This window comes from Bradyrhizobium sp. CCGE-LA001 (assembly GCF_000296215.2).
Classification (GTDB): domain Bacteria; phylum Pseudomonadota; class Alphaproteobacteria; order Rhizobiales; family Xanthobacteraceae; genus Bradyrhizobium.
The window spans coordinates 1,047,501-1,102,911 of sequence record NZ_CP013949.1 but is presented as its reverse complement, the minus strand read 5'-3'; the positions used below and the strand labels follow the sequence as shown (position 1 = coordinate 1,102,911).

The following is a 55,411-nucleotide window of genomic DNA, read 5'->3' as shown; positions in this document are numbered from 1 at the left end:
GTGGTGCGGGCCGACGGGACGGTCGCCGCCGGCGATGCCGCGCGCGTCCGGCTCCCGTCCTTGCCATTGCGCGCACTGCCGGCTCTGTAGAAGCCCCTCGCACGACTAATCGGGCTGCCGCACCCCCGGCGGCTCTTTCTTGACCTCGGTCTCTTTCAGGTCTTCGCTCTGACGCGTTCGCGCACCTCCCGGCGGCGCTTCGTCGTCGCGAAGCGGCTTGCCGCCCATGGCTACTTCCGCGCCTGAGTCCGCAAAGCAGCAGCTCGTCCTGCCGACATTTAGCGGTCGTCAACCACTGCTCTCTACGGGCTCGGACTCCTGCTGATCGACACATGCGCCGGCCATGCTGTGCAGGAACGATTCAATAAAGCGTGAGTTCGTCCTTAAAACCAAGAAGGAAAGCAAAAGGATGAACCGATGACACGATCTGTGGAGGAGTTGAGACGCGAGTCCGAGCGCAGCCGCGCCGAACTAACGTCAACAGTAAGCCGATTGAAGGATCAGATATCGGAGACCGCCGACGACATTCGTCACAAGGTGTCGCCGCAGCACATCAAATCTGAAGTCAGCGACTATGTCAGCCACAAGACCCAGAGATGGGTCGAAGGACTGAAGCAACAGATCATGGACAATCCGATGGCCGCGCTGGCTGCGGGCGCGGCCGTAGGCGTTCCGTTGCTACGGATGGCGCGAGGTGTGCCGTTGCCACTGCTGATGATCGGCGCCGGGCTCGCCTTGACGTCCAAGACGGTGCGCGATGGCGCCGCAGACGCCACCGGCCCGGTCATCGACCAGGCGAGCCGAATGCTCGAGGGGGTCACCGAGAGCGCCCGCGGTATTCAGGGCGATGCCAGAGAGACCCTATCCTCGGCTCAAGGCCGAGCCGCAGGGATAGCTGGTGATGTGCAGGAAAAGGCGGCCGGCCTCGCCGCAGATCTGCGAGAGAGCGCGGAGAGAGCCGCCAGTTTCGCAAGTGAAAAGCTGAGAAGCGGTATGGATGCGACCAAGGATGCCGCTGCGAGTGCGCCTGATCAGGCGCGCCAGACCATCAGTGACAATGCCGCCCTCATCGGAGGGTTGGGCATCGCAATCGGCGCCATCATTGCCGCCGCTCTTCCGGCGACGAAGGCCGAAGGCAAGGTGATGGGGTCGGCGAGCGACGGGGTGAAGCAGGCTGCGGCCAGTGCGGCTGAAACCGGCTTAGAAGCCGTCAAGGATATGACCAATTCGGCGGCCGATGCTGCATCGCAAAAGGTCGCCGAGGCCAATCTCGGCAACCACGCCAGCCGCATCACGAAGAACATGGCCGACACATTGAAGGAGGCTGCCGACGATGTGGTCAAAGCTGCCTTTAGCCCCTCCCAAACCAGCACCTGAAGGAAAACATCATGAGCGATTTGGACCCGGACAATGTCACGCCGTTTGCAAAGAACCAGGACAAAGGAACCGCGAAGGACATGAAGGAACAGGTTGGAAATGCCGGCGCCGAGATGAAGCAGCGTGCTGGAGACGCCTTCCGCGCCTCGGCCGATCTTGCACGAGACAAGTTCGGTGAAGCCGCAGATGCAGCAAAGGGCATCGCGGACGGCACCGTCGACCAGATCCAGAGCCAAGCGCGCGACCACCAGCGATCGGGCGCCGATTTCGTTGAGCGTCTCGCAGACAACATCCGGGAGGCCGGCCGGGCCTTCGAGAACGACGTGCCGTTCGCCGCACGCGGCATCGGCTCCGCCGCGGATTATGTCGAGGATGCCGCGCAAAAAATTCGGGACGGAAGCTTCCGGGATATTCTCGAAGGCGCAACCGATTTCGCCAAGCGTCAGCCCGCGGCCTTTCTCGGCCTGTCGGTGCTGGCCGGGTTTGCCGCCGTGCGTTTCTTGAAAGCGTCGGGCGGACAGTCCTCGTCCCAAGAGCAGCGCGACACCAGTTCATCATCGGGAAGCGGTCAGAAGGCTGGCGGGACCTCATTTTCGACGGAAGAACAACCCTGGTCTCAGACTGCCGGAAGCCGCAACCCGCAAACACAACAAGGCTCAACCACTCAGGGCAGCACCGTACCATGAGCATCGAGCGTGATATCAAAACCAGCAAAAGCGAGTTCAGGGAGATCTCGACCTTGGTCGGCGATGCCATGTCGCAGTTCGCCAAACTCTTCCAGAACGAGGTCGATTTGGCAAAGGCGGAGTTTGGCGAGAAGCTTCAGAAGATCGGTGGCGCGCTCGGCCTGATCATCGGTGGCGCCGTGATGGTGATTCCGGCAATCGTCATGGTTCTGTTCGCCCTGTCCGCCGCATTGATCTCAGCAGGATGGTCGCAGCCGCTATCATATCTGACCTCGGCAATCATCGCGGCGGCCGTTGCCGCGGCGCTAGTCGCTATAGGCATCAACCGGTTTGATATGCGTCAGCTGGCCCCCCGTGAAACGATCGGGCAGCTTGAGAAGGACAAGGACACCGTGAAGGGAATGGTGCGATGAGCAGCACAAGAACCGGCTTTATCGACAACCTTGTGACGGCGGCTCGGGAAAATCCGCTTGCCGCGGCACTGATCGGAGGCGGAGCGCTGTGGCTGTTGGCCGGTGATCAGCGGCTAAAAACCGTGGCGCGTTCGGCGGCGGAGGCCGTCGCACCCGTTGCCGACATCAGGACGAGTGGTTTCAGGTCCGCAGCATCTGCCGTCAAGCAGACCGTGGCGCCTCCAACTGCACCCGATATGGACGAGGACGGCTCGCTGGGCGTCGGAGAGACCCTACGTGGTGCGAGTGCCTCCGCTTCCGACGCGGTCTCGCAGGCTGCTGACAGCGTCAAGGATCGGTTCGACGAGGGCGTAGCTTTTGCGCAGGAGCAATTCAGTAAGCTTGGTAACAAAGATGCGATGAACAGCGCGAAATCGTCGCTCGCAGACATGCTGGAAAACCAACCGCTCGTGTTGGGTGTCATGGGCATGGCGATCGGCGCAGCCGTCGCAGGCGCATTTCGAACCTCCGAGATCGAGAACCAGTATATCGGCGAAGTCAGCGACGACGTGAAGGCCGATTTGGGCCGGCGCGCCGGTGCGGTCTCGCAGGCCCTGCGTGAAGCGTCGGACACGGTCGTTGCAGAAATCAGCGACGCCGGCGCCGAAGTCGTGGACCGGGTCAAGCAAGCTGGCATGGACGCGGCGTTAGCTGCCCAGGCGAAGGCGAAGTCTCCTCAATGACATGAGAAAACGGGGGGCGCGATGGTCACGCCGCCTTCCACGCTTAAACGTGATCCCACGGCATCGCTTCAAGCAGGTTGCTGCCGAGAATGCTCTACGGAGCCAGAGAGTCGTTCGCGAAAAGAGTTGACTGCAAAATTACAGCTGCCGGCATTTCTTGGCCCGAAGGTCACCTCAAGAGGCGTTCGCCCTCGCCCGTTCGCGCGCCTCGCGACGACGCTCGCGGCGTTCGCGCCGCCTCTTGGCGCGGTCTGCGGGCTGAGTCAGCCGAGGAACTGGCTCCGTTTCGGGTACTGCTTTAGCCTGATCGATCAAAGCCTGCCGCTCTGGCTCGGCCGCTGGCGGGGCTTCCATAAATTGAAGCACTTGACGCCCTCGGGCCGTAATCTTCCAGCCCCCGCTGATGCGTTCGACCAGCCCTTGGCAAAAGATGTCAAGGTCCGGTACTCGCGCCGCCAAGCGCCTGGTCCGATCCGCCCAGTCGCGACCGCTGGTCGCCAGGATGGCCATGTCCCGTTTGAGGTCCTCCATCGCGGCAAACCCGTCCGGATAAGCCACGAGGATCTTCAGGACCGTGACCTGGAAGTTCATGCCCGTCCCGCTTCAGGTCCACATCGTAGGCGCGCGCGAGAGGACGTCGCGGCCAATCTGCCTAAGGACCTCGGGCGAGACTTCGCCTCGGTTAGCAGCTTCCAAAATCTTCGATGCGACGTGGGTAGGTGCCCGATCTCGCGATGAGAGACGCTTTCGCCGACTCCGTTGAGGACCGCGCGCATTAGCGCGGTAGTCGTGGTATCGAACATGAGATGCCCCATTAGAAAATATCGTAGTTCAGACCGATTTCGCGGTTTTGTGGATTTAGGCATGTTGAGACTTGGGCATATGCGATGCGGAATTTTGATGAGCAGAGCGCTGTCAGTCCAGACCCGTAGTGAAGTCGATCAGCATCGTCGATGCTCCAGGTTGGTTATCGAACGTGCGGAACTGAGCTTGATAGCGAAGATGGCCGCAATGCCCAAGTGCTTAAGGCGACACTCCGAGCGTTTCAGCGAGCGTCTATGCCTGCTCGGCCGCTTCAATGTCGACTTAAGCCCTTCGATGTAAGTCGCCGCGCTCACTGTGAGGCGTAACGGAACCAGGAACAATGTCCAGGCGATCTGATTGGATCGTCGATACGTCCGACCAGGATCACTTCCGGGAAGACGTCTTTGCAGGAAGGAGGGACCAATGAATGCCGAACGAAAATCATCAAAAGCGCGGGAACGGGCCGCCGAAGGCTTACGTGAAGCAACTTCCAACGACGAAGCGAAAAACGAGCGCCAGATGGGGCACGATCTAGCTAAGGGAGCTGATCGTTTCGAAGAGCGCTCGAAAAGCTCCGATGGAAGAAGCGCAGAAGATAAACAAAAGACAGCAGACCTGCCGCGGCCTGTCCGCAAGCTCGCCGGTGGTGTTACCATTTGCAGGATCGGATCGCTCAGCGGGTTGACCTCCCCATCGCCTTGGCCCGCTCCGACCGTGAGGCCCTGCGCTGCTAGTTAGACGATCAGAAGACCGGATTGCGCTATTGCGGTGTTCATTAGTCTGCGCGCAGCCTTTGAACGGCTGCGAAAAAACCTCACAGGCCTCGCAAATCAGTTGTTATGAAAAAGGCCGGCCAGCACGACGTGTGGTTTGATCGGCTTAGCGGATTTGCATGCTTTGATAGGTGGAAGCCTGCGTCGGTACACATCACCTGAGCCACAAACTCGCATTGCTTGGTCACGATGCCAGGTTGATACCAGCCAAATATGTCCGCCCCTATAGCAAGGGACAGAAGAAGGACTTCGTGCAGGCGGCGTGGGTTGTACTGGTCAGTCATGTGAAGATGAACGGTTCCCACCCCCGCCTCATGGGTGGGTTGAGGCTCGGTGCCGCCGCCGCAGCGAGTATCCGCCTCCGTTCTCCCGCCTTCAAACGGGATCAGAATGATCCGCCTGTCCTGAAGTCGCCGTCCCCAAAGGACCCACCGGTCCCAAAACCGTCCGGCGGCGGGATCGGCAACCCTCCGCCGAAGCCCGAGTCCCATGGGCTGGGCCCATGGTGGAATCCATCACGTAGAACTTGCCCCAGTATCGCCCCCCCGACAGCACCAGTCAGGATACCTCCAAGCACATTTCCGAGTGATGCCTCGTTGCCGAATGTACCGTAAGGCGTGTCGTAGCCTTGATGCCGGAGTTGCTCCCATTCGCGTTCGACCGTCACGCGGCGCTGAGCAAGCTCCTTGAGCTTCTTGTGAGTATCGACTGCCTGGCGAAGCGCTGAATTCATCAACTTGTCCATAGACTGAATCTGCCGGACGATCTCCTCGTCCTTCGGGGTGGGCGTGCGAGTAGCCTCCTCGTAGAGTTTGTGCAGGTCTTCGCGCTGGTCGGCGGCTGCCAGCAACTCGACCGCATCACGATAGGGGGCGTCCCCCTCGAGGATCGATGCGTCATAAGTGCGGTCTTGAGCAACGAGGGCCTCGCGTGCCTGTTCAAACTGGCGCTCGCGGCGTGTTACCGCGTCCCGCGCCTTGGCGACTTCAGCTTCAGCGACCTCGGAGCCGGCGTCCACAAGCGCCTTGCGCTCCAAGGCCTTCAGGTTGGATCGTTCCTCTTGCAGCTTCTCAATGATCCTCCTGGAGTGGTCGCGTAGCCGCTCGGGGATTTCGTTAAGAAGAGAGTAGTTGACCCGCGCCTTGTCATATCGGACCACGCCGCCCACTAGGCGGTCCATGTAGCGAGTGAACGGGTTTGCTTGGTAGGCGGCGGTCCCGAACTTCCGGCCCCATAGGTACATGAACAGAGGATCGGCTTCGTAAGGACGGCGCTTTTCCTCCCGGTCGGCCTCCGCCTGTATAGCCTTCTTCTCGGCTTGCTGGGCTTGTCCGGTGATCTCGTCAACTCGCGCCCGCACAGAAGTCCATTCGGGGTTGATGCTGATCTTGGCCTCGACGCTCTTACGAAGCGTCTCCGCATCGGCCAAAGCCCGTTGCAGATCATCCAAGGCAGCCTGCCGCTCGGCCTCCGCTTGCCGCACCTGTTGCTCGGCTTCGTGCCGGCGCTCGGTCAATTGCTGCAAAGCTTGCTGACGGCTCTGGAGCAGGCTGATGGCCTGGCGCTCCGCGGTATCCAGCTCGCCGACGACCTGGTTCTGCCTGATTGCGTCGAGCTTCAGACGTGCGAGTTCGCGGAACGCTTCCGTGCGCTGGAGACGGAGGCGGCCCACTTCCTCCGTCGCCTTCGCATAGGCCCGCTCGACTTGCGCTTCCTGCTGGCGAGCCTTCTGGATGAACTGTTCGATCTCGGCGAGCGCCTGCCTTCCGGATATCATGGCCTTACCATTGCGTAATCGCCCCGCCGAGAACCGGCAGTTTGTATTCCACGTCGAGCTGGCCGCGGCGCTTCTCGCCGAGATTATTCTGCTGCACGATACCGTCGTCGTTCTTGTCTCGCTGCACCTGCATGGCCGTCGCCTCGCTCACACGCACGCCCCACTTTGAGACCTCCACGGTGCGGCCGTCCTCCTCGCTCGTCACCGGTAGCTTGAGAACGCGCCCATCGGGCGTGACTGGTTCAACGATCAAATAATAGTTGCGGCTGGCTGGATTGCGTTGCGGTATGCGCCAGACGCCGGTCGCATCGCCTGGCCGCGACACGATTCGTAGGACGTATTCCCGGCGCAGCTCCGTGCGCAGCATGTCGAGATCGTTGGCGGCCTTCCGTGCTCCATCGGCGTCGCCACGGGCAATCGCGGCTTTTCCGTCGGCGAAAAGGTCGTCGGCCCTCTCCCGCGCAGCGGCCACCTTCGCTTCCCGCAGGAGATCCTCGTGCTTCTGCTCCAGGGCCGCCGGCAGCCTCTCGGCAAGGTCGACCCTGGTACGCTCCGCCTGGGCCTGCTCCTGCGCTGCCCGTCGTTGTGCCGGCTCGACCACGCCGAAGTGGTAGGCACCCCAGCCGAACGCCAGCAGCGCCAGCAAAGACAGTACACGGCGACCGATGCGACCACGATTGACCCAGGCGAGCGCGATTGTGCGGGAGAAGCTGGCAGGAGGCGGGGTGTAGACAAAGCGCTGTTCCCCGAGGGCCTGCACTCCCTCCATCAGAATGCGGTCGGGCACCTCGATACCCTGCCCATGATAGATCTCGCGCAATCGCTTCAGGAGTTGGGCGTCTCGCTGCTCTTCCCCCAGCTCTCGGCTGACGAGATTCTCCTGGTGACGCAGCGTGTCGACGACGTCCATCGCGAGCATCACGTCATTGAGGCTCGAGGAAGCCTTCAAGTGCTCCTGCCCAGTCGATGCAGCTTGATCAGCCATTGGCCGGCAATGCCTGTCCTTCCGCTACGAGACGCGCGATGCGGCGCTTGCCTTCCTCGACCGCGTCACGGATTTCGGCCGAGTTCCGCGTCGCAAGTTGTCGCATTTCACCGATGATCTCCTGGGAGCGCTCCTGAAACGTGATCACGGAGTCTACGAGCTTCTTGACGGCATCGGCGCGGATCGTCGGGCCGTAGCCTGCCTTAATAGCCGCTTCTCCGACCTGATCGCCAATTTCGGCGAGCACTTCGAGACTGCGGGATACGCCCTCTTTCATTTCGTTCAGGGTCTGTGTCGACTCGTTGAGGCCGAACATGCCCGTAAACGAGGCTTTCAGAGCCGTGAAGACGGAATCGTTGGTCGAGAAGAAGGTCACGGCTTGCGCGTAGACGCGCTCCTTCGCGTTGGTCATCTGCATGAGCCGCGCCATGACCACCTCAGAGGTGTTGTAGCCAATCGTCAGGTTGTCCGAGAGGTCCTTGGCAATCTGGTAGCGTTTCTCCTCGTCCTGGGTACGCCGGAGTTGCTCGTCACGGGCGAGTTCGAGCCGTGCGCGTTCAGAGACCTCCTGTCCTGTGAAGTTGGCCACGGCATCAGATGCCTGCTGCAACTGGGCCTGGGCGCCCTCCAGCCTTTGCTCGGCGATCTTGAGCACCTCCAGCGCCATGACCTCGGCATGTTTGAGCGCGCCGCGGAAGTCGCGGTAGGCATCGAGGATGACCTGCTCCCGCTGGATCTGGTCCTTCGTTGAGCGTGTGACGTCTAGATAAACTTGCCTGATCTCATCGAAGCGATCGGCGACATCACCGCGAGACAGCTTCATCCAAACGTTGTTGATGCGCTCGAAAAGATCGATTTTCTGGTCTTCCAGCTGGTCGACCATTTTCTTGGTATCGTCGCGAATGGAGTTAAAGGATTCGGTGATCTGACGGTAGCGTTCGCCGATCTCCATCGCCTGCACCTGCTCGCGGACGACCTCGTTGAAGACGCTGGTCTGGCCCAGAGTGCGAGCGATGATGACGATCCGATCTTCATCGAGGGCGGTGATTTTCTCCAGCAACCCGGCAATTGGAGCCTCTATAGCCTGGGGCGGCGCAATTCCAATTGCCTGCAAAGCTCGGGTGGCTCTGTCAAGATACTGCATAGGCGACGTTGCTACGACGTCAGACATTGGCGCCTCCCGTAGAATTCTTTGAAAGGGTTCCTGAACGCGCTCCAGAAACTCGACGCCTACAGCAAAGGGAAGCGCTTCCAAGAAGAATTGCATTCCCGTCGTCTTAGTTCCTATTGCCCGTCCGGCAGCTGTGGCCTCTATCATGGGAACGAGGCGTCCGCTGCACCGCACGAAAGCGCTCAGGAATCGCGGGTAGGTGGTGAAGCTGATCCGCCTTGGGTCAAAAAACAGCGATGGACGCCAAGTCGGATAGGTGTTCGGTTTGCCCCTGACAGCCGACATGACACGCGCTCGATTGGCTTTCGGCTAAGGGCGACCAGCGGAAGCGTATATCTTCGCTAAGAGATGTCAGCCCACGCTCCCCGACTGTTCGCCAAACTATCGAAAAGCGGCTAAGGGATCGACGCGCGAGCTTGCGATCCCGGCCACGAGAACTTTGTCAGCACACGTCTACACGGCGCGCTTTCGCCCCGCCGTTCAACGAGTGTGGAGGAAGAGAGGGCGGGACTGATGCCGCCCTCACGCGTTGCTGCCGAAGCTTGACTTGCTGTGCTGCCGAGGAAGACGAAACTTAGCGTCCAGATTTGTCGATATCAGCCTTGGTTTTCTTCACCTTATCCGCGATCCTTTCGGTGCGTTCGGTCGCTTCCTTGCGAACGACCAGTTCTTCCCCGGCTCGAACGTCTTTTCGGACCACAGGCTCCTCATGCAATTCTCGCACCTCGTATTCGCGTTCCGTGGGCCGCCCTGTCGCAGCTCCGGTGGCGGGACGGCGCTCGATGACAGTCTGTTCATCGCGCAGGCGCACGTCCTTTTGCACGGGCTCCTCAACCACATAAGTCCGTATATGCTTGACCGTCTCCGTGGCCCGTTTGCCGACCTTCAGTTCTTCTTCGGGTAGAGGGATGACTTTCTCGCGTTCTACGTCTTGAGCGCTATATCCTGTTTGTCCCGCCGCGCTTCCTGGTAGGCCGCTTCCGACTGCACTGGACCTTTCGGCGTTTTCTTCGTGGACCTCTACAGGATTGTACTGCTGTAGCACCCCTTCGATACGGTCGAGGTCAGCCATCGAAGGTGAGTCCACCAACACTGACAAAGCCGCACCACCTTTTGCCATATGGCCCTCGTAAACACGACGGTCGTCCTCGGACACATCACTTCCAAACAGCCAGTCCCAGATGCTCTCTCCGTCAGAGCTGGCGCTTACTCGTTCGGAGCTTGTTACCTGTGAAGCCTTCTGATTGCTCAGCCTAACATGGTCTGCCGGAACTCCTGATCCGATCACAGCACGGTACGCTTGCTCCGCATCGTTGTGGGAATTGTATACTGCTACTAAGCATTGTCCTTGCATGAGTGCCTCCTCTATTGGGACGTGCCTCAACGTGAGCTTCGACACATCGTTCTTAAATTTTTTCGCAAGCATTAGTCGCGCACGGAGCCTCACATTGTATTCGGGGATAAGTGGCGGCACGTGGAATGTTGAGTTGGGCGGTGAAGGGAATGCCGGAGTCAGGCTGAGGGACATCATTGATAACGCCACGCATAAGGTGCGACCAAACGGGGTGTGTGAGAGCGTTGGTCGTCATTCGTGTTGCTCGGGCCGTTACGGCGAGACACTTTGCTTCGTAATTACGATAACCCTCCGCTTGAGAGGCAGCGCTATGCACGTCGGCAAGCAAACGGGTGACAGCACAGACGAAGATTAGGAGTGTGGCGCTCGGGCAAGATGTCATGGCGCGAATTAGGAACATGATGATGAACGCCGGCTTAGCGCACGAACCCCTCCTTCCTTAGGTATGGACATCATGGCTTACGCAACCGAAGCGCCTCGCCAGAATCATCGATCTCCTCCGCAGAGGAGTGACGTCGCTCCTGCCGACGACATACGCACGATCATGCTGAATCAGGTCGCTTGGGGCGCTGTTTTCGCAGGCGCCGTAATCGGGTTGGTCATGCAGATTATCCTCAATATGGTCGGCCTGGGCGTTGGTCTATCGGCGATGGATATCGCTCAAGGCGACGCGCCTAGCGCGGGCTCAATGTCGGTCGGTGCTGGGATTTGGTTTGTCGTCTCGGGAATAGTCACTGCTGCGCTCGGCGGGTACATTGCTGGCCGGCTTTCCGGCAAAGCATCGCAATCGACGACGGCTTATCACGGTCTGATATCTTGGGCGGTCTCGACGCTCACTGTGGTCTATCTTCTCTCGTCGGCGGCCTCGGGCATGATCGGTGGCGCTGTCAGCACCGCGTCCTCGGCTCTTGGTGGAGCAGGAAAGGCTCTTGGCGGAACAGTTCAGACTGCAGTTCAGACCGCAGCTCCCTCTCTGAATAACGTTGCCGACCCGATGGCGGCCATCGAAAGCAAAGTGCGAAGCGCTTCTGGGAGCCAGGATCCTGCAGCACTTCGTGACGCCGCGATGACAGCTATTCGAGCGGCACTAAATGGCGACCCTGCGCAACAGGCTGCTGCGAATGACAAGGCGGCTGACGCCTTGGCCAAGGCGCAGAACATCTCTCAAGACGAGGCAAAAGGTCAAATCGCTCAGTATCAGCAGCAGTACAAGGATACGGTGGCGAAGACCAAAGAGCAGGCAAAGCAGGCGGCCGACACCGCGGCGAAGCGTGTATCGCAGGGCGCATTGTTCGGCGCCCTTGCCCTCCTTCTGGGCGCGCTCGCCGCATTTTTCGGTGGTCGAGCGAGCGCTGTGACCCCGACTGTTTCCATCAGGGCTACTTGAGAGGAAACAAACAGCGGCCATGTACAAAGCTGCCGCCAAGCGCCCTAGTGCGCGCTAATCTCGGATCGCCAGTGGTGGTCGCAATCGCCAGTTACTCTGCACAGGACCGGGTGGCGCCCCACGGCAGGGGGCGTCGCCCGACTGCTGTCAGATCGTCACGCGGCTGCCGTCGAAGCACGTGAAGGAGAAGCCGTCGAAAGGTTCGCGGAGGGTCATGCGCTCGTCCCGCAGCATGCCGATAGCCACTTCCTCGCCGATCGCCATTGAGGCGGCAGCGTCGGAACGCCAGTGGATGCCCGCCCAATTCCGTCCGAAACCGAAATTTACCGCGAGCTTGTTCAACTCTCCACCAATCGTGAGTGGCGGGCCGTTATAGGGCACCAGCTTCGTCGGGTCAGCCGGATCGGGCTGTACCGGGTTGGCGATGACGCGGCTCTCGTCGAAAAACGCCTTCAATATCGTAGCCGTGACGGCGCCAACGCTCGTGGCACCGCCGGGATAGGTGGAGTGGAAGGGCGCGCCCTCGGGATAGGTTTGTGACAGAAGATAGGTGTCGTATTTGGCCTTGCTACGCTCAAGGGCTTCCGATTTCAGGAAGTTATCGTGCAGCGGGTAGTCGCTTACGCCATTGGCGAGGCGATGGTGTGCCAGAGCGCCGTAGGCTTCCGGTCGCACAGCCCGGTGCACGAAATACTTCTGCCAATAGGACGCGCGCACGGAGTTGCTGATCCCCGTGGCGAGTAGCGCCTGCACATGGGGCAATCCGAAGGTGCCACCCCCAGGCCCCTGGGTTTTCGATTTCCGATACGGGCTCGACGGGTAGGACACGGGCTCGGCCGGTGGGTACATGCCGGAGTAACGTTGGTCCTTCCCGCCGCCGGGCGTTGCAAGGATAAGTGCCGCCGCCCACCCAAGTGCAGGACCAGTGTGGATATATTCCGCGAGATCTCTTCCTGTCGTGATGTATCGAGGTGTCGCGTCGAACTGCAATTGACGTTTCGGTGCGGTGCCGTTCTGGATCGCCAGCCACTCCTCGTATTCGGTCAGGAATTCGCTGGTGGGCAGCGCGGTGCGAATTTGAGCACTGATCCATTGTGCGGCATAGGGCACGTCGCGCAGCAGGAATTGCGAGATCATCGGGCCGTCCAAAACGCCTGGAGGCGTAACGGAGCGGCCCTTCGGGTCAGTCGGGTCAAAGTAAAGCGCATTGGCACGGAACAGCGTACCGGGTGTGACCCGCCCACCAGACTTCGGCCCCCGGAAATCGGTAAGCTTGTTGATCTCCTCGGTTGCTGCAAGCACGTCGCGATTGGAGGTGTCGTCGCGCAACTCGGTAAGCGGAACGTCGCGAAGCAGGGATTGCCAATATACCTCGACCGCCTCGCCGCCGCGCTCCGCACCTGCAAGGGCCGGCGCCGGCGGTATCGCAATCTGAGTAGGGCTCATGCCGCTCAGACTGACGGCCTCCGTGCCGACGGGATTAACCAGTTTGCGCGTGCCGCCGAGCGGGATTTTCTCGAAATCAGCGGGATCGCCCGACTGGCAAGCGGTAGCGAGGGCCTGCCATGCAGCTTGCTCCACTTCGCCGCGTTTGTCGTGCGGCAGGCCCCGTGTATCGGAGCCGATCTTGTTGGTGTAGCGCGCCTCATCGCCATTCGCCGGGTGGGCCGCGATGGGAATTTTCTCGTTGTTGCTTGCGCAGGCCGCTCGGACTTCGAAGGCGCGGCGCTTGAACGCCGCGTCCAGGGGTCGTGCCTCCGCGCCCACGCCCACAGTCTGCGCCGTGGCCGGGGCTACTCCGGGCATGCCCGGCGGAGACGCAAGCACGGCTGCGCCAACTGCCATGCCGGCCCCGCCGAGGAGCGAGCGGCGAGTGACCATCGTGGTCGGCAGGGTCGGCGACGCCAGGTCATATTCAGTCGAAATGGTGGGGTGGTCAGCCATGGAGATCTCCTCCCTCGCAGGCACGCTGTGGGGCCCGCGTTTCAGATTCAAAGCATCCGGGCGCGCCTTGCGCGCACCCGCGTTAGAATGCGAATGCTGAAGGACCGGCGAAAAAGGAAGTCGGTTTTTCGAGTGCAATGCTGCCGATGGCACGATTGCTGTCCGTTTAGTCCCGCGAGGAATTCGGCATTTCCCGCCTGCGACGACAGCTACTTAAAGAGTACACGATCTCGTGCGTCCGGAAAAGACGCCTGAATCTTTGGACGAGTTCCGCTTAGGGTCAATAGCGGGCATGAAGCAAGAGCGTAGACACATCCTCTTTGTCGGGATAACCGACATAACCGTCGCGCGCTAGGTCACGGGTCCCTCTGGCATTTGAATTCGACCGCGGGTAATTCGCACCCCGCTCTCGCGCTAGCCGGAGCACTTCGAAAGTTAGGTTGACACAGTTGACATGGTTGACGCGATGGTTGACAGGCACATCGAACAACACGCGGGCTTCAAGCCCGCGCTGCCTCGCCAGTCGAACCATCTAAATCCTAAGGTTAACACGGTTAACGCGGTTAACACCTCTTCGGTCATTTCATTGCCGAACCATCTCTTTCGATGAAACCGCCTACTCCTGAGATTTCTTGATCAAGCCACCCAAGCCGTACTTCTTGTAGTGCTTGGCCAATTGCTCATTCGTCATGGATTTGCAGTCGGGCTTATTCATTGGCCCACCAGATGATTTCTCTTCCTGAGCGATCCCCCAGTTGGGTCCATACTTCGCCTTTAGCTCCTCCATGGTGGGACGGCCCTGCCTGTCCACCGGAGGAGGAATTGATCTGCCCAGGTTTTTGCGCCGCTCTCTATGGGCGAACTCTGCTGACACCGCAGTGCATTCCGACTTGATCTCGGCAAGGGTAGGAAACCACTTCAGCTTCGTAGCCAAACCAAACACCGGATCACAGACTCGAGTCACGACATCGACCGGGTAGTAGCAGAACAGTCGCACCACGGCCGACGCGAAAACCTCAGGGTCATCGGCCTCCACCCGGCTGTATGAGCCGAGGAGTAGCTTCGTGAACTTCGTCGCATCGGACTGGCTGGTCTTGTTCGGCTGCTGCGATTCGTGCATCGAGAACTTCCCGAATGGACTGCCGTTGGTTTGATCTTCGTCGGACATAGGCGGCCTCCGCGCTTGGCGTTGATACGGTTGGCAATGGCTGCTGCAGGCGCGCGAATGCGGTCGCGAACACCTTTTCGTAGTAGGCTAAGGGCTTTGGGCTAGGCGACTTCGCGGCGATTTGCCGGGTCTCCTGGATCATGTTTGCCGGGTAGGACTTGGCCCAGAGGCCCGCACGATCCAGCAAATTGTACCAGCTGGGTGGAGCGCGAGAACGATCAGGAAAGCCGGGGGCGCTCAGGAAGGCATCGACAAGCCCCTCCACTTCCTGAATTCCCCTGTCCAATTTTGGAATGGGGGCGTCGCGTCCCTTCCCAACATCACTATCAATGTGATTCTGAGTGTGATGTGTGTTTGTCTCTTGCGGGCGGGCTGGCGTCGGCTTGCGATCGCCGTGCGCCTTGCGTGCGTTGGCAGAAGCGATCGTCGACTTTTCAATGACTTTCGCCAATTCAAGGTCGAGAACCTCGTGCCGCCAACCGTCGCAAAAAAGAGACTTCAGAACGGTTGACGATTTAGCCCACTGACGGTTCGTCATTCGCGTGACGCGGCGAGCGATATCGTCACTCGCTGGCGGTTCGCCCTTGATCCAGTAATGCATCAGGAGCAGCAGGTATGCGCCATGCTCCACCGTGGTGAGATGAGCGGTGTGGGCGAGATAATCGGCAATGTAGAGAGGCATCCAATGCCGCTTCATGGCCTGGACTACCGCCCGACCGTGTTGTTGGCGATCCAGGCGATCAGCTCAGACTGCTGATAACGAACCGCGCGGCCTGCGCGCACAAACCTTGGGCCGGCGCCACGCAAGCGCCATGCCTGCAGCGTGCGGACAGACAATGAGAGAAAATCTGCGGCTTGCTCCTCGGTGAGGAGAGCAAGGGACGAGCTGTTTGACATAGGTAACCCCTTTCAAAAATCGAACGGGGTCAAAATGTCGTTCTCAGCGGCCCGTAATAGTCGCTGTGATTAAATTAGCGTATTCAATACGTGTGTATCGATTCCAAAAGGTCTCTGCCGCAGCCCGGCGTAACCGGTTGGTTTCACGTGGAACGCGCGGCTCGCGCATGTTGCTAAATGCCGAGCTCGAGCCTGTCGGACTTTGACAGCTTTGCGAGCCAACTGCTCTTGCGCCGTCCAGATGCCTCCCAAGCTGGCGGATTGCCCGCTCGCGAAAGTGCCTTGGTCCAGCAGTCTTCAAGCTCTCTTTGACTGAGTCCACTCTTCCTCAGTTGTGCTTTTGTCAGGCACGGTTCTTCAGGATGGGCTTTCATCAGACCGGCTAGGGTACGGATGACTCTTTCTTTCCGCGGTAGCTTCTGCTCAACATTTTGGACGGCCTTGGATTCGGTTGGGTTCGCCTTCACAACGCACATAGAGATCCGGATGTCGAAAATTGGCACGCCAGTTGGTTGTTCGCGAGCGGTTGATTCTTCCCAATCAATGATCTTGATGTGCTGCCAACCGCTAGATAGGTATCGAACGCTCGTTCGCCGCAACGCTCCCGAAGCGCCCAGTCGAAGACAGCTTACCTGCTTTGAGCATATTTCGAAGGTCACCCTCGACCTCAGACTTCAAAAGCTTCCAGGCCGCATCCTTGAACCGGAATTCTCGGTAGCGAGGATCAGGCGATCCGTGCAGGCCCGGACTGAGCACAAACCGACCTCTCCGGCCCCTCGAAATTCGGGCGGCCTGAGCTTCTTGATAAAGCTCAGCCGAGACGGCCTCCTGGATTGTTTGTGCAATCGTCCCTTTCTCGTTCGGCATGGCGATGCCTAGTCCCCCGAATCACTCTGCGGATTTTCTTCTGCTTTTGCGGGAGTGCGAGGCAAATCGCCGGCTTCTGCACAATCTGTTCGACACGACCAAGTACGATTATTGGCGACGAAGTCCGACGCTCTGCAGGTTGAATGGATTTTGCTGGACGGCGATCTTGCGGTCAGCAGTTTGGGGGCATGTCCGAAGCATCCTCAGAGCACCGTATTTCCGAAATCGCCGAGCTTTTGGCGCTCGGCCTCAGCCGGATCCAGGCCCGAAAGGCAAGCGGATTTTCCGACCACAAGGGAGATGTTTCACTCGACATCTCGCCCGACCAGAGCGGACATGCTGCGCCTTTGGAATGGAGAACGACGGATGGCTAGCGGCGGCGTTTTGGCGCAGATTTCGGCCCTTAAGAGTGCCCCCGTGGGTACGCTAAAGGCGCGCTGGCGCGAGCTGTTCGGCTCGGAGCCCCCTCCCTACAACCGCCGTTTCCTCGAGAGCCGGCTGGCGTACCGGATCCAGGAGCTGGCGTACGGTGGACTGTCCGCTGACACCGTCCGGCGCCTGGAAGCCCTGGCGGCCGACCTGCCGACCAAGGGCAGCAAGCGCATTCGGCACAAAAATTCGGACCGCCCCGTCAGCGGCACGCGCCTCATTCGGGAGTGGAAGGGCGTTGAGCACCGGGTAACGGTCCGCGAGGCCGACTTTGAATACCAAGGCAGGCCTTACAAGTCGCTTTCTGCGGTCGCCATAGCCATCACGGGCACGCGCCGGAATGGCCTGATCTTCTTTGGACTTAAGAGCCAGCGGACGTCATGAGCAAGCCGGTCGTGCGCAAGCTGCGGTGTGCGGTCTACACCCGCAAGTCCAGCGAAGAAGGCCTGGACATGGAGTTCAACTCCCTAGAGGCCCAGCGAGAGGCGTGCGAAGCCTATGTCGCAAGCCACAAGCAGGAAGGCTGGCTTCTCGTTCCTGATCAATATGACGACGGCGGTTTCTCCGGCGGCACGCTGGAACGCCCCGCCCTCAAGCGCCTTTTGGCCGACATCGAGGCAGGCAAGGTCGACGTGGTCGTAGTCTACAAGATCGACCGGCTGTCGCGGTCGTTAATGGACTTTTCAAAGCTGGTGGAAGCTTTCGACCGACGCACGGTCACCTTTGTCTCCGTCACGCAGTCCTTCAATACAACGACCTCCATGGGCCGGCTGACACTGAACATCTTGCTCTCCTTTGCCCAATTCGAGCGCGAGGTGACCGGCGAACGCATCCGCGACAAGTTCGCGGCTTCTCGCAAGAAGGGCATGTGGATGGGCGGCTGGGCGCCGTTCGGCTACGAGGTCAGAGATCGCAAGCTAGTGATCAACGATAAGGATGCGGAGACCGTCCGATGGATATTCCGCAGGTTCGTGACTCTGGGATCTGCCACCCTCCTCTCCCGAGAACTCAAGCAGAAGGACGTCCGCAATCGCTACGGCCAGGCGATCGATAAGGGCGTGCTCTACAAGATGCTCAACAACCGGACCTACGTTGGAGACGCCGTGCACAAGGGTACCGCTTACCCGGGCGAGCACGATGCGATCATTGAGCGCAAACTTTGGGACCAGGTGCACTCCATCCTGCAGGAGAGCCCTCGCAAGCGAGCTGCAAAGCACCGGGCGCAGACCCCTGCCCTGCTCAAAGGGCTCATTTTTGATTCCGCTGGGGTGGCAATGTCTCCAACCCATACCCGCCGTCGGGGCAAGCTGTACCGCTATTACGTCAGCCAGCAGACGATCAAAGGCGCGGCTGCATCAGGCGCGGCATTTCGCGTCCCCGCAGGGGAAATTGAGGAAATCGTCGTCGACCAAGTCCGGCGCGTGCTCGCCTCGCCCGAGCTGATCGTCGCGACCTGGAAAAAAATGCGGATCCACATGCCCGGGACCACCGAGCGATGGGTCCGCGATGCCCTCGTCGATTTTGACCAAGTCTGGGGCGAGTTATTCCCGGCTGAGCAATCCCGGATCCTGCAGCTTATTACCGCCAAGGTAGTCGTCTCCGCTGCAAAGGTTGATGTGCACCTTCGGGTGGATGGCTTCGCTTCGCTAGTTGCGGACCTGAAGGGAAACGGGACAATCGCGGAGGCCGCGTGACCACTAAACCCAAACAGAATGTGCGGCTCAGCCGCGACGGAGGCGAGCTGGTAGTTAGCATCCCGGTCGATTTCAGGCAGAGCAGCGGCAGGAAGCAAATTGTAGTTCCAGCCGGCGTAGAGGCTTGGGCGGCACCTCGATCCCGACCAAGCAACAGCCTTATTACTGCTCTCGCGAAAGCGCACCGATGGCGCCGACTTATTGAAACTGGATACTACGCTTCCGCAGCGGAGCTTTCCAAGCGTGAAGCAGTGAACGAGTCCTACGTCTGCCGAGTGCTCCGTCTTACTTTGCTAGCTCCCGATCTAGTCCAGTCCATCTTGGATGGTCGCCAAAGCAAAACACTTGAGCTCAAATCGTTGTTGAAGCCATTCCCTCCGGATTGGGTGACGCAGCGGAGGCATTTCGTTTCGTGAACTTAAAGAGAAGAGCTGCTAGCGGATGTATCGCCGCAGGCATGCGGCGCTTCCTTGAGCGCGAGCGGTGAGGCGGACCGGAGAGCAGCAATCTGGTACAGTTGGGTGGGTACTGCCGCCGCCCGATCTACTCATTGAAAAGACTGACTTTTTGCGCCGGGAAAGATTGCCCTTTGTAGTTGGTTTTTGTATTTTTTCAAGCATTGCCCCATCTGACTAACGAGCGATGCTCGTGCTCCGGCAGGCGGCTTTCTGGATTACAGCCCGCAGATAACACTCGCCATGGCCGGGGCTCCTCTCCTGTAGTCGCCACTTGGAAAGTGACTGTTGGCTCGTAGTCTTTCGTCGCTGGGTGGTCATGCTGCAGCAGCTTCCAGCCAACCTGCTTTCGGCCCGCGCTCCCCCACGTAGCCGCCAAACCCACGCCAGTGAATCGTGGCCTGGAACACTTTCCGCAGCTTGGTTCTTCGGGATGGCGAGAACACGGAGCCGGCATCGACGTTACACTGAACCATACCGCCTCTGGGCTTCTCCGATTGAGTGCCGTTCTAAATCTTGGGACCCGCTCCGCATGCTGGACTCAGTACATGGTGGAACGAGGACTCTTCAGGAAGCCGGATGCGTGCCCCCCGTTTGTGCCCGCCCAATAGGCCTCTTCAAACCACTTCCGCCATTTGGGTGGAAACGGGATTCGGCGGAACGTGGCGCGCCCGAAAGCATGACTGGGAAGCGCTATGCGATTGTTTTCCCGCGGGTTTTTGAATGAGGCGCATACGGCTGCGGTCTCGGACGTCCGCGAAAAATTAGTCGATCAAATAACCGGGTCGAACCGCACGCGGTCCGGAGCTGGCCTAAAACCAAGGCGAGGGATCGCTTTCTTGCTCCGGGCCCTTCATATTGACTCCACCCTCACGTTGGTTTGTACTTGCGGGTGCCTACTGAACGTTGAAGGAGGATAGAATGCCACCTACGGAGCGGAAGGCTGAGATCAACACCACGCAAGAGATTTCCCTCGACGCCTTCACGGTGTCAGGCTCGAAAGTGACAATAGACAACGAGAAAGTCGCGAACGAGCTGGAGCAAGCTAAGACGAAGAGCGCGACTCCCATGGGAGGATCTGTCACAATCAGATTCTATTAATGGGGATACCCCGATGCGGTGTGCGCTCATCAACATGCCCTCCGCATTGGCAATAACACCATCGGCAGCACTAGGTGCTCTGAAAAGCCGGCTTGCTCGTTCCGAGCACGACTGTGAAGATATATACGCCAACGTGCTCTATGCACAGCACGTTGGCTTTGACAATTATCACCGACTCTTCAACGACTACGACCTCCTCGCCGGTAATTTCTTGTTCTCCGAACAAGCTAACATTCGGCCGATCTCGCGCCCCGACTATTATGCTGCGCTGATGAAGCGAGAGGGAGTTGAGAGTGATCACGTCACGGCCTTGATCGAGGATTTAGAGGCGGTTTGTCGCCTCTCGGAAACGTTCTTTTCCCGACTGGAAGAGCTCTACACTTGGGCCGACTTCGACATATTCGCGTTCTCAAGCACGTTCCAGCAGCAAGCGGCTACTATCGGATTCATCAAACGGCTAAAGCGAAAGTTTCCGGCTACACCGATAGTATGCGGCGGCGCCAATTTCCACGCAGACATGGGCGTTGCCTGGCTTGAAGCGCTTCCTGAGATCGATTTTGTTTGTACTGGTGAGGGCGAAGAAACGTTACCAAGGCTGCTGGATGCATTAGAACAGCATGCTGACATCGCCTCTGTTCCGAACTTGGCTCGGCGAACCCCGACTGGGATCGTCCGTTCGCCTGAGAGCCGAGTCAACCTGGCTGAGAGCGGCATTCCAGACTATAGCGGCTTTTACAAAGTTGCGGCGACGACCGGCATCGACCGGCATTGGCTCTGGCGATTTCACCGGATACCACTGGAGACGTCCCGTGGCTGCTGGTGGGGAGCGAAGCAGCACTGCGTCTTTTGCGGGCTGAACGGCGCCAACATGGAATACTCAAACCAAGATGATCGGGGAGCAATCCAACTGATTGAGGGGGTGGTAAGCAGCTACAACGTACGACGGCTTCAGTTCGTAGATAATATTATGCCTCGATCATACATACGGACTGTTTTTCCTGAGCTTCATAGTCGCGGTCTGAATTTGGACATCTTCTATGAGGTGAAGGGGAACATGACCGTCGACGAAATACGAGGCCTGTTCCTAGGGGGGGTGACAGGGATACAGCCCGGAATTGAATCGTTTAGTGCGCGTTTGCTGAAGATTGTTAAGAAGGGTATTTCCGGCCTGCAAAATGTGTACCTGCTAAAATGGGCTCGCTATTTTGGAATAGAGGTTTCGTGGAATTTGCTCTGGGGAATACCTGGGGAACGCGACGTCGACTACGACGAACAAGATATCATTATAGATGCTATTTCCCACCTCGAACCACCGTCGTCGATGCCAGAAATTCGCGTTCAACGATTTAGTCCAATGCAGATGCAGCCCGAAACTTTTGGCATCTCGAAAATTTCAGCAGCTCGCACCTTTGCGAACATCTTTCCCGATTATAAGCAGTGGCACGACCGACTTACGTATTTCTTTGATGTAGAAGAAAATCTCGGCATCTCAGTCAGCCGGGCCAAGAAGACCTACGAAAGGGTTCAGAGGTGGCGCGAGCGGTTCGGATGTGGAGCGTCTCTGACTTACGCCCGGCTACCTGGAAAACGTATTGTTGTCGAGGACCGACGCGACCCTACCATGCTTGCCAGCGATGTTTTTTTATATCCAGCGTCGCTCCTGTATGAACTCACCTGCCTAGACATTGTGTCTCCGGGGCGGCTTTCAGAACAGCTTGCACATTCCGGAACGAACTTAAGGGTCGATGTGGTCACAAATTTATTGCGCGGCTTTTGCGCCCGATCCTTGATGATCGAGGAAGATGGACTGTTTTTCGGAGTGGCTATCCCAGCCTCAACGGATTTGATGTTGGAAGATCTAGCCGCCTTCAAGGTCAAGCTGTTGAAATACTACAACGTTCAAAGCGAACTAGACAATCTGTTCCTTGCCAAGGATACGCGTGCCATGTCTGGCGTCGGCTGACTGGCAGACGTCGGATTGCCTCGAGCCCATCTCGTCGTCGACGATACGACGAAGAGCAAGAGAGCAACTCGACAATGAATAGAAAGGCGATGCGAGCATGTCAGGTCGGCAGCGTCGCCGCTGCGCTCAACTTTGCGATAGTGGCGTTGTTGCGCTCGTTGCGCTCCCGCTTGGCCTCTTGTATTTTTGCTACCACTTCACGGAATGATTCCCTGGGTGTGTAATGCGGAGGTCGCTCCGGCGGCGGAATTTTGTATTGGTGGCACAACGCGTCGATCAGTCCGAGCGCTTTGAGACCGAGTTTCGACCAGTGCTCCTCCCGGTACTCATAATATTCTTGGTGGTCGGGAGGCCCTGAAATGTTTGCCGTGGCGGAAAGCCCCTCGTTGATGCCATCTAGCTTATTCGGCATGGAAAGCAATTCGTACATTAGGCTTCGCGGGAGCGCTTTGTAGTCGCCATCTAGAGGAAGCGTGAGCGTCGGGTCGAGCACCGTGTTTTCGAGGATGCCCTGATTATCCTCGGTAAGCGGGTCATGGACTGCGTTGTAACAAGCGCCTACGAGAGTATCCAATACGAGCACGAGACGCATTGCGAGATACTCCGCATCCTTGCGTTTCTTGGTCGCAGCGAGGCGCGCCTCTTTTAGCCACCCTATTAACGTGGCGGTAAGTTGGCCAGCTACGGCAATGGCTCCCCCCAGCGCCACCTTACCGATGTCAGACTTCAGAAATTCGAGCATTCAAATTCCCCGCCAACCAGAGCTTTACTCATCGTGCGGAGGTCCGCGTTGCTGTGTAGGCCCTCAGTTCTTCCACAACTTTGGAGGCAATCGGACGTTCATCGACGGGAATTTTCCCGCTTAATCGGTAGGCGCCCTCTCTTAACCTCAATAGTCCGTTTACCTCCTCAATCCCGAGCAGAAGCTCTTTTGCGGTTTCCGCCCACTGATCAGCTAACAGCTTGTCGCGAAAAATAAGTCGGTAAGCGTAATTGATGTTCTGCTCAAGGTCGAACAGCTTCCTGCTGTAGGCGTCATGCACCCGCTCGAAGACCTCGTCTGGCAGTTCAGATGATCCAAAGATCACAGAGCTAGCTACGATCACGTCGTGGAAATCTCCATTCTCACTTTCAGGAAACATTCGGAGTAGTTGGCTCACTAAATTGATGCGACTACCGCTCCAAAGAGCATCATAAGCGAATTCAGCGCCTGACCCCCCGAGCACCTGGAGGATTTCAGGCTTGTCTAAGGTAATGAAGCCGTAAAGACCCATGGGAAAGTACTGATTGATCACTTCGCGCACGTCCGGTCGGCGCAATGAGGTGACATCACGAGAAGAAAATCGCTGAGCCAAGTAGTCGAAAAGGACGAGCTTAACTTCCAGTAAAGTCAGCACGTGTGGTTGGGCGCTGGAAAGGGCAGAGCTAAGCAAGCGCAGGTTTGTCTTGTGTCGGAATTGCTTGACCCATTCGAGTATCCGGCCGCGCAATCGCGACCGCGCCTGCTCGCTGTCATCCGACTGAATCGCATTTAAAACGGCGGCCTTGAAGCGAGACACCCAGTAGCGAGAATGAACGGGGTATTCGTCAAAGATGTCCTCGAAGTCTTTAAGGACCTGCCGTTGAGCATCTAGCTGCCGCTCTTTCTGGTAAAATTGCGTTCGACTTCTGCCAATTATTTCTCGCAGGTCCGTTATGACGCCGTCATCCCTCAGAGCATCTCCAAATCGCTCCTCGAACTCTTGTATCGATATGTCCCCATGGACAAGGCCCGGCTCATTGCCAATCCAGTACGGTATCGGACAAGGATCGCCAATATGGACGGCGGCACCTCGCGCCTCCTTTGTGATTGAGTAGTCAATCGGGTATTCATCCGGCCTGATCGGAGCGAAATTCGTTATCCGAAGATCATAGTCTGTTTCCGCGACATAAGTCTCATTGCTGTCGCTGAATCCAAACAGCGCGATGCCAATCCCATCCTCAGCCTCAGTTAATCGCACGGCTCCCAACATTTTTGCGGAAGAGATACGCACTAGCCGTATCCATTATTCTTGAGGACCCTCGCAACCCCATCGTAAATCGCATAGTAAAAATGATCACTACGCAGTGGATAGAAAGGATAGTACTCGATCTGGCATCCGAACGAGTTCAATTTGGCGACTATCTCTGCAGAGCGCCTAAAGTCATCCGGGAGGATTATGCCGAGGAGGTGACCGTCGCCAATCTCCACATCACCTTCAATTTGCAGCTCAATGGTCGATTTCCTGTCGTCGCTATCTAACGTGCGCGGCTGAGAGTACAGTTGCGCGAGAGACAAAATTTGTAGATGCATCGGAGACAGAACGTGGCGCTCCTCAAGCGCTTCTGGCTTCATGCCCATGGCCTTGAAGTAGTTGGCGTTGGACCCGTAGAACGTGGAGATCAATCTAGTGACCAGGGAGGTATCGGGGGCGAGATCAAAATCTGCAATGTCGAAGCCTAAGATATGGGACGGCAGCCGAGAACTCTTGAACGCGCCGCTGTCGAATGGAAGAATCCGTTTTGACTTTAAGGCGTCGTGGAACTTGACCACAAACACCATCGGCAGTTGCCAGTAGTATGGGTTGGGTTCGCTCAGCTGAAACTTGTATGCAGGACGACCTACGAAGAAGTAACAAAGGTTCTCACCTCTAAACACGTTGCAAGGCGTTGCCTTCAGCTTGGCCTGATTAAGAATGCTGAAGATGCGCGAACTCTCGGTGGTGTGTACGAGAGGTAATTGCTCGAGGTCCGGCACGTTTAGCGCTGCCAAGAAGTCTTTGAGCTTTATCGGGCTAAGTTCATCTGACATGCGAATCCATCGATCCGAGCGGTGGGCTAACGATTCCGCAACCGCCGCGGGAAGGCAATAGCCTCGCAAGTCATGCTGCGGAGGAATCCCTGAGATTCCGAAACGGACGTTGTCAACATCCTAATCGGACGACTGAATTTTTGACAATCTTGGCAGCCGAGCGAGAAACGCACTCTTCTGTTTTACGAAGAGTGAAACTCCTGAAGTTTCAATGAGTCTTATGGTCCGTTGCCTGCCCAGAAAGTACAGAGGTCCGGAGAAGTCAGGGGCATTGGAGAAGGCTCCAGGCGCACAACTGATTCGCTCAGTACGGTTCGTCGGCAAATAGCGCGAAAAACTAGGGCAAAAAGCCCTAAGATAAAAGTGGAGAGGGGGTTCGCGAGAGGAGCTGGCGGAGCGAGAGGGATTCGAACTCGCGACACGGCACTGAGCGCATTCAGGTGCACCGATCAAAAGCGATGCCTGCTCGCGGCAGTCGCAGATCTCAGCGTGGCGACTCGGTGGCGATTCCCGACAAACAAAAAGCCGCTCACCAAAGCGGCTTGAGTTTTCGCGGCAAGACAGCGACTTATTTGGTTGCGGGGATAGGATTTGGACCTATGACCTTCAGGTTATGAGCTGAGGAGCGGCGCAGCCGACCAGTCAACGGAGCCAAGTGCCGCTTCCTTGCAAATCCGTAAAGCACTCGTATTTTTTCACGGGAGAAGCCGCTAAGTGCTGGCGCGCCCGGAACGATTCGAACGTCCGACCCTCAGATTCGTAGTTTGACGAAGCCAATCGGCCATCATCCCGACTTCAACTGACCGCAGCAAGTTTCACGACGCTGGACTCGCCTTCGACGTAGCGGCCCCACGCTTCCATTAGCTCGCGCCGCTTCTTCAATGCAGTGCCGCGCCGATAGGCTTGCTCTACTTCGTCGCCCACCTTGTGCGCTAGGGCCATCTCTGCGATTTCCCGCGGTACGTGGGTTTCGTCGCCGCACCAATCCCGGAAGCTGGACCGGCAACCGTGCGTCGTCATCGCCGGGTAGATTTTCTGAAGCGCGTGCAGAACGGCGTTCATGCCTAGCGGCTTGCTGTGGTCGTGGGACCACTGCCCGGCGAACACGTAGGCGCTCGGGTCCAGATCCTTGGGCATCGCTGCGCGCAGGATCCCGACGGCGCGAGCGCACAACGGCACTTCATGCGGCCTGCCCTCCGGATGGTCTTCCGTTTTCATCCGCTCGGCGGGGATGGTCCACAACGCGTCCTTGAAATTAACTTCGCGCTTCCGCATGAAGCGGGCTTCGCCGGTCCGCACCGCCGTTAGGATGATGTACTCCGCCGCAAGGTTCACGGCGGTGTCGGCACCGCCGTGCTTCGTACGGAGCACCTGCACGATACCCGGCACGTCCGCGTAGGGCGCCGCCTTATGGTGCCGCTTCGACTTCTTCGGCCTCGGCAGCAAAGGCTTTAGTGCCTTCCAAGCGGCCGGATTGCGGCCCGTCCGGAGGCCCTTTGAGTCAGCCGCTTCTAACACGCGCTCAATCCGGGAACGCGTCTCACGGGCTGTTCTGTTGATCGTGAGCCAAATGGGCGAGATGACTTCCAGCACATCGGCGGTTGTGATGTCCTGAAGGGTCTTAGGCCGGAGCTTCGCCGCCCTCGCTTCCAAGTCTCGCTTCCAATCGGCGTGCGTCAACCGGCCCTTGAAGCCCGCCTTGATCGATTCCAAAAATGCGTCAGCGAACTCGCCGAACGTGGTTCCCGCGAGCGCTGCGGCCTTGCGGTTCGCGTCTGGGTCCTTGCCGCCACGGATCGCGGCTCGGCTCTCTTCGGCCTTAAGGCGGGCGTCGGCGAGCGTGAGCCCGTCTCGGTCCTTCGACTTTGCCGTCCCGAGTCCAAGCTCCCTGCGTCTTCCCGTGCCCCTCTGGCGATAGATGAACGCCCATGATCGCCGGCCCTCCGTGCCGACCAAGAGATAGAGCCCGCCGCCGTCGCTGTGGTAGCCTTGCTTGGTAATAGTCTCAACCGCTCGCGCGGAGAGCTTGTGCAATTGTCTGGCCATGGACCGTCCCTAACAACGTCCCTAACATCATCGCCGATTTGAGCAGTTTGGGACGGAATGTGATTGAACTATGCGGGACGTTATAGCTGATCTAAGCCGTTGATTCAACTTCCATATTTCTTACTGCTCTGAACTGATCCGAACACCTCCGAACGCCCACCACAGCCGGGGTGATGCCAGTCGCGCCTTACTTTTGTCTGGGCCTCACTTTGCGTCGGATGATTTGGCCTCCCCCGCCAACCACTCCCGCCCCTCGCCATAGAGCTTCTCGACCTCGGGGCCGATCAGGCCGGGCATATCGCGCTTGACCTTGTAGCCGATCAGCTCCTGCATATAGGCGAGGTGGCGGTAGCCTTCCGGGAGCGCTGCGAGCGCTTTCTGGTCGAGCCGAAGCGTCGCGGCGGGATCGACCGGGTCGATCCGGTCCTTCTCGTAGATCGGCTGGCGGCGGACGATGCCCCACTTTCCGATGCCTGATTGGTCTTGCCGCTTCTCCAGGAAATCATAGAAGCGCCCGGTGCAAACGACGTCGCAGAGCACGTCGTGCACCAGGGCGCGCTGCGAGATCGTCATCTTGGTCTGGGCGATGGCCCGCACGCCTTCGAGGTCGATGCTGGTGCCACCGAGGAAGTGCAGGATGCGCACGCCCTTGGCAAAGCCCTCCTGGCTGACCCGCATGAAATCCCGCGCCGGGCCCTGAAACCAGGTGGCCGACATCCAGCCCTCTTCGTGCCAGACGGTCGCAAAGCGCTCCCAGTCCCCGGCATCACGCCACACCGCCCAATTCTCGACGAGGTCGCGGATGGCGAGGCGATCGAGGATCTGCTGGTCCATTGTGAGAAATCTCCTGGCGGCTTGAGGCAACGATGAGCGTCATCGGCCAGAGATATCAACGAGGCAATCTAACCGTCGTCAAGCGTGCTTCGCAGCCCCTTGAACTGCCCACAAGCGCAAACGCGGTGCGCGCATCTGGACTTGCAATCAACCTGACGGCGACTAGTATCCGCATCGATACAGATGAAATTGCCCTTGCTCGCCGCGCTTCTCGGATTGCTGGTGCCCCTCCCCGCGTATACGCAGACTGCGGACCCAGATACCCAAGAGAGCTCTATCAATGCTTGGAAGAGGCAAGTTTCTAATCGATTGGCCAGCAAGAGGATCTATCCGCGCAATTCGTCTCCCGAAGGCGGTACGGCGAAAGTCCTGCTTGTTCTCGATCGGACTGGGAATTTGATTTCGAGCGCACTGGCCGAAAGCACGGGCTCCACCGAACTGGACGCCGCGGCCCTGGCTATGGTGGAAGCGGCTGCGCCATTTCCCCAGCCGCCCGCCGAGATTCAGGAGGACAGTCTTCACCTCACGGCGCCCATCGTCTTCAGGGCGAAAACGACGCCGCCGTGGTCGGGCAGCCTGCCGCCGACAGAGTCGGCCGCAGAACAAGCCAAGATCGATGCCAAGATGCGCAGCATCTGCCGAGGCTGCTGAAAAGACTAGGCAAACAAAGAACGGCGCGCCTTGCAGCGCGCCGTCCTCGTTTCGAAGTCAGCCTTTCGCTACGCCGCCGGCGCCTTCGGCGTGCGGTTGCGCGAGTTGCGCTGGAAGAACAGGGCCTGGCTCGCGACCGCCGAAACCATTGCGGGCTGGAACGGTTTCGAGATCAGGAATGCCGGCTCGGGGCGCTCGCCGGTGAGAAAACGCTCGGGGTAGGCGGTGATGAACACCACCGGCACCTCGAAGGTGCGGAGCAACTCGTTGACGGCGTCGAGGCCCGACGAGCCGTCGGCGAGCTGGATGTCGGCAAGGATCAGGCCGGGACGCTTGTTCTTGGCCAGCGCCACCGCATCGGCATGGGTGCGCGCGACGCCGACGACGTTGTGGCCGAGATTCTTCACCAGGCTCTCGAGGTCCATGGCAATGAAGGTCTCGTCCTCGATGATCAGCACGTCGGTGGCGATCTCCGCCGCCATCTCGCGTCCGGCGGTATCGGCAAGCCGCCGCGTCTCCGCGACGTCGGTGCCGAGGATGAAACCGACTTCCTCCTCGGAGAACCCCTCGAGCGAGAGCAGCAGGAAGGCCTGCCGCGGCAGCGGCGTGATGTTCGACAGCCGCCGCTCCGGCGGCATCGGCAGGGTCGTCACCTCAGCATCGTCATTGACGGAGACCGAATTCCAGATCTGGGTGAACAGCCGGAACAAGCCGGCGCGCGGCCCATGGCTCTCGTCAAGCACCGACGGATCTCCCAGCATCGCTTCCAACATGGCTGCGACATAGGCGTCACCGGAGGCCTGGCTGCCCGTCAGGGCGCGCGCATACCGGCGCAACAATGGCAAGTGTTCAGCAACGAGCTGTGAACGGGACATCCCCACTCCATTCATCTTCGGGCCGGCCTCAATAGGGCGTTTGACGCGGGGGGCCCGGGTTCCCCTGCTGGGCTGTTTACGCTTTACGCTAAGAAAAGTTCCGCACGGGGCGGAACTTTTTATCTCACGTCGCATTGTGCCTATCCAGGGAACGGCTCCCGGTTGAGAAAACTTCTCGATTTTACAGTCACTTAACTCGGGGAAACGTGGAACAGGTCATGAAAGATCTCAAGTCTCAAGCCAGCAAAAGCACGACCCCCGGCAAGGGAGGGCTCACTCCGGAGATTCAATCCCGGATCGGGCATCAGCTCCGCGCCATGTACGACGACGTCGTGCGGCAGGGGGTTCCGGATCGGTTCGCGGAGCTGATCAAAAAGCTTGATGCGCCAGGAGCGACGCCCCAAGTTGAAAATGGTGGGGGATCCAACGACAACAACAATGGGAGGGATTAATGCCTCTCACGGACTCCCTGCGTAACGACATCCTGGCGGCCGTGCCGAGCTTGCGCGCGTTCGCCATCTCGCTCAGCGGCAATGCGGACCGCGCCGACGATTTGGTGCAGGAGACGCTGCTTCGCGCGCTGGCCAACATCGACTCGTTCCAGCCCGGCTCCAACCTGCCGGCGTGGCTGTTCACAATCCTGCGCAACCTGTTCCGCTCCGACTATCGCAAGCGGCGGCGGGAGGTCGAGGATGCCGAAGGCAACTACGCCAAGACGCTGAAGACGCAACCGTCGCAAAACGCGCATCTCGAGTTCGAGGAGTTTCGCACGGCGCTCGACAAGCTTCCGCAGGACCAGCGTGAGGCGTTGATCCTGGTCGGCGCCTCCGGCTTCTCCTATGAGGACGCGGCGTCGATCTGCGGGTGTGCGGTCGGCACGATCAAGAGCCGCGTCAACCGCGCCCGCTCGAAGCTCGCCGCGCTGCTCTATGTCGAGGGCGCCGAGGACTTCGGGCCCGACGAGACCGTGCGCGCCGTGATCGGCGGCAGCGGCGGCTGACGGCCGGCATCGTCAGGTTCGAGACGACATCGAGGCGGCCGCTTGCGCGGCCGCCTTTGCGTGCCTGCGAGAATCACTCGTCCGCAAAGGTCACGGTGTCGGGGACATTGGCCCGCGAGGTGCGGTAGCTGTTGACCTTGTGCGCGTGGTCGGCATAGCCGAACGAGATGCCGCAGACGACGCGGCGATCCTCAGGCAGGTTGAAGTGGCGGCGGATCAGGCCGGAATGGCGCGCGAGCGCGGCCTGCGGAATCGTGCCAAGGCCGAGCGCCTGCGCCGCCAGCATGAAGTTGGAGACATAGGCGCCGCAATCGATCGCACCGTAGATGCCGAGCGGCTCGTTGGTGTGGATGATCGCGACATGCGGCGCGCCGAAGAAATTGTAGTTCTCCAGCGCCTGCTTGGCGTAAGCCATCTTGTCGCCGCGGGCGATGCCGAGCGTGTTGTAGAGCTGGAAGCCGCTCTCGCGCCGGCGTTCGAGATAGACCCCGACATATTCGCGCGGCGGCGTGAAATCGTAATCGTCGCCGAGTCCCCCCGAGGCCTCCTTGTAGATGGCCAGGCGAAAGCGTTCCTTGGCCGCGCCACTGGCGATGACCACCTGCCAGGGCTGGCTGTTGCACCATGACGCCGTACGCTGTGCGGTCGTCAGCACATGCTCGATGGTGGCGCGGTCGACCTCCTTGGGGAGGAAGGCGCGGACCGAGTAGCGCTCGTTGAGGAGCTCTTCGAGCACCCCGATACGGTCGTTCTGATTGACTTTAGCGTCCATAAATCAACTCGCTTTCGTGCCCCGGTCGTCTATCTGCCCTTGGTCGGGATCTTGTTATACGGCACGTCCTTGTCGACACGAATATCGCCCGGCAGACCCAGCACCCGCTCGGCGATGATGTTGCGCAGGATCTCGTCGGTACCACCGGCGATGCGCATCGAGGGCGAGGACAGCAGCATCTGCTGGAACTGGCCCTGCACCGTCTCCTCGTCATTGCCGGTCAGAACACCGGCTGCGCCCTGGAGGTCCATGGCGTAGGTCGCGATGTCCTGGAGCATCATGCCCGAGACCAGCTTGCCGATGGAATTCTCCGGGCCCGGCCGCTCGCCCTTCGACAACGCCGAGATGGTGCGGTAGCTGGTGAATTTCAGCCCGTTCGACTTCGCCGCCCAGCTCGCGAGCTTCGAGCGCACCGCGGGATCGTCGATCGCGAGGCCGTCCTCCAGCATGAGACTGGAGCAGAACTCGAACATTTCGGGGACGCCGGTCGCGAGCCGCGCGCCGATCGACATGCGCTCGTTCATCAGCGTGGTCAGCGACACGCTCCAGCCGTCGCCGACGGCGCCGAGACGCTGGCTGTCGGGGATCACCACGTCGGTGAAATAGACCTCGTTGAACTCCTGCATGCCGTTGGCCTGCTTGATCGGACGCACTTCGACGCCCTCGCTCTTCATGTCCAGGAAGAACATGGTGAGGCCCTTGTGCTTGGGCACGTTGGGATCGGTGCGCGCGATCAGGAGACCGTAGTCGGAATAATGCGCGCCGGAGGTCCAGATCTTCTGGCCGTTGACGACCCAATCGTCGCCCTTCTTCTCCGCGCGCGTGCGCAGGCCCGCAACGTCGGAGCCGGCCGACGGCTCGGAGAACAGTTGGCACCAGATCTCCTCGCCCGAGGCGAGCTTGGGCAGATAGCGGCGCTTGGCCTCCTCGCTGCCGAACGCCATCACGGTCGGGCCGCACATGCCCTCGCCGATCTGGAACGGCTGTGTCAGCTTGCCGTAGACGCCCTCTTCCTGCTGCCAGATCACCTTCTCGATCGGCGTCGCGCCGCGGCCGCCATACTCCTTCGGCCAGTGCAGGCAGGCCCAGCCGCCTTTGGCCTTCTTCTTCTGCCAGGCCTTGCCGACATCGACGATATCGTGGTGAGCGAGCCGGATGCGGCCGAGCGAGGATTTCGACAGCTCGGCGTGCAACTCCTTCGGCGCATTGGCCTCGACCCATTTGCGCGCGGTCTCGCGGAATGCGGCTTCCTGCGGGGTGTCGTCGAAATTCATGGCGGACCTCTCAATCCTTGCGCGGTGCGTAGGGTGGGCAAAGCGAAGCGTGCCCACCACCTCCCCTCGATAGAATGCGTGGGCACGGCGCGTGGCGCGCCTTTGCCCACCCTACGATTCTAACCTCTTCCCTTCGTCGGGATCTTGTTGAACGGCACGTCCTTGTCGACCCTGATATCGCCGGGCAGGCCCAGCACCCGCTCGGCGATGATGTTGCGCATGATCTCGTCGGTGCCGCCTTCGACGCGGGTGCCGGGCGCGCGCAGCAGCATGGCCTGGAAACGGCCGGCGAGTTCGGCATCCTCGCCGCTGATCACACCGCTTGCGCCCTGCAGGTCCAGCGCATAAGTCGCGACGTCCTGGATCATGGAGCCTGCGACCAGCTTACCGATGGAGTTTTCCGGCCCCGGCCGCTCGCCCTTCGACAGCGCCGAGATCGCGCGCATGCTGGTGTATTTCAGCCCGCTCGCCTTCACGGCCCAGTTTGCCAGCTTCGAACGCACCGCGGGATCCTCGATCGCCGGGCCGTCGTCGAGCACGAGGCTGGAGCAATATTCGAACAGCTCCGGGAAACCGGTCGAGACGGCCGCGCCGATCGCGCTGCGCTCGTTCATCAGCGTGGTCAGCGAGACGTTCCAGCCGTCACCGACCTCACCGAGGCGCTGATGGTCGGGGATGCGGACATTGGTGAAATAGACCTCGTTGAAGTCGGAGGCGCCGCTGGCCTGCTTGATCGGCCGCACCTCGACGCCGGGGCTCTTCATGTCCAGGAAGAACATGGTGAGGCCTTTGTGCTTGGGCACGGTCGGATCGGTGCGGGTGAGCAGGATGCCGTAGTCGGAATAATGCGCGCCGGAGGTCCAGATCTTCTGGCCGTTGATCACCCAGTCGTCGCCGTCCTTCTCCGCGCGGGTGCGCAGGCCCGCAACGTCCGAGCCGCCGGCCGGCTCGGAGAACAGTTGGCACCACACCTTCTCTCCCGAAGCCAGCGGCGGCAGATAGGTGCGCTTGTGCTCCTCGCGAGCGAACGCCATCATGGTCGGCCCGCACATGCCGTGGCCGATGATGAACATGCGGGAGAGCTGGCCGAACGGCCCCTCCTCCTGCTGCCAGATCACGCGCTCGATCGGCGATGAGCCGCGACCGCCATATTCCTTCGGCCAGTGCAGGCAGGCCCAGCCGGCGTCGGCCTTCTTCTTCTGCCAGGCCTTTGCGACCTCGAGAATGTCTGCGTTCTTCAGCACGGTGCGGCCGAGCGAGGATTTGCGCAGCTCGTCCTCGTACTGCTTGGGCGCGTTCGCGTCGATCCAGGCGCGGGCGGTAGCGCGGAATTCGGCTTCCTGCGGGGTATCGTCGAAGTTCATGGTCTCATCTCTCGGTTTCGTTCCCCGGACGCTGCGCAGCACGAAGTGATGCGCTGCAGATCCGGGGTCTATTGCAGCCCCTGGGTCCCGGCTCTGCGACGCGGCACTTCGCGCCGCATCGCGTCCGGGACACGAGAGGTGGATTACGCCGCGTTCTTCTTGCGCATGCGGTCGATCAGCTGGTCTTCCCAATAGGTGAGGCTGCCGAGCCCGAGCGCCATCGCATTGGCGCGGCGGTAGTACATGTGGCAGTCGAACTCCCAGGTGAAACCCATTCCGCCGTGAACCTGGATGTTGTTCTTGGCGCAGTGCTGGAACGCCTGCGTCGCGCTGATGCGTGCGGCGGCCGCGGCTTCCGGCAGCTCGGCGGCATTGGTCGAGAGCGCCCAGGCGCCGTAATAGCTGTTCGAGCGCGCCAGCGTCGCCGAGACATACATGTCGGCGAGCATGTGCTTGACCGCCTGGAACGAGCCGATCTGCCGGCCGAAAGCGATGCGGTCGAGCGCGTAGTCGCGGCCCATCTCCAGCGCGCGGTCGGACCCACCGACCTGCTCGAACGCGCAGAGCACCGCCGCGCGGTCTAGCACCTGCGTGAGGATGCTCCAGCCATCACCGGCAGCTCCCAGCGGCTCGGCCTTACAATCCTTAAAGGTGATTTCGGCCTGCCCCCGGGTCGGATCGAGATTGGTGAGGCTCTTCACCTCGGCGCGGCCGGCTTTGAGATCGACCAGGAACAGCGAGATGTCGCTATCGCGACCGCTCGATCCCGTGCGCGCCGCAACCACCGCGAAATCGGCAATGGCGCCGTCGGCGACCGGCTTCTTGACGCCGTTGAGCACGCCATTCGCGGCCGTCAGCTTGACGTTCTTCGGTGACGGATTGCCCTTACCCTCGAACAGCGCCAGCGTGCCGATCGCCTCGCCCGAGGCGATCGCCGGCAACCATTTCTTCTTCTGCGCGTCGGTGCCGGCGATCAGCAGCGCCTCGGCGGCGAGATACACCGTCGAGGAGAACGGCACCGGCGCGTTGGCGCGGCCCATCTCCTCCGCGATCACACAGAGCTCGAGATGACCTGCACCCGCACCGCCGAACTCTTCCGGGAAGGCGACCCCGAGAAAGCCCATCTCGGCCAGCCCCTTCCACAGCTCCTTATCGTAAGGCGCCTTGCCGTCGAGCACGACGCGCACCGCCTTGGGCGAGCATTTTTCAGCGAGGAATTTGCGCGCCTGGTCGCGGAGCTGTTTCTGATCGTCGGAGAAATCGAAGTTCATGGCGGGCTATCCTCGTTTATTCGTTCCATTCATTGGGGAGTCATTCCGGGGCGCGCGCCCCTTGGCGCGAGCCCGGAATGACGAGGGATAAAGTTGCGCACTCATCGCAGCACGATCACATCCCCGTCCGGTTGATCCGCATAGAGCCGCTCCACCAGCGCGGCGCGGCGCTCGAGGCCGGCACGCTGGTTGATGTAGCCCTTGTCGGTGAGCTCGTTGCCGTCGATCGAAGGCGGCTCGACCATCAGCATCGCGCGGGCGATGATGCGGCTGCTGGCTCCCTCGCATTCTTTATTGTGCGCTTCGAGCCCGCGCTTGAAGCAGGCGATGACCTCCGGATGCTTCACCGCATCGGCAAAGCTCAGATCGGGATTGCCGACGAGCTGACGGCAGGCGTGCAAGTTCGGCCAGGCCAAGAGGCCAATGAAGGCGCGATCCTGTCCCGCGACCAGTGCGTCGTGCACGACAGGCGTCGCGGCCGCGATCGCGTCGGTGCGGAGCGAGCCGACATGCACGAAAGTGCCGGTGGTGAGCTTGAAGTCTTCCACCACGCGGCCGGCAAAGATGATTCCCTCCACCGGATCGGCGTCGTCAACGAAGATGCCAGCATCGCCAATGCAGTAAAAGCCCTCCTCGTCGAACATCTTCTTCGTCAGCTCCGGCTGGCCGAAATAGCCGGGCGTGACGTTGACGCCGCGCAGGCGCAGCTCGTATTTCGAGCCGCACGGCACCATCTTCAACTCGACTCCGGGGAACGGCAGGCCAATCAGTCCGACGCGCTCGGTATCCCAATAGGTGCCGGTCGAGGTCGGCGCGGTCTCGGTCGAGCCCCAGCCGGTGTAGAACACGATGCGCTCGCCGGTGGTCTTCACCGCGAGCGCCTGCATGCGATCGTAGAGATCGTCGGGCAGCCGCGCACCGCCATAGGCCATGATCGACAGATTCTTGAAGAAGGAGCGACACAGCGCATCGTCCTTCTCCATGGCAGCCGCGAGCGCCGCATATCCGGCCGGCACGTTGGCGTAATAGGTCGGCGAGATCTCGCGTAGGTTTCGCAGCGTCTCCTCGAACTGGCCCGGCATCGGCCGGCCGTCGTCGATATAGAGCGTGCCGCCATCGACCAGGATCGGGTGAAACGCGGCATTGCCACCCATGGTGTGATTCCAGGGCATCCAGTCCAGCATGGTGGAGATCGGACCATCAGGCGAGCGCGGCCGCACCTGCATCATCATCGCCGCATTGGCGCACATCATCTCCTGCGTGTTGATGACGGCCTTGGGCATGCCGGTCGAGCCTGAGGTGAACAGCAGCTTGCCGACGGTCTGCGGCGTGATCTGTGCGATCGACGCCTCGACATCGGTGGTCACAGGCGTTGCCGCCAGCTCGGCAAAACTGACGCTCTTGATCCCGTCGCAGGGGCGCGCGACGTGAACCACCGTGACGCCGGTGAGATTGAGCGCCTTCAGGGCCTTCTCGAAGGTCGGGCCATCCTGCACCATCACCACGGCCGGCTTGATCAGGTCGAACAGGTATTTCAGCTTGACGTGATCGTGGCTCATCAGCGAATAGGCCGGTGACACCGGAGCCGCCGGTGCGCGCGCCTGCATTGCCGCTTGCGTCATCAGCGCGTGCTCGATCGAATTGCCGGAGAGGATCGTGACCGGCCGCCCATCGAGCTTGAGGTTGAGCAGCGCCTGCGTCAGCGCATCGACGGTGCGTTTGGCCTCGCCGTAGGAGACCTTGCGCCATTCGCGGTTGGGCCCGCCCCGCTGCGCCAGCCAGATGCGTTCGGGCGCTTCCCGCGCCCATTTCGCCAGCGAGGCCGGAATGTGCTTCTCGTAAGCCTGCAGCGGAATGCGCGACTTCAGCACCACCGTGCCATCATCGCGGCGCTCGATGGCGATGTCGCGCTTGAGCCATTCGACCTTGCGAAAGGCGGGCTTCGTCATCACGGCCGCGGCGCTTCCACTCATTTTGCGTCTCCCGGAATTTCTTGTCCTTTGCGGATCTTGATCGTTCAGCGCTTGATATAGACAGGCTTTCGCTTCTCAAGGAAGGCCCTGATGCCTTCCGAAAATTCCTCCGAGCGGCTGCACAGAACCTGGTTGCGATCCTCCATCGCGATCGCAGCTTCCAGCGAGCCGGCATCGACGCTCATGTTGAGACATTCCTTCGACAGCCGCAGCCCCACGGGCGAGGCCGTCATCATCGCGTCGACGTAGGGCGCGGCCGCGTCGTCGAGCTTGTCCTCATCGACGACCTCGGACACAAGTCCGACCGCAAGCGCCCGCTCGGCGCCGATGAAGCGCCCCGTCAGAATCAATTCCGACGCGACGGACACGCCGACGAGGCGCGGCAGAAAATAGCTGGTGCCGATGTCGCAGCCGCCGAGGCCAAGTTTGATGAAAGCGCAATTCATCCGCGCCGATTTCGTCGCGATGCGGATGTCGGAGGCCAGCGCCAGCGCAAACCCGCCGCCGGCCGCCGCGCCCTGCACCAGCGAAATGATCGGCTGCGGGCAGCGCCGCATCAGCATCACGATGTCGGCGATGCGCCGCTGCGAGTCCAAGGACTCCGTGACGCCGGGCGGTTCCTGTTGCCCGGCGCGGCGCGCCATCGCCGCCTTGAGATCGAGGCCGGCACAAAAATTCTTTCCTGCACCTTTCAATACCACCACGCGGGTATCGCGGTTGCGTTGCAGGCTCTGGAAATAGTCGTTGAGCGCATCGATCAGCGCCGGATCAAGCGCGTTAAGACTGTCGGGGCGATTGAGCGTCACCCGATCGACGCCGTCGTTATGCTCGATCAGCAGCGGTTGGGACATGGGGCGCTCCTGAGTACCGCCGATCGCGGTGCCAATTGCTGAGCCCTCTCCCCTTGTGGGAGAGGGCATGTACGTCGCTAGCCAGGAATTCGCTTGGGTGAGGGGTCTGCCTCCACAGATGAGATTGTGGAGAGAACCCCTCATCCGGCGCGCTAAGAAACGCGCCACCTTCTCCCACAAGGGGAGAAGGGAAGAGCAGCCTACCTTGGCGCCATGCGGATGGCGCCGTCGAGGCGGATGGTCTCGCCGTTGAGCATCGGGTTCTCGACCATGTGCACGGCGAGCATGCCGTATTCGTTGGCATCACCGAGGCGCGAGGGATGCGGCACCTGCGCACCGAGGCTCTTGCGGGCTTCCTCATTGAGACCCATCAAGAGCGGCGTGAAGAACAGGCCGGGCGCGATGGTGTTGACGCGGATCTTCTGGCTGGCGAGGTCGCGAGCGGCCGGCAGCGTCAGGCCGACGACGCCGCCCTTCGATGCCGAATAGGCGATCTGGCCGATCTGGCCCTCGTAGGCGGCAACCGAGGCCGTGTTGATGATGACGCCGCGCTCTTCACCGACGGGCTCGATCGTGACCAGGCGCTCGGCGAACAGCCGCAGGCAATTGAAGGTGCCGATCAGGTTGACGTTGATGATGCGCGCGAACTTTTCGAGCGGGTAGACGCCGTCGCGGCCGACGATGCGCTGCGAGCCGCCGATGCCGGCGCAGTTCATCAGCACGCGGGCAACGCCATGCGCTGCTTCCGCCTTCGCGATCGCCGCCTTGATCTGCTCCTCGCTGGTGACGTCGGCATGGAGCGCGACACCTTTCACCTCGGCCGCAACCTTCTCGGCGTTTTCCTTGCTCTGGTCGATCACGCCGATCTTGGCGCCTTTGGCGGCCATGGCGCGAGCGGTCGCGGCGCCGAGGCCCGAGCCACCGCCGGTGATGAGAACGGCTACGTCTTTCAACTGCATCGCAAATACCTTTCCTTGGGCGTTTCTTCTCTAGACTTGAGAGTTTCGGCCGGGTTATCCGGCCGCGGCAGCTTCCTCGACTTGGGTGAGGATGCCGCCGCAGATCAGCGTTTCCATGTGCTTGATGTATTGCCGGCAGACTTCGTCGGTGACCGGGCCGACGCCGGTCGCGCGAGACATTGCGTGCCGGCCGAAGAACAGGTGATCGCAGGCGCCGATCAGGCTGGTGTAGAACAGCACCGGATCGGTGGCGCGGAATTCGCCCAGGCTGACGCCGTCGGCGAGCAGGCGGCGATGAAAGTCGAGCAGCGGCGCCACGAAGAATTTCGAGACTTCGTCGGCGGCAGCCGTGTTGGTCTCGTGCAGGAGATAGTGGATCAGCCGGTTCATATAGGGGAACCGGTAGTAGGCGCGGATGATGCCGCCGATATGCAGCTTCAGCTTCGCCGTCGGCGTGATCGGCTGCGCCAGCAGATATTCGAGATTGGAGAGCTCGGTCGCCGCATTGCGCTCGAGCAGCGCCAGCAAGAGACCGTCCTTGTTGCCGAAATGATATTTCACCAGCGCGGCATTGGCGCCCGACTTCTGCGCGATGTCGGAAAGCGAGATCTCGATCGACGAGCGTTCGATCATCAGCTCGCTCGCGGCCACGAGCAATTTCTCTGCCGTGGAATTTTTGCCGCTGGGGAGCTTGGTCGGTACGCTGGTAGCCACGGAGATCCCTGAATGCCCTTCGAGAGGCGCGCAGATAAGCGCAAGCAGCGCCTCATCACAAGAGTTAATTGATCGATTGACTAAACGATCACGCACCCCTTAAATCCGCTCCCGACAACCGACCCAATCAATAATTCAGGGAGAACCGACATGGCCGAGGCTTACATCGTCGCCGCTGCGCGCACCGCGGGCGGGCGCAAGGGGGGCCGCCTCGCCGGCTGGCATCCGGCCGATCTCGCCGCCAAGGTGCTGGACGAGCTGGTCGACCGCACCAAGGTCGATCCCGCCCTGGTCGAGGACGTGATCATGGGCTGCGTGATGCAGGTCGGCGAGCAGTCCAACAACGTCGCGCGCAACGCGGTGATGGCCTCGAAGCTGCCGGAGAGCGTGCCAGGCACCTCGATCGACCGCCAGTGCGGCTCGTCCCAGCAGGCGCTGCATTTCGCCGCGCAAGCGGTGATGTCGGGTGCGATGGACGTCGTGATCGCCGCCGGCGTGGAATCGATGACGCGCGTGCCGATGGGGCTGTCGTCGCAGCTGCCGGCCAAGAACGGGTTTGGCAATTACAAGAGCCCCGGCATCGAGCAGAAATATCCGAATATCGTGTTCAGCCAGTTTACCGGCGCGGAGATGATGGCCGAGAAGTACGGCCTCTCCAAGGACGAGCTCGACGAATACTCCTACAATAGCCATCAGAGCGCGATCGCGGCGACGCAAGCCGGCCACTTCAAGAAGGAGATCGTGCCGCTCGAGATCACCCGCGCCGACGGCAGCAAGGACACCCACCACATCGACGAGGGTATCCGCTTCGATGCCACCATCGAAGGCATCAGGGGCGTCAAGCTGATCGCCGAGAACGGCAAGCTCACCGCGGCGAGCGCCAGCCAGATCTGCGACGGCGCCTCCGGCGTCATGGTGGTGAACGAGCGCGGCCTCAAGCAGCTCGGCGTCAAGCCGCTCGCCCGCATCCACCACATGACCATGACGGGCGGCGATCCCGTGATCATGCTGGATGCGCCGCTGCACGCCACCAAGCGCGCGCTAGAGAAGGCCGGCATGAAGATCGACGACATCGACCTGTTCGAGGTCAACGAGGCCTTTGCCTCGGTGCCGACCGCGTGGCTCAAGACCACCGGCGCCGATCCGCAGCGTCTCAACGTCAACGGCGGCGCGATCGCGCTCGGCCACCCTCTCGGCGGCTCCGGCACCAAGCTGATGACGACGCTGGTCCACGCCTTACACCAGCGCGGCAAGCGCTATGGCCTGCAGACCATGTGCGAAGGCGGCGGCATGGCCAACGTGACGATCGTGGAACGGCTGTAAGAAGAGCAAAAGCGAGTAGTGAGTGGCGAGTGGCGAGTAGCGAATGGTGAGTAGGCGAAGAGCAGTTTGCCCTTCTTCCCTATTCGCCATTCGCTACTCGCCATTCGCGTTTTGAGGAACGCCATGACCCATCCCTCCATCCACGCCAAGACCACGCCCGACAAGATCGCCTACCAGATGGCCGGCACCGGCAAGGCGATCACCTATCGCGAGCTCGACGAGCTCTCGAACCAGGGCGCGCATCTGTTCCGCTCGCTTGGCCTCAAGGCCGGCGACCACATCGCGCTGTTGATGGAGAACCGTCTCGCCTTCATGGAGCTGTGCTGGGCCGCGCAACGCAGCGGGCTCTATTACACCGCGATCAGCCGCTATCTGAAGCAGGACGAGATCGACTACATCATCAAGGATTGCGGCGCCAAGGTCGTCATCACCACGCCGAAATGCGCCGATCAGATCAAGGACCTCATCAAGGGCGTGCCGGGCGAGCCGATCTTCTACATGATGGACGAGCCACTGCCGGGCTTCCGTTCTTACGACAAGGAAGCCGCCGCTCAGCCGACGACGCCGATCGGAGACGAGGTCGCGGGCTATGACATGCTGTATTCGTCCGGCACGACCGGCCGGCCCAAGGGCATCAAGAAAGCGTTCGAGGGCAACAGGATCGACGTGCCGAACGCGTTCCTGCGCGTGCTCTGCGCCGACATGTGCGGCATGAATGCCGAGAGCACCTATCTGTCTCCGGCGCCGCTCTATCATGCCGCTCCCTTGCGCTTCAACATGATGGCCATCGTGCTCGGCGGCACCTCCATCATCATGGAGCATTTCGGCGCAGAAGAGTTCTTGAAGCTGGTCGAGACATACAAGGTCACGCAGTCGCAGCTGGTGCCGACCATGTTCGTGCGCATGCTGAAGCTGCCGGACGAGGTCCGCACCAAGTACAACGTCTCGACGCTGAAGGGCGCGATCCACGCCGCCGCGCCCTGTCCCATCGACGTCAAGGCCAAGATGATCGAGTGGTGGGGACCGATCCTGATCGAGTACTACGCGGGCTCGGAAGGCAACGGCGTCACCGTCTGCAACTCGCAGCAATGGCTGGAGCATCGCGGCAGCGTCGGCCGCGCCGTGGTCGGCAAGATCAAGATTCTGGACGAGAACGACCAGGAGCAGCCGGTCGGCGAGATCGGCACGGTCTATTTCGCCGATGCGCCGGCCTTCACCTATCACAATGATCCCGAGAAGACGAAGAAGGCCTATAACGCAAAAGGCTGGTCGACGCTCGGCGATGTCGGCTATCTCGATAAGGACGGCTTTCTCTTTCTCACCGACCGCAAGTCCTACATGATCATCTCCGGCGGGGTGAACATCTACCCGCAGGAGACCGAGGACGTGCTGATCACGCATCCTGACGTCGCCGATGTCGCCGTGTTCGGCGTGCCGAACGAGGAGATGGGCGAGGAGGTGAAGGCGGTGGTGCAGCCGCACGACATGAGCCGTGCCGGCAAGGCGCTCGAAGCCGACCTGATCGCCTACTGCAAGACCCGCCTCTCCGCGATCAAATGCCCGCGCTCGGTCGATTTCGAAGCCGAGCTGCCGCGTACGCCCACGGGCAAGCTGGTGAAGCGGCATCTGCGCGACAAATATTGGCCGAAGACGGCCGCGAAGATTTAGACGGTCTCGTGTCCCGGACGCGGTGCAGCGCGCAGCGATGCGCCGCAGAGCCGGGACCCATGTCGCCGAGACGCTGGGCCCCGGCTCAGCAGTGCAGCACTTCGTGCCGCACTGCGTCCAGGGCATGAAACCTTGAGCGTCAATCAAACAAACTCGGCGTGTGGTTCACCAGCGCGCCTTCGATCTCCAGCATCTTCAGCTTGGTCACCACGCCGCCATTCGCAGAGAAGCCGCCTGGCTTGTTGCCGGCCGCCAGCACGCGATGGCAGGGCACCACGATCGGGCACGGGTTGCGGCCGAGTGCCTGGCCGACATCGCGCGACAGCTGGACGCCCCCGAGCTGCTTGGCGATATCGCCATAGGTGATGGTCTTGCCGGGCGGGATGGTGCGGGCGATGTCGTAGACGCCGCGGTTGAATTCCGGCACGCCGTCGAGGTCGAGCGGGATGTCGGTGAGGTCGTCAGGCTCGCCCCCGAGCAGTTTGGTAATGCGGTCGATCGCCTCTCGCACCTCCGCGGTCGGCTCGGCTTCGGTCGCCTCGGGGTGGCGCTGGCTGATGCGGGTGCGGATCTTCTGCTCGCCGCCCATCGGCAGTTGCGTGCCGTTGATGCCGCGCGGACCCCAGGCGATGGCGCAGAGGCCGATCCTTGTGTCGAACAGGGCAAAATGCTGGTCGGTCATGACTTGGTTCCTGGCTTGCTTCTCGTGCAGGCCCCCTCTTTGAACTCCTGCGAAATCTAGGCTTGGAAATAGTTGCGATCCACCCGGTTTCCGGGAATCTTGCACAGGAGTTCCAATCTCGCGAGCCCGGAATGCAAAGCCTTCACGTCAACGGTTACGACATGCCCTATCTCGACGTGGGCGAGGACAGAGGGCGCCCGCCGCTGGTCTGCGTGCACGGCTCGCTCAACGACTTCCGGGTCTGGGGCTGCGTGCTCGGTCCGCTGAGCCAGCGGCACCGGGTGCTCGCGGTCAGCCTGCGGCACTTCTTCCCGGCACGCTGGGACGGCCTCGGTGATACCTATTCGATCGCGCAGCATGTGCAAGACGTCATCGCCTTCATCGAGAAGCTCGACCTCGGCCCGGTCGACCTCATGGGCCATTCCCGGGGCGGGCACATCTGCTTTCGCGCGGCGCAAGCGCGGCCGGATCTGCTGCGCCGCCTGATCCTGGCCGAGCCCGGCGGCGAGCTCGATGCCAGCCTCGATCCCGACCATGTCGGCGGTCCCTCGCCGCTGCTGGCGCGCTTCACCGCCTCGGCCGAAAAGATTGCAGCCGGCGATGTCGACGGCGGCCTTGCCGTCTTCGTCGACACGTTGGAAGGCGCCGGCACCTGGCCGCGGCTGCCGGCGATGGTGAAGCAGAATCTGCGCGACAACGCCATGACGCTGATCGGTCAGGTCCGCGACAATCGCCCGCCCTTCTCCAAGACGGATGCGCAGTCCATCAAGATGCCGACGCTGTTCATCCTGGGTGCACGGACCAAAGGCCTGCTGCCCAAGGTGCTGCACGCGCTGGCGGCGCATGTGCCCTACTCCAAGACGGCGATCATCCCGAATGCGACGCATCCGATGTTCGAGCAGGCGCCGCAAAAATACTCCGAAGTCGTCCTGGATTTTCTGGCGAGCTGACCATGCAATCATTCCGCGTCAACAACTACGACATGGCCTATCTCGAAGTCGGCGAGGGCCCGCCGCTGGTCTGCGTGCACGGGACGCTCGGGGATTTCCGCACCTGGTACTCCGTGCTCGGCCCGCTCTCGAAGAACCGTCGCGTGATTTCGGTCAGCCTGCGGCACTTCTTTCCCGAACATTGGGACGCCGTCGGCGACGACTACAAGATGGCGCAGCACGTCTCGGACACCATCGCCTTCATCGAGCAGGTCACACCTGGGCCGGTCGACCTGATGGGCCATTCGCGCGGCGGCCACATCGCCTTTCGCGTCGCGCAGGCGCGGCCGGATCTGCTACGCAAGCTGGTGCTGGCCGAGCCGGGCGGCGATCTCGACGCAAGCTTGCCGGTGCCTGACGGCACGCCCGCGTACCCATCACTGGCGACGCGCACTGTACGCTCGGTCGAGATGATCCGCGCCGGTGACATCGAGGGCGCATTGCAGAACTTCTACGAAGGCATTGAAGGCGACGGCTCCTGGCGGCGCGTACCGGCCGCCGCGAAGCAGCAGCTGCGTGACAACGCGCTGACCTTTCTCGGTCAGATCAACGAGCAGCGGCGGCCTTATACGCTCAGCGACGCACAAGCGATCAGGACGGCGACGCTGCTGATCGGTGGCGGCGCGACCACCGGCAGCCTGTCGGTGATGTGGCGTGTGCTGGCCCAGCACATCGCGGGCAGCAGGACGGCGGTGATCCCGAACGCCGGCCACTGGATGTTCGAACAGGCCCCGCTGGAGTTCGGCGAGGTGGTGAACAGGTTTTTGGCGGAGTAGCCGCTCTCTTCCCTCTCCCCGCTTGCGAGGAGAGGGAGCTTGCGGGCGGTGCCCGTCTCACGCCACCTTCCACACACCGATCGGCATCTTGATCGTTGCATTGAGCCGGTTCCAGACGTTGATGGTCGCGATCGCCACGATCAGCGCTGCAAGCTCGCGCTCGTCGAAATGCTTGGCGGCCTCGTTCCAGATCGGATCCGGCACCGGGTCCTCGCGATCGGCAAGACGCGTCACGGCTTCGGTCAGCGCCAGCGCGGCGCGCTCGGCCTCTGTAAAATAGGGCGCCTCCCGCCAAGCCGACACGGCGAACAGACGCTCGTCGGTCTCGCCCAGCTTGCGTGCGATCTTCGGATGCATGTCCACGCAGACGCTGCAGCCATTGATCTGGCTGGCGCGCAGGTGCACCAGTTCCAGGAGCTTTTCCGGCAGGCCCTGCTTGGTCAGATTGCCGAGGGACTGAAGGACATTCATGGCCTCCGGCAGGACCATGACCGGGTGATTCATGCGGGCGTGCATCATTTTCGTCTCCATCTGTCGAATTTCGAAGGTTCCGGTCACATCGGCCGGATTGGCTTCGTCATGGGCATGACGGATCGCGATGAGGGAATGTGACCGATGACCCAAGAAAATCCTGAAGAAAATTTTCTGACCCACCAGTTCGAGGCCAGCCGGGACCATTTACGTGCCGTGGCCTACCGGATGCTGGGGACCCGCGCCGAGGTCGACGACGCCGTGCAGGAGGCCTGGCTGCGGGTCAGCCGCTACGACATGTCCGATGTTGCGAACCTGCGCGGCTGGCTCACGACCGTGGTCGCGCGCATCTGCCTCGACATGTTGCGCGCGCGGAAGTCACGCAAGGAGGAGCCGATGGGTCCGCATGTGCCGGAGCCGGCCGACGAGACGCGAGAGCGCGAGGCGGAGATGGCCGATTCCGTCGGCGCAGCACTGCTGGTCGTCTTGGAGACATTGCAGCCGGCGGAGCGGCTCGCCTTCGTGCTGCACGACATGTTCGCCGTTCCCTTCGAGGAGATCGCGCCGATCGTCGGACGCTCGGCCGATGCTTCGCGGCAGCTGGCGAGCCGGGCGCGGCGCCGTGTGCAAGGCGCGCCGGTGCCGGAGACGGATCTGTCGCGTCAGCGCGGAATCGTCGATGCCTTTCTCAAGGCCTCGCGTGAGGGCGATTTCGAGGGCCTGCTCGCCATGCTCGATCCCGACGTCGTATTCCGCGCCGATGATGCCGCGGTGCGGCTCGGCACGCTGCCTGAGATCCGCGGTGCAGACGCGGTGGCGCAGCTCTACAAGGGGCGCGCCCGCGCCGCGCGGACCGCGCTGATCGACGGCGAGATCGGCGTGGCCGTCATTCTGGGCGGACAGTTGCGCATCGCGCTCCGCGTCGCCTTCAAAGACGACCGCATCGCGGCGATCGATACCATCGCAGATGCCGAGCAGATCGCAGCGCTGGAGGTGGAGGTGCTCTAAACGCGTCAGTCGGCGTGGCATCGGGTCTCGCGCGATGCTAGGCTCAAGCCAATCGCGCGCAGTGCCGCCGCCGTTCAAGACGCGAAAGGATTCCTCATGACATTCCGCCTCACTCCGCTGTTCGCCCTGTCGATGCTCGGCCTCGCCACCGCTGCGACGCCCGCATTCGCTGCCTCCGACGAGAAGATCAAGGCGGCTGCCGAGCAGGAGAAGGCACCGCTGATCGAGACGCTACGTGACATGGTGATGATCGAGAGCGGCAGCGGCGATGCCGAGGGCCTGAAGAAGATGGCCGATTTCACCGAAGCTCGGCTGAAGGCGCTGGGCGCGACCGTCGAGCGGCGCAAGACCACCGCCGGCACGCGCGCCGACATGGTGATCGCCACCTTCCAGGGCAGCGGCACCCGCAAGCTGATGCTGATCGCGCATATGGATACGGTCTATCAACGCGGCGTGCTGGCGAGCGAGCCGTACCGCGTCGACGGCACGAAGATCTATGGGCCCGGCATCGCCGACGACAAGGGCGGTATCGCGGTGATCCTGCATGCGCTCAAGATCCTGAAGGATGCCGGCTGGCAGGACTATGCCAGGCTCACCGTGTCGCTCAATCCGGACGAGGAGGTCGGATCGATCGGCTCGGGCGAGATCATCTCGGAGCTCGCCGATCAGCACGACGTGGTGCTGTCCTGCGAGCCGACCGCGGCTTCGCCTCCGGCCAGGAACGACGCGCTGCTGCTGGGCGCGAGCGGCACCGCGACCGCGAAGATGGAGGTCAAGGGCCGCGCCTCCCATGCGGGCGCCGCGCCCGATCTCGGCCGCAACGCGCTGATCGAGCTCGCGCACCAATTGCTGCAGGCCAAGGACGTCGCCAAGTCGATCCCGGGCACGCAGCTGAACTGGACCACGGCGCAGGCGGGCACGGTGCGCAACCAGATCCCGGAGAAGGCCGAGGCCGGCGCCGACGTCCGCCTCACCATTCCAGACGGCATCGCCAAATTGCAGGCGGCGCTCGACGAGAAGGTGAAGAACAAGCTCGTGCCCGACACCGAAACCAAGGTGACGATCACGCCGGGCCGTCCGCCCTTCGTCGCCAGCGATCGCGGCCGCGCGCTGGCGCAGGAAGGCCAGGCGATCTATGCCGAGATCGACCGCAAGCTAGACATCACCGAGATCACCGGCGGCGCCACCGACGCCGGCTACGCCAACCGCAGCGGCAAGGCGATCGTGGTCGAGAGCTTCGGCCTCGCCGGCTTCGGCTATCACGCCCGCGACGAATTCATCGACACCAACTCAATCGTGCCGCGGCTCTATCTGATGAGCCGGATGCTGATCGAGCAGGGCAAGAAGAAATAAGACGACGAAAACAACCCCATGCACAGTAGGCGGCGCGAGCAATATCAATAGCTTAGCCGTCCCCTCACAACGAGCGGCACCGTCCTGCGGTACCGCTTGACGCCGGCTGCCACAGCGCGTATTTTTGAATACGGAATTCCGTATTCCCTACCTTCGGAGCTGCCGGCGTGATCCCCCTCGACCCGCTCCCAAACCTGATCGACCAGGTCTATGCCCGGATCCTGGAGGCGATCTCCGACCGGACGCTGCAGCCCGGCCAGCGCATCCGCCAGAACGAGCTCGCCGACAAGCTCGGCGTCTCGCGCCAGCCGGTGTCGCATGCGCTGCATCTGCTGCACCGGCAGGGCCTCGTCGCCGAGAGCGGCAGGCGCGGCTTCGAAGTGACTCAGCTCGATCCTTCACGGATACGCCAGCTCTACGAGGTGCGCGGCGCCATCGACGCGCTGGCTGCCCGGCTCGCCGCAGAGCGCGCAGGCACCGACGCTGCGGGTCGCGCGCGGCTGGAGGCGGCGCTCGTCGCGGGGCGCAGCATCGACCGCAACACTGCGCTCGCCGAGCTGATCGTACTCGACGTCGATTTCCACCGCGCGATCTATCAGCTCGCCGGCAATCCCGTGATCGAGGAGACGATCGCGCCGCAATGGCCGCATATGCGCCGCTCGATGGCGACGGTGCTGTCCGAGCTCGACTATCGCGGCAGCGCCTGGGCGGAGCATGCCGTCATCGCCAGGCACATTCTCGCAGGCGATGCGAAGGCCGCCGAGCGCGCCGCGCTGGCGCATGCGCAGACCGCAGGACGGATGACGGAGGAGAGATTGCGCGCGACGGACGAGGTGGCGGCTTAACCGCCGTCATTCCGGGGCGATGCGTAGCATCGAGCCCGGAATCCATCAGGCGGCAAGCGCGGAGGATAAATGGATTCCGGGTTCACGCTTCGCGTGCCCCGGAATGACAACAACAAAACCAAGGAGGACGACCCATGAAACTGTCTCAGGAGCAATTGGAGTTCTTCCACCGCGAGGGCTGGCTGTTCCTGCCCGAGCTGTTCACCCCGGAGGAGGTCGACCTGCTCGCGCGCGAGGCGGTCGGCATCTACGACGCCAACCGGCCGGAGGTCTGGCGCGAGAAGAGCGGCGCGCCGCGCACCGCCTTTGCCGCGCATCTCTACAACGAAGCCTTCGGCATTCTTGGCGCGCATCCGCGCATGATCGAGCCGGTCGAGCAGCTGTTCGGCGAGCCGGTCTACATGCACCAGTTCAAGATTAACGCGAAATCCGCCTTCACCGGCGACGTCTGGCAATGGCACCAGGATTACGGCACCTGGAAGCGCGACGACGGCATGCCGGAGCCGCGGGCAATGAACATCGCGATCTTCCTCGACGAGGTGATGCCGATTAACGGCCCGCTGATGCTGGTGCCGCGCAGCCAGAATGCCGGCGATCTCGAAGCCTCGCACGATCTCGCCACCACGTCCTATCCGCTGTGGACGCTGGACGAGGACACGGTCACGCGTCTGGTCAAGCAGGGCGGCATCGTGGCGCCCACAGGGAAGCCCGGCGGCATGCTGATGTTCCACGGCAATCTCGTGCACGGCTCGGCCGGCAACATCACGCCCTATCCGCGCAAGATCGTGTACCTGACGCTGAACGCGGTCTCGAACTACATCCGCACCCCGACGCGGCCGGACTACATCGCGCATCGCGATTTCGCGCCGATCAAGACGGTGGAGGACGACGCGCTGCTGCGGCTCGCCCGTGCCCCGCGGCAGGCGGCAGAGTAAGATCGGTCTCGTGCCCCGGACGCGGCGCAGCACGTCAGTGATGCGCTGCTGAGCCGGGGCCCATGCCGCAAGGATGGTTTTTCTCTGGGTCCCGGCTCTGCGGAGCAGCGCTGAAGAAGCGCTGCACCGCGTCCGGGACACGATAGTCATACTGGACACCCCATGAACCTCTTCCGCCTCCTCCAGGCCCGCGCATCCGCCGGCAAGCCCGTTCGTGTCGCGCTGATCGGCGCCGGAAAGTTCGGCTCGATGTTTCTGGCGCAAGTGCCGCACACGCCGGGGCTGGAGGTGCCAATCATCGTCGATATCGACCGCGAGCGCGCGCGCGAGGCGTGCCGCACCGTCGGCTGGGACGCAGAGCGCATCGCGGCGACGACATTCACCGATGACGGCGTGCGTGCCATCGCCGGCGGCGCAGTGGACGTGGTGGTGGAGGCGACTGGCAATCCCGCCGTCGGCATCAAGCATGCGCGCGCTGCGATCGCGGCCGGCAAGCACATCGTGATGGTCAATGTCGAGGCCGACGTGCTGGCGGGCCCCCTGCTCGCGGAGGAAGCGCGCAAGGCGGGCGTGGTCTATTCGCTTGCCTATGGCGACCAGCCGGCGCTGACCGCGGAGATGGTCGACTGGGCCCGCGCCACCGGCTTTCGCGTGGTTGCCGCCGGCAAGGGCACGAAATATCTGCCGGCCTATCACGACGTGACGCCTGACGGTGTCTGGCAGCATTACGGTCTCACCGCTGGCGAAGCGCAGTCGGCCGGCATGAATCCGCAGATGTTCAACTCCTTCCTCGACGGCACCAAATCGGCGATCGAGATGGCCGCGATCGCCAATGCCTGCGCCCTCGACGTGCCCGCGGACGGCCTGCTGTTTCCGCCCTGCGGCGTCGACGATCTGCCGCACGCCATGCGGCCGCGCTCGCGCGGCGGCGTGCTGGAGCGGGCGGGCTTGGTGGAAGTGGTGTCCTCGCTCGAGCGCGACGGACGGCCGGTGTTTCGCGATCTGCGCTGGGGCGTCTATGTCGTGCTGGAGGCGCCGAACGACTATGCCGCAGACTGCTTCCGGCAATACGGCCTCAAAACGGACCACAGCGGACGCTATGCCGCGATGTACAAGCCTTATCATCTGATCGGGCTGGAGCTGAACATCTCGGTGCTGTCGGCCGCGCTGCGAGGCGAGCCGACCGGACAGGCCACGGGCTTCCGCGGTGACGTCGCGGCGGTGGCCAAACGCAACTTGCGCGCCGGCGAGATGCTGGATGGCGAAGGCGGCTACACGGTGTGGGGCAAGCTGCTGCCGGCCGCAGCGAGCCTGAAGACCGGCGCGCTGCCGATCGGCCTCGCGCATCGTCTCAAGCTGAAGCACGACGTCGCCCATGGCCAGATCGTGCGCTGGAGCGACGTGGAATTCGATGCAAATAACGAGACGATCAGGGCAAGGAAGGCGATGGAGACGGCGTTCGCGTCGAAAGGATAGAACGTCGCTGCGTCATGGCCGGGCTTGACCCGGCCATTCACGCCTTAGACCTTTGCTCCGTGGATGCCCGGGCCTTCGCCTCGCCGAAACGGCTTCGGCCGCGCAGGCGGGACAAGCCCGGGCAGGACGACCTTTGCGGAAGCACAGCGCGCTGCCTTGCCTCCGACGGTCCCTACGGCAATAGCCGCTCCTCCTTCGCCTGCCGAAACCACTTCCGGAACATGTCTTCCGTGTCCATCATCTCGGTAAAGCCGGCGCGGTTGATCTTCACCGTGGAGACGATCGATGGCGGGCCGGATTCGGTCTGGCCATAGCGCATGCTGTAGTCGGCATATTGGAACGACAGGCCGACAAACTCGGCGAGATCGGGCGATACCAGGTTGTGTTTGCGGCGCAAGGCGTCCCAAGGGGCGACCCAGCTCGGGAATTCCTTGGCGAGCGACATCGGGACCGGTTTGCCGGGCTTCATCTCCAGCGCGTCCGCCACAGCCGGCCAGATGTTTTCCCAGGTGAACACGTCGCCATTGGTGACGTTGAAGGCCTCGTTCTGCGCTGTCCTTGCCTCGCCCGACCAGGCGATCGCGCGGGCGAGGAGATCGACATCGACGGCTTGGCCCACGCGCGGGGCGCCACCAGGAAAATCGAGCGGCCTGCCCTGCTCGCGCAAGATGGCGGCGTAGACGCCGAGCGGGGGGATCAGATCCATGGCGCCACCCATGGCGAGGCCGACGATCAGAACGGGGCGCAGGATGCTCCAGTGCCAGGCCTTGCCTTTTTGAAGTTCGCGCAGAAAGTTCTCCTGGGCCCAATAGAAGTTGGGTTGCTCGTACATTTCGGAGCGGCCCTCGCGCGCGGGCACCGTGAGCGGGCGAACGTGGACGCCATAAGCCTTGGTGCCCTGCAGCAGGGCGACATGCCTGAGCTCGGCCGCCGCCGGCTCGAGCACGCCCATCAGATTGCGTAGCATCACGTCGTTGGTCTTGATCTGCTGCTGATCGCGCCAGCCGTCGACGAGCTGCGGCGCCTCATAGAGCGCGGCATAGATCAGGTGGGTGGCACCTCGCAGCTCGGGCGCGGCGCGGCGGCAATCATCAGCGCTGGTGAGGTCGATCGGGACGTGGCGGGCGCCATAGAGGTTGCGCGGCTTGCGCCGGGACAACGCCACGACGTCGCAAGGCTCCGACGTGCCGAAGTGCCGCAACGCGGCGTTGCCAACGAGGCCGGTCGCTCCGGCCACCACGACTTTCTTGCCCGTCATTGCGAGCCTCCCTTTGTTGTTGCCCAATCCTGTAGCAAATCGCTGACGCTCCCGACTTGTGTCTGGCGCGCATTCGCAGCCGCGAGATGGCGGACGGCTTGATTATCGCGGGGCGAACGGTCATCCTTGCTGACGGAACCGCAACGATCGGAATTCCAGCAAAAGAGCCCATCAGGGCCGTTCGGAAACGCTAGCAAATCGCAAACAAAAGAACGTCGTTCCTCGACCAAGACAAGACGACAACAAGATCGTTCCCTGCTCGACGCATCGACGCAATGGAAGGGATACGCATGAAACGTCGTGATTTTCTCAAGGTGACAGGCGCGAGCCTGGCTGCAAGCACCGCTGTTGCCGCGCCCGCAATCGCGCAAGGCTCCCCCGAAATCAAGTGGCGCTATGCCACGAGTTGGCCGAAAGCGCTCGACACGCTCTATGGCGGCTGCGAATATTTCTGCAAGCAGGTCGCCGACCTCACGGACAACAAATTCCAGATCCAGCCGTTTGCGGCCGGAGAGATCGTCCCGGGCCTGCAGGTGCTCGACGCCGTCTCCAACGGTACGGTCGAGATGGGCAACACCGCGCTCTACTACTATTGGGGCAAGAATCCCGCGTTTACCTTCGCGACCGCGCTGCCGTTCGGCTTGAACACGCGGCAGCAGATTTCCTGGCTGCTGTGGGGCGGTGGGCAGGATCTCGTCAACGATCTGCTCAAAGAGCACAACGTTTACGGCATCCCCACGGGGTCGACCGGCGCGCAGATGGGCGGCTGGTTCAGGAAGGAGATCAAGTCCGTCGATGATCTGAAGGGCCTGAAGATGCGCATCGGCGGTTTCGCCGGCACGATCCTCTCCAAGCTCGGCAGCGTGCCGCAACAACTCGCCGCCGGCGACATCTATCCGGCGCTGGAGAAGGGCACCATCGACGCCGCCGAATGGGTCGGCCCCTATGACGACGAGAAGCTCGGTTTCGTGAAGGTCGCCAAATATTACTACTACCCCGGCTGGTGGGAAGGCACGAGCCAGGGCCACAACATCATGAACATCGAGAAGTGGAATGCGCTGCCCAAGCATTACAAGGCGGCGATCGATGCGGCATCGCGCGACACCTTCACCTGGATCACCGGGAAATACGATGCGGTGAATGCTCCCGCACTGAAGCGGCTGATCGTAAGCGGCGCACAGGTCAAGGGCTTCCCGCAGGAGGTGCTCGAGGCCTGCTACAATGCGGCCAACGAGATCTACGCAGATCTCTCCAAGTCCAATCCGCATTTCGGCAAGATGCATGCGAGCATGATGGCGTTCAAGAACGACTCGTTGCCTTGGACACAGGTTGCAGAGCTCAGCTACGACAGCTTCATGGCGCGGATGCGCGCCAAGACATGATGCGCTGAAATCTTCCCCGACGAAAGGCGAAGGAGCCCCGGAGGTTGAGCCGACTCCGGGGTTTTCGACGTCTTGCCGGCCGTTTCGCAACGAAATCGGCCGCCGAGCCTAGGCTTCGCAAGTGCGAGGGTGCGACGCCGCTTGATTATCGCGAGCCGACCCGTCATCCTGACGCCATACCGCGATGCGCGGATTTCAAAAAGAGCCCCAAGGGCCTTCGGAAACGCCAAAATCTTTAAAACACCACGTCGATTATCGGCGACGCCAAGACGACACCAAGATCGTTCCCTTGTCGAGGAATCGGCGCATTGGAGGGATACGCATGAAACGTCGTGAATTTCTGAAAGTGACAGGCGCCGGGCTTGCCGCGAGCACAGCCGTCGCTGCGCCGGCCATCGCGCAGTCATCACCCGAAGTGAGGTGGCGCCTTGCGGCGAGCTGGCCCAAGGCGCTCGATACTCTGTATGGCGGCTGCGAATATTTCTGCAAGCGCGTCGCCGAGGCCACTGACAACAAATTCCAGATCCAGCCGTTTGCCGCCGGCGAGATCGTCCCCGGCCTGCAGGTGCTTGACGCCGTGGCCAACGGCACCGTCGAGATGGGCAACACGGCGCTGTATTATTACTGGGGCAAGAACCCCGCCTTCACGTTCGGCACGTCGTTGCCATTCGGACTGAACACGCGGGCGCATATTGCCTGGCTGCACTTCGGCGGCGGCACGGACATGCTGAACGCCCTCCTGAAGGAATACAATGCTGTCGGCATTCCGACCGGCTCGACCGGCGCCCAGATGGGCGGCTGGTTCCGGAAGGAGATCAAGTCGATGGATGATTTCAGGGGATTGAAATTCCGCGTCGGCGGTTTCGCCGGCACGATCATTGCCAAGGTGGGCGGCGTGCCGCAGCAGATCGCGGGCGGCGACATCTATCCGGCGCTGGAAAAGGGCACGATCGATGCGGCCGAATGGGTCGGCCCTTACGACGACGAGAAGCTCGGCTTCGTGAAGGTCGCCAAATATTACTACTATCCGGGATGGTGGGAAGGCACCGGCCAGGGCCATAACATCATGAATCTCGATAAGTGGAATGCGCTGCCGAAGCAGTATCAGGCGGTGATCGAGACGGCGTCGCGCGATACCTTCACCTGGGTCACGGGCAAGTACGACTACGTCAATCCGCCGGCGCTCAAGCGCCTCCTGGTCGCCGGTGCGATCCTGAAGCCGTTCCCGCAGGAAGTGCTCGAGGCCTGCTACAACGCCGCGGGCGAGATCTACGCCGATCTTGCCAAGAATAATCCGCACTTTGCCAAGATGTATTCGAGTCTCACCGCCTACCGGAATGAGACGCTCGCCTGGCAACAGGTGGCGGAGCTGAGCTTCGACAGCTTCATGATGCGGATGCGGACGCGGACGTAGCCGCATCACGCGACGAACGCAGAAACGACGAAAGCCCCGGAGATGTCTCCGGGGCTTTTGCGTTTGTCTGTCCGGCGCAATTTCACTCGTCGTGCTGGACAAACGAGCAGAGCGAGCGCCGACCCCGCTCTCGTAGGGTGGGCAAAGCGAAGCGTGCCCACCGAGCATCTACAGCGATCGGCGGCCGATGGTGGGCACGGCGCGTCGCGCCTTTGCCCACCCTACGGAAGCGGACAAGATCTCAGTTCTCGTCGTCGCCGAGCGCGGCGGCCAGCTTGTCGTAATATCTGGCGATGAGATCGATATTGCCCTTGTTCTCGATCTGCGGCGCCGGGGTCTTCAGCGCTTCGTTGAGCTCCTCGACAGCTTCCTTCTTGTCCTTGGCCGGCATCTTCTTGTCGGCCTGGACCTGCGCGATCTGCGCCTTGATCACGGCTTCGGTGCCGACAT

Annotated in this window: 51 protein-coding genes, 1 tRNA gene and 4 pseudogenes (2 of these 56 only partly in view); 26 read left to right on the top strand and 30 right to left on the bottom strand. The window is 61.4% G+C overall.

Annotation, left to right across the window (positions count from 1 at the left end; genetic code table 11):
* Positions 1-90: the 3' portion of an MOSC domain-containing protein gene (locus BCCGELA001_RS05315; protein WP_008543624.1), read on the top strand. Its footprint begins 204 nt before the window's first position; the window shows 90 of its 294 coding nt (coding positions 205-294); the start codon falls outside the window, past its left edge; the stop codon is at positions 88-90.
* 15 nt (positions 91-105) lie between these two features.
* On the opposite strand, the gene BCCGELA001_RS39240 is transcribed toward BCCGELA001_RS05315, so the two are convergent.
* Entirely contained in the window at positions 106-228 is a 123-nt protein-coding gene (locus BCCGELA001_RS39240) for a hypothetical protein (protein WP_257721940.1), read from the bottom strand.
* 189 nt (positions 229-417) lie between these two features.
* Between BCCGELA001_RS39240 and BCCGELA001_RS05310 the strand changes: the two genes are divergently transcribed.
* The 4 genes from BCCGELA001_RS05310 to BCCGELA001_RS05295 are packed head-to-tail and all read left to right on the top strand — an operon-like array spanning position 418 to position 3,198.
* The gene (locus tag BCCGELA001_RS05310; RefSeq protein WP_060734781.1) at positions 418-1,377 is read left to right on the top strand and encodes a hypothetical protein; all 960 of its coding nucleotides are present in this window, start codon (positions 418-420) and stop codon (positions 1,375-1,377) included.
* Positions 1,378-1,388: 11 nt separating this feature from the next.
* Positions 1,389-2,063, top strand: coding sequence for a hypothetical protein (locus BCCGELA001_RS05305; RefSeq protein WP_008543620.1), 675 nt, complete (start codon positions 1,389-1,391; stop codon positions 2,061-2,063).
* A complete protein-coding gene (locus tag BCCGELA001_RS05300) occupies positions 2,060-2,476 on the top strand; it encodes a phage holin family protein (RefSeq protein WP_008543619.1) in 417 nt (138 codons plus the stop codon). Before BCCGELA001_RS05305 ends, BCCGELA001_RS05300 begins: the two co-directional genes overlap by 4 nt.
* Positions 2,473-3,198: a hypothetical protein gene (locus BCCGELA001_RS05295; RefSeq protein WP_060734780.1), complete on the top strand. Its 726-nt coding sequence runs from the start codon at positions 2,473-2,475 to the stop codon at positions 3,196-3,198. The genes BCCGELA001_RS05300 and BCCGELA001_RS05295 overlap by 4 nt, the downstream gene beginning before the upstream one ends.
* 174 nt (positions 3,199-3,372) lie before the next feature.
* On the opposite strand, the gene BCCGELA001_RS37825 is transcribed toward BCCGELA001_RS05295, so the two are convergent.
* Both BCCGELA001_RS37825 and BCCGELA001_RS38660 read right to left on the bottom strand, forming a co-directional pair.
* A complete protein-coding gene (locus tag BCCGELA001_RS37825) occupies positions 3,373-3,789 on the bottom strand; it encodes a hypothetical protein (RefSeq protein WP_060734779.1) in 417 nt (138 codons plus the stop codon).
* Between the two features lie 12 nt (positions 3,790-3,801).
* Positions 3,802-4,001, bottom strand: a pseudogene (locus tag BCCGELA001_RS38660) (hypothetical protein).
* Between the two features lie 424 nt (positions 4,002-4,425).
* On the opposite strand from BCCGELA001_RS38660, the pseudogene BCCGELA001_RS05285 reads away from it, so the two are divergent.
* Both BCCGELA001_RS05285 and BCCGELA001_RS36775 read left to right on the top strand, forming a co-directional pair.
* Positions 4,426-4,608, top strand: a pseudogene (locus BCCGELA001_RS05285) (hypothetical protein); the annotation flags it as partial.
* A 298-nt stretch (positions 4,609-4,906) separates the two neighbouring features.
* Positions 4,907-5,035, top strand: a pseudogene (locus BCCGELA001_RS36775) (IS110 family transposase); the annotation flags it as partial.
* A 125-nt stretch (positions 5,036-5,160) separates the two neighbouring features.
* Here the strand turns inward: BCCGELA001_RS36775 and BCCGELA001_RS05280 are convergent.
* From BCCGELA001_RS05280 to BCCGELA001_RS37820, 4 genes are all read right to left on the bottom strand, one after another.
* Positions 5,161-6,552 (bottom strand): hypothetical protein, encoded by a 1,392-nt coding sequence (locus BCCGELA001_RS05280; protein WP_008543614.1) that lies wholly within the window; start codon positions 6,550-6,552, stop codon positions 5,161-5,163.
* A gap of 4 nt (positions 6,553-6,556) precedes the next feature.
* Positions 6,557-7,537, bottom strand: a complete 981-nt coding sequence (locus tag BCCGELA001_RS05275) for a DUF6384 family protein (protein WP_060734778.1) — start codon at positions 7,535-7,537, stop codon at positions 6,557-6,559.
* Positions 7,530-8,708 carry a hypothetical protein gene (locus BCCGELA001_RS05270; protein WP_060737496.1) on the bottom strand — a complete coding sequence of 393 codons (1,179 nt, stop codon included), beginning with the start codon at positions 8,706-8,708 and terminating at the stop codon, positions 7,530-7,532. The genes BCCGELA001_RS05275 and BCCGELA001_RS05270 overlap by 8 nt, the downstream gene beginning before the upstream one ends.
* A 574-nt stretch (positions 8,709-9,282) precedes the next feature.
* Complete coding sequence (locus BCCGELA001_RS37820; RefSeq protein WP_210183054.1) at positions 9,283-9,780, bottom strand: YsnF/AvaK domain-containing protein; 498 nt, start codon at positions 9,778-9,780, stop codon at positions 9,283-9,285.
* Between the two features lie 826 nt (positions 9,781-10,606).
* Here BCCGELA001_RS37820 and BCCGELA001_RS05260 point away from each other — a divergent pair.
* The gene (locus BCCGELA001_RS05260; protein ID WP_144441149.1) at positions 10,607-11,449 is read left to right on the top strand and encodes a PhnA-like protein; all 843 of its coding nucleotides are present in this window, start codon (positions 10,607-10,609) and stop codon (positions 11,447-11,449) included.
* Positions 11,450-11,596: 147 nt separating this feature from the next.
* Here BCCGELA001_RS05260 and BCCGELA001_RS05255 read toward each other — a convergent pair whose 3' ends face one another.
* The 4 genes and pseudogenes from BCCGELA001_RS05255 to BCCGELA001_RS35680 all read right to left on the bottom strand — a co-directional run bounded on the left by BCCGELA001_RS05255 (position 11,597) and on the right by BCCGELA001_RS35680 (position 15,458).
* Positions 11,597-13,393, bottom strand: coding sequence for a vanadium-dependent haloperoxidase (locus BCCGELA001_RS05255; protein WP_008543600.1), 1,797 nt, complete (start codon positions 13,391-13,393; stop codon positions 11,597-11,599).
* A gap of 616 nt (positions 13,394-14,009) precedes the next feature.
* Entirely contained in the window at positions 14,010-14,561 is a 552-nt protein-coding gene (locus BCCGELA001_RS05250) for a hypothetical protein (protein WP_060734777.1), read from the bottom strand.
* A 508-nt stretch (positions 14,562-15,069) separates the two neighbouring features.
* Positions 15,070-15,243: pseudogene (locus tag BCCGELA001_RS39400) on the bottom strand (DUF1376 domain-containing protein); the annotation flags it as partial.
* Positions 15,244-15,266: 23 nt separating this feature from the next.
* Positions 15,267-15,458 (bottom strand): helix-turn-helix transcriptional regulator, encoded by a 192-nt coding sequence (locus BCCGELA001_RS35680; RefSeq protein ID WP_008543598.1) that lies wholly within the window; start codon positions 15,456-15,458, stop codon positions 15,267-15,269.
* Positions 15,459-16,513: 1,055 nt separating this feature from the next.
* Between BCCGELA001_RS35680 and BCCGELA001_RS36770 the strand changes: the two genes are divergently transcribed.
* From BCCGELA001_RS36770 to BCCGELA001_RS05225, 4 genes are all read left to right on the top strand, one after another.
* Positions 16,514-16,699 carry a hypothetical protein gene (locus tag BCCGELA001_RS36770; protein WP_144441147.1) on the top strand — a complete coding sequence of 62 codons (186 nt, stop codon included), beginning with the start codon at positions 16,514-16,516 and terminating at the stop codon, positions 16,697-16,699.
* On the top strand, positions 16,692-17,138 hold the full coding sequence (locus BCCGELA001_RS05240; protein ID WP_008543596.1) for a DUF2924 domain-containing protein: 447 nt from the start codon (positions 16,692-16,694) through the stop codon (positions 17,136-17,138). Before BCCGELA001_RS36770 ends, BCCGELA001_RS05240 begins: the two co-directional genes overlap by 8 nt.
* The gene (locus tag BCCGELA001_RS05235) at positions 17,135-18,448 is read left to right on the top strand and encodes a recombinase family protein (RefSeq protein ID WP_008543595.1); all 1,314 of its coding nucleotides are present in this window, start codon (positions 17,135-17,137) and stop codon (positions 18,446-18,448) included. Before BCCGELA001_RS05240 ends, BCCGELA001_RS05235 begins: the two co-directional genes overlap by 4 nt.
* A 1,569-nt stretch (positions 18,449-20,017) precedes the next feature.
* Entirely contained in the window at positions 20,018-21,967 is a 1,950-nt protein-coding gene (locus BCCGELA001_RS05225) for a RiPP maturation radical SAM C-methyltransferase (RefSeq protein ID WP_060734776.1), read from the top strand.
* Positions 21,968-22,067: 100 nt separating this feature from the next.
* On the opposite strand, the gene BCCGELA001_RS05220 is transcribed toward BCCGELA001_RS05225, so the two are convergent.
* The 6 genes from BCCGELA001_RS05220 to BCCGELA001_RS05200 form a co-directional block, all read right to left on the bottom strand.
* Positions 22,068-22,709, bottom strand: a complete 642-nt coding sequence (locus tag BCCGELA001_RS05220; protein ID WP_008543592.1) for a hypothetical protein — start codon at positions 22,707-22,709, stop codon at positions 22,068-22,070.
* A gap of 28 nt (positions 22,710-22,737) precedes the next feature.
* Entirely contained in the window at positions 22,738-24,000 is a 1,263-nt protein-coding gene (locus BCCGELA001_RS05215; RefSeq protein ID WP_144441146.1) for a hypothetical protein, read from the bottom strand.
* Positions 24,000-24,797 carry a hypothetical protein gene (locus BCCGELA001_RS05210; RefSeq protein WP_008543590.1) on the bottom strand — a complete coding sequence of 266 codons (798 nt, stop codon included), beginning with the start codon at positions 24,795-24,797 and terminating at the stop codon, positions 24,000-24,002. The genes BCCGELA001_RS05215 and BCCGELA001_RS05210 overlap by 1 nt, the downstream gene beginning before the upstream one ends.
* 718 nt (positions 24,798-25,515) lie before the next feature.
* Positions 25,516-25,604 (bottom strand) — tRNA-Arg (locus tag BCCGELA001_RS37785).
* Positions 25,593-26,843 carry a tyrosine-type recombinase/integrase gene (locus tag BCCGELA001_RS05205; protein WP_060734775.1) on the bottom strand — a complete coding sequence of 417 codons (1,251 nt, stop codon included), beginning with the start codon at positions 26,841-26,843 and terminating at the stop codon, positions 25,593-25,595. Before BCCGELA001_RS05205 ends, BCCGELA001_RS37785 begins: the two co-directional genes overlap by 12 nt.
* 204 nt (positions 26,844-27,047) lie before the next feature.
* Positions 27,048-27,677 carry a nuclear transport factor 2 family protein gene (locus BCCGELA001_RS05200; RefSeq protein WP_060734774.1) on the bottom strand — a complete coding sequence of 210 codons (630 nt, stop codon included), beginning with the start codon at positions 27,675-27,677 and terminating at the stop codon, positions 27,048-27,050.
* Between the two features lie 183 nt (positions 27,678-27,860).
* Here BCCGELA001_RS05200 and BCCGELA001_RS05195 point away from each other — a divergent pair, with 183 nt between their 5' ends.
* On the top strand, positions 27,861-28,328 hold the full coding sequence (locus BCCGELA001_RS05195) for a TonB family protein (RefSeq protein ID WP_008543579.1): 468 nt from the start codon (positions 27,861-27,863) through the stop codon (positions 28,326-28,328).
* A gap of 68 nt (positions 28,329-28,396) precedes the next feature.
* Here the strand turns inward: BCCGELA001_RS05195 and BCCGELA001_RS05190 are convergent, their stop codons facing one another.
* Positions 28,397-29,203 carry a response regulator gene (locus BCCGELA001_RS05190; protein ID WP_008543577.1) on the bottom strand — a complete coding sequence of 269 codons (807 nt, stop codon included), beginning with the start codon at positions 29,201-29,203 and terminating at the stop codon, positions 28,397-28,399.
* 218 nt (positions 29,204-29,421) lie between these two features.
* Here BCCGELA001_RS05190 and BCCGELA001_RS05185 point away from each other — a divergent pair, with 218 nt between their 5' ends.
* Together BCCGELA001_RS05185 and BCCGELA001_RS05180 are read left to right on the top strand one after the other, a co-directional pair.
* Complete coding sequence (locus tag BCCGELA001_RS05185) at positions 29,422-29,655, top strand: NepR family anti-sigma factor (protein WP_007597239.1); 234 nt, start codon at positions 29,422-29,424, stop codon at positions 29,653-29,655.
* Entirely contained in the window at positions 29,655-30,203 is a 549-nt protein-coding gene (locus tag BCCGELA001_RS05180; protein WP_008543571.1) for a sigma-70 family RNA polymerase sigma factor, read from the top strand. The genes BCCGELA001_RS05185 and BCCGELA001_RS05180 overlap by 1 nt, the downstream gene beginning before the upstream one ends.
* A gap of 73 nt (positions 30,204-30,276) precedes the next feature.
* On the opposite strand, the gene BCCGELA001_RS05175 is transcribed toward BCCGELA001_RS05180, so the two are convergent.
* The 8 genes from BCCGELA001_RS05175 to BCCGELA001_RS05140 all read right to left on the bottom strand — a co-directional run bounded on the left by BCCGELA001_RS05175 (position 30,277) and on the right by BCCGELA001_RS05140 (position 39,300).
* On the bottom strand, positions 30,277-30,975 hold the full coding sequence (locus BCCGELA001_RS05175; protein ID WP_060734773.1) for a nitroreductase: 699 nt from the start codon (positions 30,973-30,975) through the stop codon (positions 30,277-30,279).
* Between the two features lie 29 nt (positions 30,976-31,004).
* On the bottom strand, positions 31,005-32,249 hold the full coding sequence (locus BCCGELA001_RS05170; protein WP_060734772.1) for an acyl-CoA dehydrogenase: 1,245 nt from the start codon (positions 32,247-32,249) through the stop codon (positions 31,005-31,007).
* A gap of 119 nt (positions 32,250-32,368) precedes the next feature.
* The gene (locus BCCGELA001_RS05165) at positions 32,369-33,613 is read right to left on the bottom strand and encodes an acyl-CoA dehydrogenase (RefSeq protein ID WP_008543560.1); all 1,245 of its coding nucleotides are present in this window, start codon (positions 33,611-33,613) and stop codon (positions 32,369-32,371) included.
* A gap of 143 nt (positions 33,614-33,756) precedes the next feature.
* Positions 33,757-34,884 (bottom strand): acyl-CoA dehydrogenase family protein, encoded by a 1,128-nt coding sequence (locus BCCGELA001_RS05160; RefSeq protein WP_060734771.1) that lies wholly within the window; start codon positions 34,882-34,884, stop codon positions 33,757-33,759.
* A 101-nt stretch (positions 34,885-34,985) separates the two neighbouring features.
* Complete coding sequence (locus BCCGELA001_RS05155; protein WP_060734770.1) at positions 34,986-36,857, bottom strand: AMP-binding protein; 1,872 nt, start codon at positions 36,855-36,857, stop codon at positions 34,986-34,988.
* 44 nt (positions 36,858-36,901) lie between these two features.
* Positions 36,902-37,708 carry an enoyl-CoA hydratase/isomerase family protein gene (locus tag BCCGELA001_RS05150; protein WP_060734769.1) on the bottom strand — a complete coding sequence of 269 codons (807 nt, stop codon included), beginning with the start codon at positions 37,706-37,708 and terminating at the stop codon, positions 36,902-36,904.
* 200 nt (positions 37,709-37,908) lie between these two features.
* Complete coding sequence (locus BCCGELA001_RS05145; RefSeq protein ID WP_008543552.1) at positions 37,909-38,667, bottom strand: SDR family NAD(P)-dependent oxidoreductase; 759 nt, start codon at positions 38,665-38,667, stop codon at positions 37,909-37,911.
* Positions 38,668-38,721: 54 nt separating this feature from the next.
* The gene (locus BCCGELA001_RS05140) at positions 38,722-39,300 is read right to left on the bottom strand and encodes a TetR family transcriptional regulator (protein WP_236840817.1); all 579 of its coding nucleotides are present in this window, start codon (positions 39,298-39,300) and stop codon (positions 38,722-38,724) included.
* A 231-nt stretch (positions 39,301-39,531) separates the two neighbouring features.
* On the opposite strand from BCCGELA001_RS05140, the gene BCCGELA001_RS05135 reads away from it, so the two are divergent.
* Together BCCGELA001_RS05135 and BCCGELA001_RS05130 are read left to right on the top strand one after the other, a co-directional pair.
* The gene (locus BCCGELA001_RS05135) at positions 39,532-40,704 is read left to right on the top strand and encodes an acetyl-CoA C-acetyltransferase (protein WP_060734767.1); all 1,173 of its coding nucleotides are present in this window, start codon (positions 39,532-39,534) and stop codon (positions 40,702-40,704) included.
* Positions 40,705-40,827: 123 nt separating this feature from the next.
* The gene (locus tag BCCGELA001_RS05130) at positions 40,828-42,372 is read left to right on the top strand and encodes an acyl-CoA synthetase (RefSeq protein WP_008543544.1); all 1,545 of its coding nucleotides are present in this window, start codon (positions 40,828-40,830) and stop codon (positions 42,370-42,372) included.
* A 139-nt stretch (positions 42,373-42,511) separates the two neighbouring features.
* Here the strand turns inward: BCCGELA001_RS05130 and BCCGELA001_RS05125 are convergent, their stop codons facing one another.
* Positions 42,512-43,054 (bottom strand): methylated-DNA--[protein]-cysteine S-methyltransferase, encoded by a 543-nt coding sequence (locus BCCGELA001_RS05125; protein WP_008543543.1) that lies wholly within the window; start codon positions 43,052-43,054, stop codon positions 42,512-42,514.
* Between the two features lie 131 nt (positions 43,055-43,185).
* On the opposite strand from BCCGELA001_RS05125, the gene BCCGELA001_RS05120 reads away from it, so the two are divergent.
* Complete coding sequence (locus BCCGELA001_RS05120) at positions 43,186-44,004, top strand: alpha/beta fold hydrolase (protein WP_008543542.1); 819 nt, start codon at positions 43,186-43,188, stop codon at positions 44,002-44,004.
* 2 nt (positions 44,005-44,006) lie between these two features.
* The gene (locus tag BCCGELA001_RS05115) at positions 44,007-44,819 is read left to right on the top strand and encodes an alpha/beta fold hydrolase (RefSeq protein ID WP_060734766.1); all 813 of its coding nucleotides are present in this window, start codon (positions 44,007-44,009) and stop codon (positions 44,817-44,819) included.
* A gap of 57 nt (positions 44,820-44,876) precedes the next feature.
* Here the strand turns inward: BCCGELA001_RS05115 and BCCGELA001_RS05110 are convergent, their stop codons facing one another.
* Entirely contained in the window at positions 44,877-45,335 is a 459-nt protein-coding gene (locus BCCGELA001_RS05110) for a carboxymuconolactone decarboxylase family protein (protein ID WP_008543527.1), read from the bottom strand.
* Between the two features lie 99 nt (positions 45,336-45,434).
* Here BCCGELA001_RS05110 and BCCGELA001_RS05105 point away from each other — a divergent pair, with 99 nt between their 5' ends.
* From BCCGELA001_RS05105 to BCCGELA001_RS05085, 5 genes are all read left to right on the top strand, one after another.
* Entirely contained in the window at positions 45,435-46,298 is an 864-nt protein-coding gene (locus BCCGELA001_RS05105) for a sigma-70 family RNA polymerase sigma factor (RefSeq protein WP_008543525.1), read from the top strand.
* A gap of 96 nt (positions 46,299-46,394) precedes the next feature.
* A complete protein-coding gene (locus BCCGELA001_RS05100; RefSeq protein WP_060734765.1) occupies positions 46,395-47,651 on the top strand; it encodes a M20/M25/M40 family metallo-hydrolase in 1,257 nt (418 codons plus the stop codon).
* A 167-nt stretch (positions 47,652-47,818) separates the two neighbouring features.
* Positions 47,819-48,496, top strand: coding sequence for a GntR family transcriptional regulator (locus BCCGELA001_RS05095; protein ID WP_008543513.1), 678 nt, complete (start codon positions 47,819-47,821; stop codon positions 48,494-48,496).
* 134 nt (positions 48,497-48,630) lie between these two features.
* Positions 48,631-49,431, top strand: coding sequence for a phytanoyl-CoA dioxygenase family protein (locus BCCGELA001_RS05090; protein WP_060734764.1), 801 nt, complete (start codon positions 48,631-48,633; stop codon positions 49,429-49,431).
* A gap of 162 nt (positions 49,432-49,593) precedes the next feature.
* A complete protein-coding gene (locus BCCGELA001_RS05085) occupies positions 49,594-50,907 on the top strand; it encodes an NAD(P)H-dependent oxidoreductase (protein WP_008543502.1) in 1,314 nt (437 codons plus the stop codon).
* Between the two features lie 172 nt (positions 50,908-51,079).
* Here the strand turns inward: BCCGELA001_RS05085 and BCCGELA001_RS05080 are convergent, their stop codons facing one another.
* On the bottom strand, positions 51,080-52,165 hold the full coding sequence (locus BCCGELA001_RS05080; protein WP_060734763.1) for an NAD-dependent epimerase/dehydratase family protein: 1,086 nt from the start codon (positions 52,163-52,165) through the stop codon (positions 51,080-51,082).
* A gap of 290 nt (positions 52,166-52,455) precedes the next feature.
* Between BCCGELA001_RS05080 and BCCGELA001_RS05075 the strand changes: the two genes are divergently transcribed.
* On the top strand, positions 52,456-53,547 hold the full coding sequence (locus BCCGELA001_RS05075; RefSeq protein WP_008543489.1) for a TRAP transporter substrate-binding protein: 1,092 nt from the start codon (positions 52,456-52,458) through the stop codon (positions 53,545-53,547).
* 322 nt (positions 53,548-53,869) lie between these two features.
* On the top strand, positions 53,870-54,961 hold the full coding sequence (locus BCCGELA001_RS05070) for a TRAP transporter substrate-binding protein (protein ID WP_060734762.1): 1,092 nt from the start codon (positions 53,870-53,872) through the stop codon (positions 54,959-54,961).
* A 241-nt stretch (positions 54,962-55,202) separates the two neighbouring features.
* Here BCCGELA001_RS05070 and BCCGELA001_RS05065 read toward each other — a convergent pair whose 3' ends face one another.
* Positions 55,203-55,411: the 3' end of a hypothetical protein gene (locus BCCGELA001_RS05065; RefSeq protein WP_060734761.1), read on the bottom strand. 388 nt of this gene lie beyond the right edge of the window; 209 of the gene's 597 nt are visible here — the last part of the coding sequence; its start codon lies off the right edge, out of view — the gene reads right to left on this strand; the stop codon is at positions 55,203-55,205.

Bases quoted from the DNA above. Each gene is read 5' to 3' on its own strand.
- BCCGELA001_RS39240 (WP_257721940.1), bottom strand. From the start codon at position 228: ATGGGCGGCAAGCCGCTTCGCGACGACGAAGCGCCGCCGGGAGGTGCG.
- BCCGELA001_RS05310 (WP_060734781.1), top strand. From the start codon at position 418: ATGACACGATCTGTGGAGGAGTTGAGACGCGAGTCCGAGCGCAGCCGC.
- BCCGELA001_RS05305 (WP_008543620.1), top strand. From the start codon at position 1,389: ATGAGCGATTTGGACCCGGACAATGTCACGCCGTTTGCAAAGAACCAG.
- BCCGELA001_RS05300 (WP_008543619.1), top strand. From the start codon at position 2,060: ATGAGCATCGAGCGTGATATCAAAACCAGCAAAAGCGAGTTCAGGGAG.
- BCCGELA001_RS05295 (WP_060734780.1), top strand. From the start codon at position 2,473: ATGAGCAGCACAAGAACCGGCTTTATCGACAACCTTGTGACGGCGGCT.
- BCCGELA001_RS37825 (WP_060734779.1), bottom strand. From the start codon at position 3,789: ATGAACTTCCAGGTCACGGTCCTGAAGATCCTCGTGGCTTATCCGGAC.
- BCCGELA001_RS05280 (WP_008543614.1), bottom strand. From the start codon at position 6,552: ATGATATCCGGAAGGCAGGCGCTCGCCGAGATCGAACAGTTCATCCAG.
- BCCGELA001_RS05275 (WP_060734778.1), bottom strand. From the start codon at position 7,537: ATGGCTGATCAAGCTGCATCGACTGGGCAGGAGCACTTGAAGGCTTCC.
- BCCGELA001_RS05270 (WP_060737496.1), bottom strand. From the start codon at position 8,708: ATGTCTGACGTCGTAGCAACGTCGCCTATGCAGTATCTTGACAGAGCC.
- BCCGELA001_RS37820 (WP_210183054.1), bottom strand. From the start codon at position 9,780: ATGGCTGACCTCGACCGTATCGAAGGGGTGCTACAGCAGTACAATCCT.
- BCCGELA001_RS05260 (WP_144441149.1), top strand. From the start codon at position 10,607: ATGCTGAATCAGGTCGCTTGGGGCGCTGTTTTCGCAGGCGCCGTAATC.
- BCCGELA001_RS05255 (WP_008543600.1), bottom strand. From the start codon at position 13,393: ATGGCTGACCACCCCACCATTTCGACTGAATATGACCTGGCGTCGCCG.
- BCCGELA001_RS05250 (WP_060734777.1), bottom strand. From the start codon at position 14,561: ATGTCCGACGAAGATCAAACCAACGGCAGTCCATTCGGGAAGTTCTCG.
- BCCGELA001_RS35680 (WP_008543598.1), bottom strand. From the start codon at position 15,458: ATGTCAAACAGCTCGTCCCTTGCTCTCCTCACCGAGGAGCAAGCCGCA.
- BCCGELA001_RS36770 (WP_144441147.1), top strand. From the start codon at position 16,514: ATGTCCGAAGCATCCTCAGAGCACCGTATTTCCGAAATCGCCGAGCTT.
- BCCGELA001_RS05240 (WP_008543596.1), top strand. From the start codon at position 16,692: ATGGCTAGCGGCGGCGTTTTGGCGCAGATTTCGGCCCTTAAGAGTGCC.
- BCCGELA001_RS05235 (WP_008543595.1), top strand. From the start codon at position 17,135: ATGAGCAAGCCGGTCGTGCGCAAGCTGCGGTGTGCGGTCTACACCCGC.
- BCCGELA001_RS05225 (WP_060734776.1), top strand. From the start codon at position 20,018: ATGCGGTGTGCGCTCATCAACATGCCCTCCGCATTGGCAATAACACCA.
- BCCGELA001_RS05220 (WP_008543592.1), bottom strand. From the start codon at position 22,709: ATGCTCGAATTTCTGAAGTCTGACATCGGTAAGGTGGCGCTGGGGGGA.
- BCCGELA001_RS05210 (WP_008543590.1), bottom strand. From the start codon at position 24,797: ATGTCAGATGAACTTAGCCCGATAAAGCTCAAAGACTTCTTGGCAGCG.
- BCCGELA001_RS05205 (WP_060734775.1), bottom strand. From the start codon at position 26,843: ATGGCCAGACAATTGCACAAGCTCTCCGCGCGAGCGGTTGAGACTATT.
- BCCGELA001_RS05200 (WP_060734774.1), bottom strand. From the start codon at position 27,677: ATGGACCAGCAGATCCTCGATCGCCTCGCCATCCGCGACCTCGTCGAG.
- BCCGELA001_RS05195 (WP_008543579.1), top strand. From the start codon at position 27,861: ATGAAATTGCCCTTGCTCGCCGCGCTTCTCGGATTGCTGGTGCCCCTC.
- BCCGELA001_RS05190 (WP_008543577.1), bottom strand. From the start codon at position 29,203: ATGTCCCGTTCACAGCTCGTTGCTGAACACTTGCCATTGTTGCGCCGG.
- BCCGELA001_RS05185 (WP_007597239.1), top strand. From the start codon at position 29,422: ATGAAAGATCTCAAGTCTCAAGCCAGCAAAAGCACGACCCCCGGCAAG.
- BCCGELA001_RS05180 (WP_008543571.1), top strand. From the start codon at position 29,655: ATGCCTCTCACGGACTCCCTGCGTAACGACATCCTGGCGGCCGTGCCG.
- BCCGELA001_RS05175 (WP_060734773.1), bottom strand. From the start codon at position 30,975: ATGGACGCTAAAGTCAATCAGAACGACCGTATCGGGGTGCTCGAAGAG.
- BCCGELA001_RS05170 (WP_060734772.1), bottom strand. From the start codon at position 32,249: ATGAATTTCGACGACACCCCGCAGGAAGCCGCATTCCGCGAGACCGCG.
- BCCGELA001_RS05165 (WP_008543560.1), bottom strand. From the start codon at position 33,613: ATGAACTTCGACGATACCCCGCAGGAAGCCGAATTCCGCGCTACCGCC.
- BCCGELA001_RS05160 (WP_060734771.1), bottom strand. From the start codon at position 34,884: ATGAACTTCGATTTCTCCGACGATCAGAAACAGCTCCGCGACCAGGCG.
- BCCGELA001_RS05155 (WP_060734770.1), bottom strand. From the start codon at position 36,857: ATGAGTGGAAGCGCCGCGGCCGTGATGACGAAGCCCGCCTTTCGCAAG.
- BCCGELA001_RS05150 (WP_060734769.1), bottom strand. From the start codon at position 37,708: ATGTCCCAACCGCTGCTGATCGAGCATAACGACGGCGTCGATCGGGTG.
- BCCGELA001_RS05145 (WP_008543552.1), bottom strand. From the start codon at position 38,667: ATGCAGTTGAAAGACGTAGCCGTTCTCATCACCGGCGGTGGCTCGGGC.
- BCCGELA001_RS05140 (WP_236840817.1), bottom strand. From the start codon at position 39,300: ATGATCGAACGCTCGTCGATCGAGATCTCGCTTTCCGACATCGCGCAG.
- BCCGELA001_RS05135 (WP_060734767.1), top strand. From the start codon at position 39,532: ATGGCCGAGGCTTACATCGTCGCCGCTGCGCGCACCGCGGGCGGGCGC.
- BCCGELA001_RS05130 (WP_008543544.1), top strand. From the start codon at position 40,828: ATGACCCATCCCTCCATCCACGCCAAGACCACGCCCGACAAGATCGCC.
- BCCGELA001_RS05125 (WP_008543543.1), bottom strand. From the start codon at position 43,054: ATGACCGACCAGCATTTTGCCCTGTTCGACACAAGGATCGGCCTCTGC.
- BCCGELA001_RS05120 (WP_008543542.1), top strand. From the start codon at position 43,186: ATGCAAAGCCTTCACGTCAACGGTTACGACATGCCCTATCTCGACGTG.
- BCCGELA001_RS05115 (WP_060734766.1), top strand. From the start codon at position 44,007: ATGCAATCATTCCGCGTCAACAACTACGACATGGCCTATCTCGAAGTC.
- BCCGELA001_RS05110 (WP_008543527.1), bottom strand. From the start codon at position 45,335: ATGCACGCCCGCATGAATCACCCGGTCATGGTCCTGCCGGAGGCCATG.
- BCCGELA001_RS05105 (WP_008543525.1), top strand. From the start codon at position 45,435: ATGACCCAAGAAAATCCTGAAGAAAATTTTCTGACCCACCAGTTCGAG.
- BCCGELA001_RS05100 (WP_060734765.1), top strand. From the start codon at position 46,395: ATGACATTCCGCCTCACTCCGCTGTTCGCCCTGTCGATGCTCGGCCTC.
- BCCGELA001_RS05090 (WP_060734764.1), top strand. From the start codon at position 48,631: ATGAAACTGTCTCAGGAGCAATTGGAGTTCTTCCACCGCGAGGGCTGG.
- BCCGELA001_RS05085 (WP_008543502.1), top strand. From the start codon at position 49,594: ATGAACCTCTTCCGCCTCCTCCAGGCCCGCGCATCCGCCGGCAAGCCC.
- BCCGELA001_RS05080 (WP_060734763.1), bottom strand. From the start codon at position 52,165: ATGACGGGCAAGAAAGTCGTGGTGGCCGGAGCGACCGGCCTCGTTGGC.
- BCCGELA001_RS05075 (WP_008543489.1), top strand. From the start codon at position 52,456: ATGAAACGTCGTGATTTTCTCAAGGTGACAGGCGCGAGCCTGGCTGCA.
- BCCGELA001_RS05070 (WP_060734762.1), top strand. From the start codon at position 53,870: ATGAAACGTCGTGAATTTCTGAAAGTGACAGGCGCCGGGCTTGCCGCG.